General features: G+C 64.0%; 46 protein-coding genes and 5 pseudogenes (2 of these 51 only partly in view). 25 read left to right on the plus strand and 26 right to left on the minus strand.

Going from position 1 to position 57,671, the window contains the following annotated elements; translation table 11 throughout:
- Window positions 1–214: the 5' end (the start) of a VTT domain-containing protein gene (locus tag CBP34_RS10480; protein ID WP_094097996.1), read on the minus strand. 734 nt of this gene lie to the left of the window's left edge; only the first 214 of its 948 coding nucleotides appear in the window; the start codon lies at window positions 212–214; its stop codon lies off the left edge, out of view.
- Window positions 215–378: 164 nt separating this feature from the next.
- On the opposite strand from CBP34_RS10480, the gene CBP34_RS10485 reads away from it, so the two are divergent.
- The 6 genes and pseudogenes from CBP34_RS10485 to CBP34_RS10515 all read left to right on the plus strand — a co-directional run bounded on the left by CBP34_RS10485 (window position 379) and on the right by CBP34_RS10515 (window position 7,513).
- Window positions 379–783, plus strand: a complete 405-nt coding sequence (locus tag CBP34_RS10485) for an FKBP-type peptidyl-prolyl cis-trans isomerase (protein ID WP_094097997.1) — start codon at window positions 379–381, stop codon at window positions 781–783.
- A 378-nt stretch (window positions 784–1,161) separates the two neighbouring features.
- Window positions 1,162–3,330, plus strand: a complete 2,169-nt coding sequence (locus tag CBP34_RS10495; RefSeq protein ID WP_094097998.1) for a PAS domain-containing hybrid sensor histidine kinase/response regulator — start codon at window positions 1,162–1,164, stop codon at window positions 3,328–3,330.
- Window positions 3,317–3,987 (plus strand): annotated as a pseudogene (locus CBP34_RS10500) (RluA family pseudouridine synthase). The gene CBP34_RS10495 and the pseudogene CBP34_RS10500 overlap by 14 nt, the downstream one beginning before the upstream one ends.
- 127 nt (window positions 3,988–4,114) lie before the next feature.
- Entirely contained in the window at window positions 4,115–4,876 is a 762-nt protein-coding gene (locus CBP34_RS10505) for an SDR family NAD(P)-dependent oxidoreductase (RefSeq protein WP_094097999.1), read from the plus strand.
- 235 nt (window positions 4,877–5,111) lie between these two features.
- Window positions 5,112–6,296: a beta-ketothiolase BktB gene (bktB, locus tag CBP34_RS10510; RefSeq protein WP_094098000.1), complete on the plus strand. Its 1,185-nt coding sequence runs from the start codon at window positions 5,112–5,114 to the stop codon at window positions 6,294–6,296.
- Window positions 6,297–6,526: 230 nt separating this feature from the next.
- A complete protein-coding gene (locus CBP34_RS10515; protein WP_094099138.1) occupies window positions 6,527–7,513 on the plus strand; it encodes a Bug family tripartite tricarboxylate transporter substrate binding protein in 987 nt (328 codons plus the stop codon).
- A 198-nt stretch (window positions 7,514–7,711) separates the two neighbouring features.
- Here the strand turns inward: CBP34_RS10515 and CBP34_RS10520 are convergent, their stop codons facing one another.
- From CBP34_RS10520 to CBP34_RS10530, 3 genes are all read right to left on the minus strand, one after another.
- Window positions 7,712–8,149 (minus strand): universal stress protein, encoded by a 438-nt coding sequence (locus CBP34_RS10520; RefSeq protein WP_086912546.1) that lies wholly within the window; start codon window positions 8,147–8,149, stop codon window positions 7,712–7,714.
- A gap of 96 nt (window positions 8,150–8,245) precedes the next feature.
- Window positions 8,246–9,040: a 2OG-Fe dioxygenase family protein gene (locus CBP34_RS10525; protein WP_094098001.1), complete on the minus strand. Its 795-nt coding sequence runs from the start codon at window positions 9,038–9,040 to the stop codon at window positions 8,246–8,248.
- Window positions 9,041–9,110: 70 nt separating this feature from the next.
- On the minus strand, window positions 9,111–9,590 hold the full coding sequence (locus CBP34_RS10530; protein WP_086912548.1) for a type 2 periplasmic-binding domain-containing protein: 480 nt from the start codon (window positions 9,588–9,590) through the stop codon (window positions 9,111–9,113).
- Between the two features lie 259 nt (window positions 9,591–9,849).
- Between CBP34_RS10530 and CBP34_RS10535 the strand changes: the two genes are divergently transcribed.
- Window positions 9,850–10,224, plus strand: coding sequence for a PilZ domain-containing protein (locus CBP34_RS10535; protein ID WP_094098002.1), 375 nt, complete (start codon window positions 9,850–9,852; stop codon window positions 10,222–10,224).
- A gap of 95 nt (window positions 10,225–10,319) precedes the next feature.
- Here the strand turns inward: CBP34_RS10535 and CBP34_RS10540 are convergent, their stop codons facing one another.
- A complete protein-coding gene (locus CBP34_RS10540) occupies window positions 10,320–12,017 on the minus strand; it encodes a long-chain fatty acid--CoA ligase (protein WP_094098003.1) in 1,698 nt (565 codons plus the stop codon).
- Between the two features lie 330 nt (window positions 12,018–12,347).
- Here CBP34_RS10540 and CBP34_RS10545 point away from each other — a divergent pair, with 330 nt between their 5' ends.
- Entirely contained in the window at window positions 12,348–15,146 is a 2,799-nt protein-coding gene (locus CBP34_RS10545) for a type I restriction endonuclease subunit R (RefSeq protein ID WP_094098004.1), read from the plus strand.
- A gap of 317 nt (window positions 15,147–15,463) precedes the next feature.
- Here the strand turns inward: CBP34_RS10545 and CBP34_RS10550 are convergent, their stop codons facing one another.
- Complete coding sequence (locus CBP34_RS10550; protein ID WP_094099064.1) at window positions 15,464–16,549, minus strand: IS630 family transposase; 1,086 nt, start codon at window positions 16,547–16,549, stop codon at window positions 15,464–15,466.
- A gap of 97 nt (window positions 16,550–16,646) precedes the next feature.
- Between CBP34_RS10550 and CBP34_RS10555 the strand changes: the two genes are divergently transcribed.
- The 6 genes from CBP34_RS10555 to CBP34_RS10580 all read left to right on the plus strand — a co-directional run bounded on the left by CBP34_RS10555 (window position 16,647) and on the right by CBP34_RS10580 (window position 23,122).
- Entirely contained in the window at window positions 16,647–17,690 is a 1,044-nt protein-coding gene (locus tag CBP34_RS10555) for a restriction endonuclease subunit S (RefSeq protein WP_162290901.1), read from the plus strand.
- An 11-nt stretch (window positions 17,691–17,701) separates the two neighbouring features.
- A complete protein-coding gene (locus CBP34_RS10560; RefSeq protein WP_094098006.1) occupies window positions 17,702–19,096 on the plus strand; it encodes a KAP family P-loop NTPase fold protein in 1,395 nt (464 codons plus the stop codon).
- 117 nt (window positions 19,097–19,213) lie between these two features.
- Window positions 19,214–19,447 (plus strand): hypothetical protein, encoded by a 234-nt coding sequence (locus CBP34_RS19785; RefSeq protein WP_094098007.1) that lies wholly within the window; start codon window positions 19,214–19,216, stop codon window positions 19,445–19,447.
- A 277-nt stretch (window positions 19,448–19,724) separates the two neighbouring features.
- On the plus strand, window positions 19,725–20,792 hold the full coding sequence (locus CBP34_RS10570) for a type IV toxin-antitoxin system AbiEi family antitoxin (protein ID WP_094098008.1): 1,068 nt from the start codon (window positions 19,725–19,727) through the stop codon (window positions 20,790–20,792).
- A complete protein-coding gene (locus CBP34_RS10575) occupies window positions 20,764–21,606 on the plus strand; it encodes a nucleotidyl transferase AbiEii/AbiGii toxin family protein (protein WP_086912555.1) in 843 nt (280 codons plus the stop codon). Before CBP34_RS10570 ends, CBP34_RS10575 begins: the two co-directional genes overlap by 29 nt.
- A gap of 19 nt (window positions 21,607–21,625) precedes the next feature.
- Entirely contained in the window at window positions 21,626–23,122 is a 1,497-nt protein-coding gene (locus tag CBP34_RS10580; RefSeq protein WP_208616321.1) for a type I restriction-modification system subunit M, read from the plus strand.
- Window positions 23,123–23,176: 54 nt separating this feature from the next.
- Here CBP34_RS10580 and hrpA read toward each other — a convergent pair whose 3' ends face one another.
- Window positions 23,177–27,148 (minus strand): ATP-dependent RNA helicase HrpA, encoded by a 3,972-nt coding sequence (gene hrpA, locus CBP34_RS10585; RefSeq protein ID WP_236748576.1) that lies wholly within the window; start codon window positions 27,146–27,148, stop codon window positions 23,177–23,179.
- 161 nt (window positions 27,149–27,309) lie between these two features.
- Here hrpA and argA point away from each other — a divergent pair, with 161 nt between their 5' ends.
- Window positions 27,310–28,656 (plus strand): amino-acid N-acetyltransferase, encoded by a 1,347-nt coding sequence (argA, locus tag CBP34_RS10590; protein WP_086912557.1) that lies wholly within the window; start codon window positions 27,310–27,312, stop codon window positions 28,654–28,656.
- Here the strand turns inward: argA and bla are convergent.
- A pseudogene (gene bla / locus CBP34_RS10595) lies at window positions 28,643–29,580 on the minus strand (class A beta-lactamase). The gene argA and the pseudogene bla overlap by 14 nt on opposite strands.
- 183 nt (window positions 29,581–29,763) lie before the next feature.
- On the opposite strand from bla, the gene trhO reads away from it, so the two are divergent.
- Together trhO and CBP34_RS10605 are read left to right on the plus strand one after the other, a co-directional pair.
- On the plus strand, window positions 29,764–30,762 hold the full coding sequence (trhO, locus tag CBP34_RS10600) for an oxygen-dependent tRNA uridine(34) hydroxylase TrhO (protein ID WP_094098010.1): 999 nt from the start codon (window positions 29,764–29,766) through the stop codon (window positions 30,760–30,762).
- Complete coding sequence (locus CBP34_RS10605) at window positions 30,759–31,451, plus strand: glutathione S-transferase (protein ID WP_208616322.1); 693 nt, start codon at window positions 30,759–30,761, stop codon at window positions 31,449–31,451. Before trhO ends, CBP34_RS10605 begins: the two co-directional genes overlap by 4 nt.
- Before the next feature lie 35 nt (window positions 31,452–31,486).
- Here CBP34_RS10605 and CBP34_RS10610 read toward each other — a convergent pair whose 3' ends face one another.
- A complete protein-coding gene (locus CBP34_RS10610) occupies window positions 31,487–32,380 on the minus strand; it encodes a LysR family transcriptional regulator (protein WP_094098011.1) in 894 nt (297 codons plus the stop codon).
- Between the two features lie 176 nt (window positions 32,381–32,556).
- Between CBP34_RS10610 and CBP34_RS10615 the strand changes: the two genes are divergently transcribed.
- Window positions 32,557–33,624 carry an alkene reductase gene (locus CBP34_RS10615; RefSeq protein WP_086927416.1) on the plus strand — a complete coding sequence of 356 codons (1,068 nt, stop codon included), beginning with the start codon at window positions 32,557–32,559 and terminating at the stop codon, window positions 33,622–33,624.
- A gap of 20 nt (window positions 33,625–33,644) precedes the next feature.
- Window positions 33,645–34,469: a pirin family protein gene (locus CBP34_RS10620; protein WP_094098012.1), complete on the plus strand. Its 825-nt coding sequence runs from the start codon at window positions 33,645–33,647 to the stop codon at window positions 34,467–34,469.
- Window positions 34,470–34,555: 86 nt separating this feature from the next.
- Here the strand turns inward: CBP34_RS10620 and CBP34_RS10625 are convergent, their stop codons facing one another.
- The 7 genes from CBP34_RS10625 to CBP34_RS10655 all read right to left on the minus strand — a co-directional run bounded on the left by CBP34_RS10625 (window position 34,556) and on the right by CBP34_RS10655 (window position 40,764).
- Window positions 34,556–35,083: a disulfide bond formation protein B gene (locus CBP34_RS10625; protein WP_094098013.1), complete on the minus strand. Its 528-nt coding sequence runs from the start codon at window positions 35,081–35,083 to the stop codon at window positions 34,556–34,558.
- A 108-nt stretch (window positions 35,084–35,191) separates the two neighbouring features.
- Window positions 35,192–36,316 (minus strand): sulfate/molybdate ABC transporter ATP-binding protein, encoded by a 1,125-nt coding sequence (locus CBP34_RS10630; protein ID WP_086912564.1) that lies wholly within the window; start codon window positions 36,314–36,316, stop codon window positions 35,192–35,194.
- Window positions 36,306–37,232: a sulfate ABC transporter permease subunit CysW gene (cysW, locus tag CBP34_RS10635; RefSeq protein ID WP_094098014.1), complete on the minus strand. Its 927-nt coding sequence runs from the start codon at window positions 37,230–37,232 to the stop codon at window positions 36,306–36,308. Before cysW ends, CBP34_RS10630 begins: the two co-directional genes overlap by 11 nt.
- Window positions 37,233–37,371: 139 nt before the next feature.
- Complete coding sequence (gene cysT, locus CBP34_RS10640; protein ID WP_086912566.1) at window positions 37,372–38,250, minus strand: sulfate ABC transporter permease subunit CysT; 879 nt, start codon at window positions 38,248–38,250, stop codon at window positions 37,372–37,374.
- A gap of 3 nt (window positions 38,251–38,253) precedes the next feature.
- Entirely contained in the window at window positions 38,254–39,252 is a 999-nt protein-coding gene (locus CBP34_RS10645; RefSeq protein WP_086928735.1) for a sulfate ABC transporter substrate-binding protein, read from the minus strand.
- Between the two features lie 230 nt (window positions 39,253–39,482).
- A complete protein-coding gene (locus CBP34_RS10650) occupies window positions 39,483–40,091 on the minus strand; it encodes an RBBP9/YdeN family alpha/beta hydrolase (RefSeq protein WP_094098015.1) in 609 nt (202 codons plus the stop codon).
- 31 nt (window positions 40,092–40,122) lie between these two features.
- A complete protein-coding gene (locus tag CBP34_RS10655; protein ID WP_086912568.1) occupies window positions 40,123–40,764 on the minus strand; it encodes a peroxiredoxin in 642 nt (213 codons plus the stop codon).
- A gap of 291 nt (window positions 40,765–41,055) precedes the next feature.
- Here CBP34_RS10655 and CBP34_RS10660 point away from each other — a divergent pair, with 291 nt between their 5' ends.
- The gene (locus CBP34_RS10660) at window positions 41,056–42,723 is read left to right on the plus strand and encodes a methyl-accepting chemotaxis protein (protein WP_269466774.1); all 1,668 of its coding nucleotides are present in this window, start codon (window positions 41,056–41,058) and stop codon (window positions 42,721–42,723) included.
- 93 nt (window positions 42,724–42,816) lie between these two features.
- On the opposite strand, the pseudogene CBP34_RS10665 reads toward CBP34_RS10660, so the two are convergent.
- Window positions 42,817–43,762 (minus strand): annotated as a pseudogene (locus CBP34_RS10665) (LysR family transcriptional regulator).
- 123 nt (window positions 43,763–43,885) lie between these two features.
- On the opposite strand from CBP34_RS10665, the pseudogene CBP34_RS10670 reads away from it, so the two are divergent.
- Window positions 43,886–44,525 (plus strand): annotated as a pseudogene (locus CBP34_RS10670) (FMN-dependent NADH-azoreductase).
- Window positions 44,526–44,671: 146 nt separating this feature from the next.
- Here the strand turns inward: CBP34_RS10670 and CBP34_RS10675 are convergent.
- The 3 genes from CBP34_RS10675 to CBP34_RS10685 form a co-directional block, all read right to left on the minus strand.
- Window positions 44,672–45,223 (minus strand): NADPH-dependent FMN reductase, encoded by a 552-nt coding sequence (locus CBP34_RS10675; RefSeq protein ID WP_086912571.1) that lies wholly within the window; start codon window positions 45,221–45,223, stop codon window positions 44,672–44,674.
- A 187-nt stretch (window positions 45,224–45,410) separates the two neighbouring features.
- Window positions 45,411–46,208, minus strand: a complete 798-nt coding sequence (locus CBP34_RS10680; protein ID WP_086927421.1) for a MetQ/NlpA family ABC transporter substrate-binding protein — start codon at window positions 46,206–46,208, stop codon at window positions 45,411–45,413.
- 254 nt (window positions 46,209–46,462) lie between these two features.
- Window positions 46,463–47,434, minus strand: a complete 972-nt coding sequence (locus tag CBP34_RS10685; protein WP_094098016.1) for a LysR family transcriptional regulator — start codon at window positions 47,432–47,434, stop codon at window positions 46,463–46,465.
- 287 nt (window positions 47,435–47,721) lie between these two features.
- Between CBP34_RS10685 and CBP34_RS10690 the strand changes: the two genes are divergently transcribed.
- Complete coding sequence (locus tag CBP34_RS10690; protein WP_086912574.1) at window positions 47,722–48,612, plus strand: DMT family transporter; 891 nt, start codon at window positions 47,722–47,724, stop codon at window positions 48,610–48,612.
- A gap of 151 nt (window positions 48,613–48,763) precedes the next feature.
- Here the strand turns inward: CBP34_RS10690 and CBP34_RS10695 are convergent, their stop codons facing one another.
- On the minus strand, window positions 48,764–49,849 hold the full coding sequence (locus CBP34_RS10695) for a DUF6817 domain-containing protein (protein ID WP_094098017.1): 1,086 nt from the start codon (window positions 49,847–49,849) through the stop codon (window positions 48,764–48,766).
- Window positions 49,846–50,817: a LysR substrate-binding domain-containing protein gene (locus tag CBP34_RS10700; RefSeq protein WP_094098018.1), complete on the minus strand. Its 972-nt coding sequence runs from the start codon at window positions 50,815–50,817 to the stop codon at window positions 49,846–49,848. The genes CBP34_RS10695 and CBP34_RS10700 overlap by 4 nt, the downstream gene beginning before the upstream one ends.
- 142 nt (window positions 50,818–50,959) lie before the next feature.
- On the opposite strand from CBP34_RS10700, the gene CBP34_RS10705 reads away from it, so the two are divergent.
- The 3 genes from CBP34_RS10705 to CBP34_RS10715 are packed head-to-tail and all read left to right on the plus strand — an operon-like array spanning window position 50,960 to window position 54,485.
- The gene (locus CBP34_RS10705; protein ID WP_086928737.1) at window positions 50,960–52,048 is read left to right on the plus strand and encodes a tartrate dehydrogenase; all 1,089 of its coding nucleotides are present in this window, start codon (window positions 50,960–50,962) and stop codon (window positions 52,046–52,048) included.
- A 50-nt stretch (window positions 52,049–52,098) separates the two neighbouring features.
- The gene (locus CBP34_RS10710) at window positions 52,099–53,403 is read left to right on the plus strand and encodes a glycerate kinase type-2 family protein (RefSeq protein ID WP_086928738.1); all 1,305 of its coding nucleotides are present in this window, start codon (window positions 52,099–52,101) and stop codon (window positions 53,401–53,403) included.
- A gap of 59 nt (window positions 53,404–53,462) precedes the next feature.
- Window positions 53,463–54,485, plus strand: a complete 1,023-nt coding sequence (locus tag CBP34_RS10715) for a Bug family tripartite tricarboxylate transporter substrate binding protein (protein ID WP_236748403.1) — start codon at window positions 53,463–53,465, stop codon at window positions 54,483–54,485.
- An 82-nt stretch (window positions 54,486–54,567) separates the two neighbouring features.
- Here the strand turns inward: CBP34_RS10715 and CBP34_RS19790 are convergent, their stop codons facing one another.
- The 4 genes and pseudogenes from CBP34_RS19790 to CBP34_RS10735 all read right to left on the minus strand — a co-directional run.
- Window positions 54,568–54,795: a TOBE domain-containing protein gene (locus CBP34_RS19790; protein ID WP_208616323.1), complete on the minus strand. Its 228-nt coding sequence runs from the start codon at window positions 54,793–54,795 to the stop codon at window positions 54,568–54,570.
- Window positions 54,796–55,301: 506 nt separating this feature from the next.
- The gene (locus tag CBP34_RS10725; RefSeq protein ID WP_086912577.1) at window positions 55,302–55,967 is read right to left on the minus strand and encodes a methionine ABC transporter permease; all 666 of its coding nucleotides are present in this window, start codon (window positions 55,965–55,967) and stop codon (window positions 55,302–55,304) included.
- 3 nt (window positions 55,968–55,970) lie between these two features.
- Window positions 55,971–57,017, minus strand: a complete 1,047-nt coding sequence (locus CBP34_RS10730; protein ID WP_094099142.1) for a methionine ABC transporter ATP-binding protein — start codon at window positions 57,015–57,017, stop codon at window positions 55,971–55,973.
- Window positions 57,018–57,210: 193 nt separating this feature from the next.
- A pseudogene (locus tag CBP34_RS10735) lies at window positions 57,211–57,671 on the minus strand (MFS transporter); it runs 711 nt beyond the window's last position.

A 57,671-nucleotide genomic window follows, 5' to 3' on the forward strand; every position in this document is an offset into this window, starting at 1 on the left:
GCCCCGCCCAGAACCAGACCAGATCCGCCAGCATCGACGCCACTGCCGCCACCACCAGGGCCAGCAGGGCAAAGGCGCCGTCGTCAATGCCATCCATGCCCGCCAGCAGCAAAAACGGAAAAGCCGGTATGGGCGCGCCCACCTGCTCGATGAAAACGCCCAGGAACACGGCCAGCAAACCATGCTCGGCAAACAGGTCAACGAATTGATTCACGATGGGGTTCTTAAGAAGTGGCCTGCTCCTGCACAGCGTTGTTGGAGCACGGTCCGGAACCTGTCAACAGGGGGTTCAGCGGTACCGGTGGCCGAGGATAACCCGTCAGATCGTCTGCACGCTCTAAGATCGCAGGCTGTCCGATCCCACCCAAGGAGACCCCTTTGCGAAACCTCTTGTGCAGCCTGCTCGCCGGCTTTGTCATCGCCCCCGCCGCCCTGGCGCAAACCAAGCCTGTCACCACCGCCAGCGGCCTGGTCTATGAATCGCTCAAGGAAGGCACGGGCGAATCGCCCAAGGCCACCGACACCGTCAAGGTCCATTACAAAGGCACCTTGCTCGACGGCAAGGAGGTCGACAGCTCCTACAAGCGCGGCGAGCCCACCGAGTTCCCGCTCAACCGCGTGATTCCCTGCTGGACCGAAGGCGTGCAGCGCATGAAGCCTGGCGGCAAGGCCCGGCTGACCTGCCCTCCCGGCATCGCCTACGGCGAGCGCGGCGCAGGCGGTGTGATCCCGCCCAATGCCACGCTCAATTTCGAGGTGGAACTGGTGTCCGTGCGCCGGTAAACCCGTTCGAAGAACGTGTTCACGATCTCGCAGGGGCGGCGTTGGAGCGCAATCGGGATGAGTGGATGTCTCGGATGCGCCGCATGGGCTCGTGCCCATGCCAGCAGACGGGGCGTCCAATCGCCCGATTTCGCTCCAACCCTTCGGGCAGTGGTCTTTGCGGGCGGTTTGCGGCGTTGCGGCGCTTGTTGATAGCCGAGCTATCCACTGCGCACTGCGCCTTGCAACCCATCCCGCAAAGACCGCTGCGCGGCCTCTGGGAGATCGTGAACACGTTCTAAAGCCACTGCAGCGTAGCGTGCGCTCGGACGTACACTCCTTGCAACAGGCAAAGGCCTTGCTGCGCAGGGGCGCGGCATTTGCCGGCGCCCACCGCCCATGAGCCTTCCAGACCTGTCCTTTCTGCACCAAGCCCAGGCATCCCGCGACCAGGGGCAAGAAGCGCCCTGGCCCTCCTCGCCTCCCCCCCGGCCCGAGCGCCGCTCGCCCCTGCGGCCCCAGGGGCCCCTCGCCGAGCTGATTTCCGAGCTGCGCAGCTACCAGGCCGAGCTGGAGGCGCAAAACAAGGTTCTGCAGTACAGCCAGGCCGCTGCCGAAAGCGCATCGGAACGCTTCGAAGCCCTGTTTGCCAGCGTGCCGCTGGCCCTCATGGTGCTGGACGAATATGACGTGGTGGTGCAGGCCAACGCGATGGCGCACCGCTCTTTTCAGCCCACCGAACAAGACCGCCCGCTCACTGCGCTGATGCCCTTTGTGTGCGAGGGCGACACCCAGCGCGTGCAAGATGCCTTCAGCATGGCGCGCACGCAGGGCCACAGCGAAGCCACCGAAGTGGTTTTCACGATCGGCGACACCGGGTGCATCACGGGCGACCTGCACATCGCCTGCATCGAGATGGCCCAGGAGGGCGCGGATCCGATCCTGCAGTTCCTGTGTGCGGTGATCGACCAGGGCCCGTTGCTGGCCGAGCGCCAGGCCCTGCAGCAGGGCAATGAACAACTCCACGCCAGCGAGAAGCGGCTGGAGGCCATCATCAACTCGGCGCTTGATGCCATCGTCTGCGTGGACCAGCACCAGCGCATCACGGTGTTCAACCCCACGGCGGCCGCACTGTTTCAGTGCAGCGCCAGCGACGCGCTGGGTAGCCCGCTGCAGCGCTTTGTGCCCGACGCTGCCCAGGCCCTGGCGTTTGCGCAGCTCACCACCCAGGCCATGCTCGGCGAAATGACCGCCCTCACGGCCAGCGGCAAGGAACTGGCGGTGGAAGTGAGCGTGTCGTTCGAGCGCCATGCCGAGGGCGAAACCACCACCGTCTTCGCCCGCGACCTGACCGGCCGCAAAAAGGCCGAGGCGCACCGCAATGAGCTGGAAGCGAAGCTGCGCGAATCGCAAAAAATGCAGGCGGTGGGCACCATGGCGGGCGGCATCGCGCACGATTTCAACAACATTCTGGGCGCCATTCTGGGCAATGTGGAACTGGCCAAGGCCGACTGCGGCCCCGACTCCCCGGTGCTGGAAAGCCTGCTCGAGATCGACAAGGCCGGACGGCGCGCACGCGATCTGGTGCGCCAGATTCTCACGTTCAGCCGCAACGAACCACCCCAGCGCACCCACGTGAACCTGGCCGAAGTGGCGCACGATACCGAGCGGCTGCTGCGCGTCACGCTGCCGCCGGCGATCGAGTTGCACATGCACCTGTCCCCGGGCTTGCCACCCTTGCTGGCCGATGCCACACAGGTCGAACAGGCGCTGCTGAACCTTTGCACCAACGCCGTCCATGCCATCGGCGCGGAACGGGGCCGCATCCATGTGGAGGCCGCCCGGGTGCGACCGGACCAGCGCCTGTGCGAGCGCCTGGCCCTGGCCCCGGTGGACTACGTGGCGCTGACGGTACGCGACGACGGCCCCGGCATGGATGAAGCCGTGTTGGCGCGCATTTTTGAACCCTTCTTCACCACCAAGCCCGTGGGCCAGGGCACGGGCCTGGGCCTGGCGGTGGTGCATGGCGTGATGCGCACCCATGAGGGCGCGGTCGATGTGCACAGCGCGCCGGGCCATGGCAGCCGGTTCACGCTGTATTTTCCGGCGGCTGCGGACGAGGCAGCCACGCCCGCCCCCGCGCCATCGCCCGCAGCGTCCGCACCCGCCGCACACCCAGGCGCGCAGCGCAGCCACCATGTCATGTATGTGGATGACGATGAGGCCCTGGTGTTTCTGGTGCAGCGCCTGCTGCGCCGCCGCGGCTACCAGGTCAGCGGTTTCACCGACCCCCACGAGGCCACGGCCGCCCTGCGTGCCAACCCGCAGCGCTATGACCTGCTGGTGACCGACTACAACATGCCCGGCTTTTGCGGTGTGGACCTGGTGCGCGAGGCCCGCCGCATCCGCCCCGACCTGCCCGTGGCACTGGCATCCGGCTACGTCACGGCAGAAATCGAACAGGCCGCCATGGCCGAGGGCGCCAGCGCCCTCATCCACAAACCCAACGACGTGGAAGAACTGTGCGCCACGGTGCATCGGCTCGTGAGCGGCAATGAACCCGCCTGAAGCCGCCGATGCGTCGGACACCGGCGTGCAGGCGGCCCATGTCGATGCCGACCTGCTCGTGCTGCACAAGCCGCCAGGGCTGCTGTGCGTGCCCGGGCGGGGCCTGACAAACAGGATTGCCTGAGCGCCCGCGCCCAGCAGCGCTGGCCCGGTGCGCTGATCGTGCACCGGCTGGACCAGGCCACCTCGGGCCTGGTGCTGATGGCCCGCCATCCCGATGCCCAGCGGCGCCTGAGCCACGCATTTGCCGAGCGCCAGGTGCACAAGCGCTACCAGGCCGTGGTGCAGGGGCGCCTGGGCGATGACGAGAGCGCCTGGCACGAAATCAATCTGCCCATCGCAGCCGACTGGGCACGCCGCCCGCTGCGGGTGATCGACCACGCCCTGGGCAAACCCAGCCTGACACGCTGGCGCGCACTGGCCCATGATGCTGGGGCGCAGACCACGCGGATCGAGCTGGAGCCCGTGACCGGGCGCACCCACCAGTTGCGCGTGCACCTGGCAGCCATCGGCCACCCCATCGTGGGCGATGCGCTGTATGCCGACGCCGCCACGCAGGAACAGGCCCCGCGCCTGCTGCTGCATGCCAGCCACCTGGCTTTCACGCACCCGGCGACAGGTGCGCTCCTCACCCTGGAATGGACGGCCGATTTTTAACCAAATCGGCCTGCAGCGATTGACCGCATTGCGCAATCAGCTATTGATTTGATAGTTCGTGGGTTTTTCAGCAACCCCAGCCGCCTGGTGACAGCGGGCCGCAGGCTTACCGCGCTAACATGGCGGAATGCCTTTGAACCACCTCACCCTCCTCACCGGCGCGTCGCGCGGCATGGGGCTGGCCATGGCGCAGCAGTTGCTGCGACCGGGCCACACGCTGGTCTGCATCTCGCGGCACCGCAACGCCGAGCTCGCCCAGGCGGCAAGCCAGGCCGGCGCCACGCTGGAGCAATGGGAGCAAGACCTGTCCCAAGGCGAACAGGCCGCGCACACGCTGCGCGACTGGCTCACGGCCCAGGGGCCCGCCGCCTTTGCCAGCGCCACGCTGATCAACAACGCTGGCGTCATCCCGCGCATCGCGCCGCTGTCTGCCAGCGAGCCGGCCGACATCGCAAACGCCCTGCGCGTGGGGCTGGAGGCGCCCATGCTGCTCACGGCGGCCTTTCTGGGCGCCACCGAGAGCTGGGCCGTGCCGCGCAAGGTGCTCAACATTTCATCGGGCCTGGGCCGCCGTGCCATGGCCTCGCAAGCAGCCTACTGCGCCGCCAAGGCGGGCATGGACCATTTCACGCGCTGCGTTGCTCTGGACGAAGCCCTCAAGACCCATGGTGCCAAGGTGTGCTCGTTGGCGCCGGGCGTCATCGACACCGACATGCAGCTGCAACTACGCGGCACCGACCCCGCCGCGTTCCCGGATGCACCCAATTTTGCCAACCTCAAGACGGGTGGCCAGCTCACATCGCCTGCCGACGCCGCTACCCGCGTGCTGGCCTGGCTGGAGCGCGCAGACTTCGGCTCCAACCCGGTGGCCGACGTGCGCGAGGCATGAACCCCCCCCTGAGCCGCTTCGCGTGTTCCCCCGTGGAGGCACGCCACCCGTGGCCCGACAAAGCCGGTTCCACGGTGGCACTGGCGTTGTGCGTGCCGGTTCCACAGGCCGCCGGTGAACAGAAAAGCCGGGGCAATCGGTCATTTACTCATTTATTCATAGCTATCAGCGCTTTATAGATAGGCGCCAAAGCCCATTTCCTCTCTTTATTTTTTATTCAACCCAGGAGATCCCCATGACCCGTGAAGTCGTCGTCGTCAGCGCAGTGCGCACCGCCATCGGCACCTTTGGTGGCAGCCTGAAAGATGTGCCGCCCACCGAACTGGGCGCGCTCGTCGTGCGCGAATCGCTCGCGCGTGCCAACGTGGAAGGCAAAGATGTGGGCCATGTGGTGTTCGGCCATGTGGTCAACACCGAGCCCAAGGACATGTACCTGTCGCGCGTGGCTGCCATCAACGGCGGCTGCGGCGAAGGCACGCCTGCCTTCAACGTCAACCGCCTGTGCGGCTCGGGCCTGCAGGCCATCGTGAACGCCAGCCAGTCCATTCTGCTGGGCGACACCGACGTGGCCATTGGCGCCGGTGCCGAGAACATGAGCCGCGTGCCCTTTGCCAGCCTGAACATGCGCTGGGGCGCCCGCATGGGTGACACCAAGATGGTGGACATGATGATCGGCGCGCTGCACGACCCCTTTCACAACATCCACATGGGTGTGACGGCCGAGAACATCGCAGCCAAGTGGGGCATCACCCGCGAAGACCAGGACAAGCTGGCCGTGGAAAGCCACAACCGTGCCGAGCGCGCCATCCAGGCCGGTGTGTTCAAGGACCAGATCGTGCCCGTGACCCTGAAAAGCAAAAAAGGTGACGTGCAATACGCCACCGACGAGCATTTCCGCCCCGGCGCCACCATGGAAGACCTGGCCAAGCTCAAGCCCGCCTTTCTCAAGGAAAACGGCACGGTGACCGCCGGCAATGCCTCGGGCATCAACGACGCCGCCGCGGCCGTGGTACTGATGGAAGCCGGTGCCGCCAAGGCGCGCGGCGCCAAGCCCTTGGCCCGCCTGGTGGCCTACGCCCACGCAGGCGTGGACCCCAAGTACATGGGTATCGGCCCCGTGCCCGCCACGCAACTGGCCCTGAAGAAAGCCGGCCTGACGGTGAACGACCTTGATGTGATCGAGGCCAACGAGGCCTTTGCCGCACAGGCCTGCGCCGTCACGCGCGACCTGGGGCTGGACCCGGCCAAGGTCAACCCCAATGGTTCGGGCATTTCACTGGGCCACCCCATCGGTGCCACCGGTGCGCTGATCACCGTGAAAGCCATCCACGAGCTGCAGCGCATCCAGGGCCGCTACGCGCTGGTGACCATGTGCATTGGCGGTGGCCAGGGCATTGCCGCCATTTTTGAGCGCATCTGAGGATGAACTGCATAACCCTCGCGGGGCTGAGGTAGTGTGGATCGGGATGGGCCGCAAGGCGTCTTTTTGCAGCCAATAGCCGGGCTATTGGCAAGAAAAGCAACGCAGCGGAACGCCCGATCTCGCGCTGCCACAGACCGCAGGAAGTCATGCAGATCATCCCTGCCCCTTGCCCACCGCTGGCGGCCCAGGGCCGCCCCGGTTTTTATCCGACGGAGACTTTTTTGATGATGATTCGCACGCTGCTTTCTTTTACCGCCCTCGCCCTCGCCCTGGGAGCCACCACGGCCCATGCCCAGGCGCCCGCACCGGCTGCCGCCTACCCCAACAAGCCCATCCGCCTGATCGTGCCCTTCCCGCCCGGTGGCGGCACCGACATCCTCTCGCGCCTGGTAGCCACCAAGCTCACCGAAAGCACCAAATGGACGGTGGTGGCAGACAACAAGGCCGGCGCTGGCGGCACCATCGGCATCAGCGAGGCGGTGAAGGCCGCGCCCACGGGCTACGACCTCGTGATGGGCCAGAAGGACAACCTGGTGATCGGCCCCTGGCTCTACAAGAACCTGCCCTGGGACCCCGCCAAGGACCTGACCGCCGTGGCCCATGTGGCCTACACGCCGGTGATCATTGCCACCAGCGTCAACAGCAAGTACAAAACCCTGGCCGATGTGGTGGCAGCCGCCAAGGCCTCGCCCGGCACCATCACCTATGGCTCGCCCGGCAACGGCACCTCCATCCACCTGGCCGGCGACCTGTTTGAAAAGGCCGCGGGCATCAAGCTCAGCCACATCCCCTACAAGGGCTCCAACCCGGCGCTCATGGATGCGCTGGCGGGCAATGTGGACCTGCTGGTTTCGTCCCTGCCGTCGGCCATGGGCCAGATCAAGTCGGGCAAGCTGCGCCCGCTGGCTGTCACCTCGGCCAAGCGCAGTTCGTCGCTGCCCGAGGTGCCCACCGTGGCCGAATCGGGCTTCAAGGGCTTTGATGTGAGCACCTGGTATGGCGTATTCGCCCCCACCGGCACGCCCGCCAGCGTGGTCAGCACCCTCAACGCTGAAATCAACAAGCTGCTGGCCACGGCCGACATGAAGGCCGCCATCCAGGCCCAGGGCGCCGAACCCGAAGCCATGTCGGCAGCGCAGTTTGGCACCCTGCTCAAAAACGACTACACCAAGTGGAAGGGCATCGTGGAAGCCTCAGGCGCGAAGATTGAGTAGCCCCCCTGAGTCGCCTGCGACGCCTTCCCCCGAGGGGGACGCACCCGGTGGCCTGGCAAAGCCAGTTCCACGGGTGCACTGGCGGGGGGCGTGGCTGTTCCACGAGCTGTGGAATGCGGAATGCGCGGATGCGCGGCGTCATCGAGAACTGAAATGAAAAACGGCTCCTTTCGGAGCCGTTTTTCATAGGGGTGGCGCTCAGTCCCTCACGACCAGAACCGGGATGTGCACCACACCCAGCACGCGCTGGGTGACGCTGCCCAGCACCAGTTTTTCCAGGCCCCGGCGGCCATGCGAACCCATCACGATAAGGTCGGCGCCCGTGCTTTCGACCGCCCGCAAGATGCCGTCGTGCACCGCGTGGCCTTCGCCCACCACCGCAGCAGCCTGCACGCCGACCTCGGCCATGGCCTTCTTGGTGGCGTCGAGCGCACTGCTGGCCTCGGCCGTGGCTGCGCTCAGGTATTGCGCCTGGCCATAGGCGAAATCGGCCCCCACGCCGGTGAAGGGATAGGGATCGATCACATACAGCGCCGTCACGGCGCTGCCAAAGGTCTTGGCCAGGGCTGCGGCCTTCGACACCGCAAGCATGGAGGTCTTGGAGCCGTCCACAGGAACCAGAATGTGTTTGAACATGGTGCTTCTCCTCAAGTTGATGGGGCCAGGCCACGGCCTGGAAACATGGCGCCAGTGTGGCGGCCCGCCAAACTGTGTGTCTTGATTCGCATCAAATCAAGGCGTTGTGGCAAGCTGGCCCGCGATTTGCTGGGCCACCCCATCCGCGCCCTGAAAGCTTCCGCGCCGGCAGGTTACCACCAGCGTATCGCGGTAGCCGCCGGGCACCAGGGGCTGGATGGGCGTGGTCTCGTGGATCATGCGGGCGTCGTCCAGCAGCATCAGCGACCAGGGTTCACTCAGGGTAAAGCGCTGGCCTGCCGGTCCAGCGGCTTCGAACACACGCGTTTCGCCGCCCTTCACCCCCTCGCGGGCCACCAGAAACACCGCCACCAGGTCCACACCATCGCGGTGCGCGCCCTCCGGCGTGGGGCGACCAATGCCGTCCGTGGTGTCGATGCGAAACTGGTGCGCCTCGACAAACCAGCGCACAGGCGCCTCGGCGCCGGCAAACACCGCATCGGACAGGGCCGCCAGTGCTGCCAGCAACTGCGTCCACGCGGGCTGCGCCACCGTTTCGGGCGTCATGGGGGCAAACCAGCGTTCCATGCCGCCATGCAGCGCGTTGTACTCCAGCGGTTGCCAGTGCGCCCGGTGCGGCACCTGCACCACGTCGCCCTGCACCACCTCAAAACAGGCGTGCCGGCGGCGGCGGTAGCGGCCCCCGTCCTTCAAAAAATCATCAGGGGGTAACGCAGCCCAGTCAGCGGCAAGTGCCTGCAGGTCTGCCAGACGGCAACCAGACCACAAGGCCACGTCAGCTGGCGACAGCACGGCATAGCCAGTCTGGCGCAACCGGTCGGCCACGCCATCGGGACGGGTGAAAGGAGGGGAAAAAGTGACTTCAGCCATGCATCAGAGCTTAACCGCCGATGCAGTGACGCCGGGCCTGCGGGCCCCGGCGTTCACGGGTGGGGGCAGATCAGTCGCGATGCCCGTGGCCCTTGCCACGGCCTTCACCGCGCCCGTCGTGACGGTCGCCCCTGTCGTGCTTGCCGCCGCCACGATGGCCATCGTCCCAGCGACGGTCATCCCGACCGTCGTACCCAGGCCGGCCACCGTAATACTGGCCACGAACCGGCTCTTTCACAAAGTAAACCGGCTGGCCGCAGGCGTTGTAGCGGGCGCAATGCTTGCCCCAGTTCTTGGCGTGACCGGGCGGCACATGCATATAGATCGGGGAGCGCTGCACCATCACGGCCGGCCGGTGGATGATCACGGGCTCGGCATAGATCAGCGGTGGCGGCGGTGCATTGCCAATGTCGATGCGTCCATACACGCCGGGAGCCAGCTGCCCGCCCACGGTGGAGTTGAAATAGGTTTGGGCCTGGGCGCCTGCGGCGGCAACCAGCAGCAACGCCGTGGCTGCCCCGGACATCAGGTGACGGAAAGTGAGGTTCATGTTGGGTCCTGGTGGAACGAAAAACAGCCCAGTTGTAACAAGATCGGCGGGGCTGATCGCCCAATGCTGCACAAAAGATGTAAGCAAATGGTCAACAACGATGCAATGATACCCATGAAAAACGGCCATTGCGCTTTATTCGCAAGCGCCTACAGCTATGTTTTTAATAGCATTTGACAGATTGCACTTTCTGCAACGATGGGCTTGCGGCATGGGCTGCAGTAGCATGGGGACATCCCCGCCAGGCCAGGAGACCGCGATGCCCTACGAACGCCGCCACTTTGTCCGTGTCAGTTTTGATGCACCGGCCCTGCTCGCCACCGCCACCGATACGTTCAGCGTGCATGTGCTGGACCTTTCGCTCAAAGGCGCACTCATCACGGTCCCCGCCCAGGTGCAGCTTCAACCCGGAATGCGCTGCCAGCTCACCTTGTCGCTCACTGAAACCGGCAACCACATTGCCATGTCCACCGAGGTCGCCCATGTGGAGGGCTTGCACACGGGGCTGCTGTGCCGGGGCATTGACCTGGACAGCGTGACCCATCTGCGCCGCCTCATCGAGATGCAGCTCGGCGACCCGGCCCTGCTCGAACGCGATCTGGCCGAATTGACGCACGCGGCCCCGGCGCACTGAACCGCAAGCACGCCGTGCCAGCGTGCGGCCGAAGTGACGGGAAGTGAAGGCTGCACCGGCTGCACCCCCACGATCAGCCCTTGCCATCGGCGGCTTCAGGGGCTTGTTGCTGGCGCTTCTTTTTCCTGCAGCAGGCGCCACATCACCTTGCCGCTGCCGCTTTTGGGCAACGCGCTGACAAACTGCACGATGCGCGGCGCCTTGTACACCGCCATGTTTTCGCGGCACCAGTCGATGATCTGTTGTACGGACGTGTCCTGGTGCGTGGGGCGCAGCACCACCACGGCCTTCACGGTCTCGCCCCGGTAGCTGTCGTTGGCGGCGATGATGCAGGCCTCCTGAACCGCGGGGTGGCGGAACATCAGCGCTTCCACCTCGGCCGGCCACACCTTGAATCCACTGGCGTTGATCATGCGCTTGAGCCGGTCGGTCAAGAAGAAGTAGCCGTCTTCGTCCATGCGCCCCAGGTCGCCCGAGCGGAAGAAGCGCTTGCCCTCGAACTCGATGAAGGCCGCAGCCGTGGCATCGGGCCGCTTCCAGTAGCCCTCGAACACCTCGGGGCCGTGGATGATGATTTCGCCCTGCTCGCCCACGGGCATCTCCTGCAGGGTTTCGGGGTCGATCACGCGGGCATCGGTGCCGATGAACGGGATGCCCAGGCACTGCTGCTTGGGGTTGTCGGGCGGATTGGTGTGCGACGGCGCCGCCGTCTCGGTAAGCCCATACCCTTCTGCATAGCGCAGGCCATATTGCTCCAGCAGCCGCTGGGCCACGGCCTGGGGCATGGCCGCTCCGCCACCGCCGATATAAACCAGGCTCGATAGGTCGTACTGCGCAAAATTCGGGCTGGCCAGCAGGTCGATGACCATGGTGGGAATGTTGGTCCAGTTGGTCACCTGGTAGCGCGAGATCAGGCGCCCGGCCAGCTCGCGGTCCCACCGGGGCATCACCAGCAGCGTGGCCCCCATGTAGATGGCCGCGTGCATCACGCTCACCATGCCCGTGATGTGGAACATGGGTACCACGGCCAGCGTCACGTTGTCGGCTGTTCCGTTGCCCCACAGGCTGCTGGCCACCGCGTTGTGCATGATGCTTTTGTGCAGGTGCATGCAGCCCTTGGGCAGGCCGGTGGTGCCGCTGGTGTAGGGCAACACGGCCAGGTCGCCCAGGCCCACCAGCAGCGCGGGGGGGGCGGCGGCGCAGGCCAGCGCATCGGCCCAGGCGTGCGCCTGACCGCCTTCGAGCGCAGGCAGGGCATGGACGGTGCACAGCCACTCGCGCCAGGTTTCGGGCTGTGCATCAGGGCCCGCAACGTCGGCGTCAAAAGCATCGGTGAACTGCGTCACCACCAGGTGCGCCAGGCGCTCTGCGGGTGCCAGCGCGTTGCTCGCCTTGGCCAGCTCGGGCGCGAGGTCGCCAGTGGTGATGGCCACCTTCGTATCGGGGTCGGTGATGTAGTGCTTGAGCTCCTCGGCCCGGTTCATCGGGTTGACCGGCACCACCACCGCGTTGGCCCGCAGGATGGCGAAATGCGCCATCACCAGTTGGGGGCAATTCTGCATGCACAGCACCACGCGGTCGCCGCGCTGCACGCCCAGCTGCGCCAGCCGGGCGGCCAGGCGTTCAGCCCCTTCCACCAACTCCCGGTAACTCACCGACCGGCCAAAGAACACCAGCGCCGCCTTGTCCGGGTATCGGCGCGCACTGATAGCCAGGTTGTCCCACAGCGAGGTGGCGGGCAGCGTGATGGAGTGCGGAAGGCGGCGAGGCCAGAACTTGAAGTGAGGGCGCATGGGTAATTCCTTTAACCCGCAGCCTAGAGGCGATGGGCCTGGGTGGCATTGGGGAAGCCACCGATGCCGCGTCGCGCTGGTGACGCAAGAGCGACTGGCGGGCCACGGGCTATCGCCGGGGATTGCGGGGTGGAAGTGGGGAAACGACTTTCCCTCACGATGGCCTGCGCAGCTCACGGCGGCCCGTGACAGCCCGGCCTGCAACGGCCCCGATGCCTGGCATTTCTTGCCAATAACCGCGCCATTGGCAAGAAAACACAACCACAGCGCCTGCACACGACCAGTCAACCGCATCTTGCCACCCTAGAATGGCCCGCAGGGGGAGCAAGCATGACGCCAGAGGCCAAAGCCAGGGTAACGATAGATGCACTGTTGGTGGCGGCGGGCTGGCACGTCTGCAATGTGGCGAATGCCAACATCCATGCCAGCACCGGCGTGGCCATCCGCGAGTTCCCGCTCAACAACGGCTTCGGTTTTGCCGACTACATGCTGTATATCAATGGCAAAGCCTGCGGCATCATCGAGGCCAAGAAGCAAGGCGCCACCCTGACCGGCGTAGAGCTGCAAAGTGGCCGCTACGCCCAAGGCCTGCCCACCAGCCTGCCCGCCTGGCATCGCCCCCTGCCCTTTGTGTGGGAAAGCACCGGCGTAGAAACCCACTTCACCAACGGTCTGGACCCTGAGCCGCGCGCCCGCAGCGTGTTCGCCTTCTTCCGCCCCGAGCTGCTGGCACAGTGGCTGGCACTGCTGCCCCCGGCAGTAGGCAGCCAAGGTGTCAGCGAAGCGCCCAGCACCTTTCTGGCCCGCATGCGCGCCATGCCCAAGCTGGTTACCGAATGGGGCAGCGGCGGCGCGCACTATGCACTGTGGCCCGCCCAAATTGGCGCCATCACCAACCTGGAAAAAAGCCTCGCCGCCAACAAGCCCAAGGCCCTGATCCAGATGGCCACCGGCAGCGGCAAAACCTTCACCAGCATCGGCTTCATCTACCGCCTCATCAAGTTTGGCGGCGCGCGGCGCGTGCTGTTCTTGGTAGACCGGGGCAACCTGGCACGCCAGACCAAAAAAGAGTTTGACGCCTACGCCAGCCCCTACAACAACTACAAGTTTGGCGAGGAATACATCGTTCAGCACCTGCAAAGCAACCAGCTCGACACCAGCGCCCGCGTGGTCATCTGCACCATCCAGCGCATGTTCAGCATGCTCAAAGGGCGCGAGCTGACCGAAGAGGCCGACGAAGAAAGCACCGAACGCATCGAAGGCCTGTTCAAAGACCCCGAGCCCATTGGCTACAACCCGGCCATACCCATCGAGAGCTTTGACATTGTGGTTACCGACGAGGCCCACCGCAGCATCTACAACCTGTGGCGCCAGGTGCTGGAATACTTTGACGCGTACCTGATTGGCCTGACCGCCACGCCCAACAAACAGACCTTTGGCTTCTTCAACCAAAACCTGGTCGTGGAATACGGCCACGCCCAGGCCGTGGCCGATGGCGTGAACGTCAACTACGACGTCTACCGCATCAAAACCGAAGTGAGCGAGCAAGGCGCCAAGGTGGACAAAGGCTTCTGGCTGGAAACGCAAGACAAGGCCACCCGCCGCAAAACCGCCTGGCAGCTGGACGACGACTTTGAATACCAGCCCGAAGAGCTGGACCGCGCCGTGCAAACGCCCGACCAGATCCGCACCGTGGTGCGCACCCTGCGCGACCGCTGGCAGCCCGACATGTTCCCCCAGCGGCAAGAGCTGCCCAAAACCCTCATCTTTGCCAAAGACGACAACCACGCCGAAAAGATTGTCGAAATCCTGCGCGAAGAGTTTGGCCGCGGAAACGAGTTTGCGCAAAAAATCACCTACCGCAGCGCCCAGGGCGGCGGCACCAGCCCCGAGCAGCTGATTAAAGACTTCCGCACCGGCTACTACCCCCGCGTGGCCGTCACGGTGGACATGATCGCCACCGGCACCGACATCAAACCGGTGGAAATCGTCGTCTTCATGCGCAGCGTGAAAAGCCGCAGCTTCTTCGAGCAGATGAAAGGCCGTGGCGTGCGCGTGTGCAAAGACGACGACCTGCGCAGCGTCAACCCCGGCGAACACATCAAGAAGGACCATTTCGTCATCGTCGATTGCGTGGGTGTGTGCGAGCGCGACAAAACCGACAGCCGCCCCATGGACACCAAGAAAAGCGTGCCCCTGGACAAACTGCTGCAAGCCGTGAGCCTGGGCAATGTGGAAGACGATGTCCTATCAAGCATCGCCGCCCGCCTGGCCCGGCTGGACAAAGACGCCAGCGATGCCGACCGCGCCAAGGTGGTAGAGCTGAGTGGCGGCAAAACCCTGCGCGAGCTGGCGCGCGGCATTGTGGACGCCCTGGCCATCGACGCCACCCAAGACATGTCGCCCGCCGAGGCCAACCAGCGCCTTCGGGATGCAACCAAGCCATTCGCCGCTCCCGCCCTGCGCGAGCAGCTATTAAAAATGAAGCAAAAGGCCGACCTGGTGATCGACACGGTCACCCAAGACAGCCTGCTGCACGCCGGCTTTAGCGAAGGCAGCGACCGCGAAGGTCACGCTGGGGCGCTGGTGCAAAGCTTTGAAGATTTCATCAAGCAGCACAAAGACGAAATCACCGCCCTGCAAATCTTGTATAGCCGCCCCACGCGCGCCCCGCTCAAGTTTGAAGACGTGCAAGCCTTGGCCGACGCCCTGCACGCCCCGCCGCTGAACATTGACGAAGGCGCCCTGTGGCAGGCCTACGCCACACTGCGCAAAGGCGCAGTGAAAGGCGCCACGCAGCGCCGCCTGTTGACGGACTTGGTCAGCCTGGTGCGCTTTGCCATGCAGCAGACCAACGAACTGGTGCCCTACCCCGAGCGCGTGCAGGCCAACTTCAAAGCCTGGCTGGCCCAGCACCAGCAGACAAGCAACAACAACCCGTTCACCACTGAGCAACAACACTGGCTAGAAATGATCCGCGACCACATCGCCGCCAACCTCGGCATTGAAATAGACGACTTTGAATACGCCCCCTTCAATGCCCAAGGCGGCCTGGGCAAAGTGCACCAGCTCTTTGGCGCGGAACTGCCCAAGGTGATTGAAGAACTGAATCGGGAGTTGGCGGCGTGAGTGAACTTTCCATGATTCCACTTCGCGACTTGATTCTGGAATCTCAGAACGGGCTCTCGAAACGTAGCGGCGCAGATGGGATGGAAACACCGGTATTGCGACTTGCAAACATAACAGCAGGCAGCATCGACGAGTCAGACCCCAGAGAATTTCGCCTCACTGCCAAGGAACTTGCCAAGTACGCACTCCAACACGGCGACCTCGTTTGCATCCGAGTAAACGGCAGCAAGGCTCTAGTTGGCCGGGTGATCCAATTCCGAGCGAATCGCGTTTGGGCGTACTGCGATCACTTCATTCGCTTGCGACCGAATCAAGCCCTAGTGTCCTGAGTTAGAAATTCGCAGACAAAATCTTTCGATGCTTGCAAGGATGTCGTCGGCGGACTTGGCCCAGACGAATGGTTTTGGATCCGCGTTGTTGAGTTCGAGGTATTCGCGGATTGCTTGTTCGAGCTGTCTTGTTGATCTGTGCGTGCCGCGACGGATGCACTTCTCGGTCAGGGTGGCGAACCAGCGCTCGACCTGGTTCAGCCAGGATGCAGAGGTGGGCGTGAAGTGCACGTGAAACCTGGGATGTCTGCCGAACCATGCCCTGATTGAGGGGGTCTTGTGCGTGCCGTAGTTGTCCATCACCAGATGCACGTCCAAGCCAGCAGGCACGTTGGCTTCGATGGTTCGCAGAAATTGCAGGAACTCCGTGCTGCGATGGCGCCGATGCAACTCCCCGATCACTTCGCCCGTGGCAATGTCCAGCGCCGCAAACAGCGTCGTCGTGCCATGGCGCATGTAGTCGTGGGTTCGCCGCTCGGGGATGCCCGGTGCCAGCGGCAGGATCGGCTGTGTACGGTCCAGCGCCTGGATCTGGCTCTTCTCATCCACGCACAACACCATCGCCTTGAGCGGCGGATCCATGTACAGGCCGACAATGTCGCGCACCTTCTCGACGAACAGCGGATCACTGGAGAGTTTGAAGGTTTCATGGCGGTGCGGCTGCAAGCCGAAAGCCCGCCAGATTCGACTCACAGCCGTCTGTGACACATCCATGGCGCGCGCCATACTGCGCGTGCTCCAGTGCGTGGCACCAGCGGGCACGGACTCCAGCGTCTTGGCGATGACGGCATCGACTCGGGCATCGTCGATCGTACGCGGTGCACCCGGGCGCGGTGCGTCAAGCAGACCGTCCAGCCGCAGCTGGACAAACCGACCGCGCCACTTCGATACCGTCTGCTGCGTGACCCGCTGGCGCGCTGCCACCACTTTGTTATCCGAACCTTCGGCACAGGCCAGCACGATGCGCGCTCGCAACGCCAGAGCCTGCGCCGTCTTGCGACGCTTGGTCAGCGCGATCAGCTGTTCGCGCTCCGTCACGCTCAACACCAATGGAGTCTTTGGTCTTCCGCTCATGGCCACCTCATCGTGCAATGACACCACACGACTGATTGCATTGGCAGAAAATAATTCAATGAATTTTTAACTCAGGACACTAGTGGATCATCGGTATTTGGCGCACTACTTCAACTCGCAGACTGTAAGGCGCCACATCGAATTGAACATGGTGTCCAGCGCCGGGCAGAACACCGTCAGTCAAGGCACGATGCTGGACATTCCTGTGCCATGTCCCGGCCTTGAGACGCAGCGCGAAATCGTCGCCGAACTCGAAAAACAGTTCTCCCGCCTCGACGAAGCCGTCGCCAACCTCCAGCGCGTCAAAGCCAACCTCAAACGCTACAAAGCCTCCGTCCTCAAAGCCGCCGTCGAAGGCCGCCTCGTAGAAACCGAAGCCTCCCTGGCCCGCCGTGAAGGCCGCACCTACGAGACCGGCGAACAGCTTTTGCAGCGGATTCTTGGGGAGCGGCGGGCGAAGTGGGCGGGGCGTGGAAAGTACAAAGAGCCGGACGCTGCAAATCAGTCCGTACTTGGTGGCTTGCCTGACGGGTGGACGTGGATTGCTGTTGACGCCATTGCTTTCGTGACGAAGCTCGCAGGTTTTGAATACACGAAATACGTCACATACGCGAATGATGGTGACCTCGCTGTATTGAAAGCTGAAAACGCAGGGCCGGATGGGTTTAGGCGGACCGACTTCTCTCGCGTCCACAGCGATTCAGTTAGTACCCTTACTCGGTCGCGAGTTGGGGCTGGAGATCTATTGATGGTCTTCGTTGGCGCCGGAACCGGAAACGTCGCCTGCACACCGAATGACCGGGAATACTTTCTTGGTCCCAACATCGCCATGATTCGGGTAGACCCAGCGAATGTGAATTCGCCCTATGTTGAGATGTTTCTTCGATCACCTACTGGCAAGAATTTAGCCCTAGGACTCACTAAGGCGGTTGCGCAACCTTCATTGTCAATGGGGAACATTCGAATGATTCCCGTGGCACTGCCGCCAATCGCCGAGCAAGTCCGAATCGTCGCCGAAGTAGACCGCCACCTGTCCATCATTCGCGAAGTCGCAGCCGAGGTCGATGCCAACCTCCAGCGCGCGCAGGCGCTGCGGCAGGCGACCCTTGCGAAAGCCTTTACAGCATCAACTCAACATTAGGATTTGCACCAATGAAGTTTCGATTGCCTGAGCTAGAGATTCCCTCTGATGACCCGTTTCGTAACGACGCACTTGAGCGTAAGCCAGCCGTGGAGTTTCTTGCTGGACTACTTGACAAGTTCAACGGCCCGTTTGTGCTGGCGCTTGATTCGCCATGGGGAACAGGTAAAACGACGCTAGTGAGAATGTTGAAAGCCAAACTGGAGCAGGCGAATTTCCAGTGCGTGTACTTCAATGCCTGGCAGACCGACTTTGTTGATGATCCGTTGGTGGCATTGGTGTCAGAGTTGGATTGCATTGATTTTGTGGATGGCGAGGCTAAGACCACTTTCAAAAAGCATCTCACTAGTGTCAAGAAGATAACCACTGCTGTAGCGAAGCGTGGATTGATTGCAGGAGCAAAGGCAGCAACTCTTGGCGCATTGGATTTGGAGCGCGAGTTTGAGGCTGTTGCGGCCGACGTCGCTGGTGGTGTTACTGGTGATGCGATCGATGCTTTTCAAAAGGAAAAGGCTGCGTTGAAGAAGCTCCGCGACGACCTTGAGGCGGCAGTAGCTCAATTGAAAGAGGGTGGAAAGCGGGATTCACTCATCTTCTTCATTGATGAGTTGGACCGTTGCCGCCCCACATTTGCAATTGAACTTTTAGAACGTATCAAACACCTGTTTGATCTGTCGAATATCGTTTTTGTACTTTCTGTTGATAAGGCGCAGCTTTCTGCGAGTGTTGCGTCGGTTTATGGCGAAAAGTCAGACACGCAGGAATACTTGAGGCGCTTCTTTGATCTTGAGTTTGGCATTCCGAAAATTGACTCCAAGCGTCACACCACAACACTGCTCACCCGGTTTGGGATGGACGATATTTTTGTAGGGCGCAGAGGGGAATTGCAGTACGACAAGAGTCACTTTGTTGACTACTTTTCTGCACTGGCAGATGTGTTTCAGTTGTCGTTGCGAGCCCGTGAGCGATGCGTCACCATGTTGGCGGTCGTCATGCACCAAACGCCGGAAAATCACTATCTTGACGCGATTTTGGTGTCGTATTTGATTGCCCTCCGTACAAAGCAACCTGAATCCTTCCGTGCTTTGTGCAAAGGTACGTTGTCTGTGGGGGCAGCTATGGAGGCGTTGAAGGCTTTACCGGGTGGAAGCGAGCTAGTGGCAGATCGTCCAGGTATGCTGATTGAATCCTATTTGCTCGCGGGCGATCCGAATACTGACCGAGTGAATGCGCATTACAAAAAGCTCGAAGACCTTTGGAAGTCAAATGAGGGTGATCCTGCCGAGCGCTCACGTGCGCAGGAAATGTTGAATTTTCGCAATCGAATAGTTGCGGGTTATCGCAATAGATTCGATTACAGAACATCAGCGTCAAAGATTGATGTCGCGGTATCTTTTAGAGATTGATATGAAAAGGCTAGTAGTGTGAATCAGCCTTTCTCCCTCCGCATTTTCGTCGCAGACGGCGACCCCGACGGCCTGCGCATCGTCGACAAGTAGGGGGCGACACCGAGCCAGGTCCGCGTGCTGCGCATCCGCTTGCCGGGCGATCTGCGGCGTTGCAAATCCTCGCCATGGCAATGGCCATGTCTGCGGTTTGCGCCTTGCATCTCATCCCGGCCAGCGGCGCGCCGCATCACGGCCCTGGCCCAGCGTCGCCCCGACTGGATCGGCAAGGCGCTGGTGTTCCCGCGTGCGCTGCTGCCGCAGGTCAAGGCCCGGCCCGAGCTGGCGCAGACCGGGGTGTACCTGCTGTGAGGAGCCTGCGCGGCAGAAGGAGCGTCGGCTGCAAAGCGGCTGCGGCAGTCCGTTTTTCACCGCCTTCTTGCCCCATAGCAGGGCTATGGGCCTGCGAAGGCGGCAAAAACTGTCCTCGCCGGAACCGCTTTTCGCTTCGACACCTTCTGCCGCACAGGCTCCGCAAGCCGCGCCAACAGCGGAACTGCGATCCCCACCCGCCATGGATGTTGCGCGCATGACCGCGTACTTTGTCCATTATTGAGATTTGTCCAACAATCGTGGACAATCATCAAAAATGGACAAAACACCTCCCCCACCTGAAACCCTTCTCCTGAACGCGGCGTTGCAGGCCGCTCGCGACCTGGGGCTGGACGCGCAATGGGAGCCCATTCAACCGCAGGGGGGCGTGGCGCATGCAGACGCCGTGCTGCAGATTGGCCGCGGTGGCAAGGGCCAAAGGTACGTGGTCGAAGTGCGCCGCCAGTTGCGCCCGGCCAACCTGGGCGCTGCCCTGCATCAGCTCGACCGGCAAGCGGCGGCGCACAGCTTGCCAGGGCTCTTGGTGGCCGACTACATCCGCCAGGATATGGCAGACGCCCTGCGCAAGCAGGGGCGTGAGTTTGTCGACACGGTGGGCAATGCCTTCATTCAGCAGCCCCATGTTCTGGTATGGGCCACAGGCCGCAAACCCTTGACCAAGGCAGCGGCGCCGCAGGTGGGGCGGGCCTTTCAATCCACCGGTTTGCAAGTGCTGTTTGCACTGCTTTGCCACCCCGAGTGGGTCAATTTGCCCTACCGCGAGTTGGCAGCACGCGCTGGTGTAGCGCATGGCACGGTGGGCTGGGTCATGCCAGACCTGCAGAGCCAGGGTTTTGTGGCAGACCTCAATGGCAAGCGCGGCACCCGCCGGTTGTTTGATGGCGAGCGACTGCTCGCGCAGTGGGCAGACGCCTATGCCCGCCAGCTGCGGCCGCGCACCTTGCTGGGCCGTTACTACGTGCCGGCTATTGCCGATTGGCAAGAGTGGCCGCTTGCCCAGCATGGTGCCCAATGGGGCGGCGAGCCCGCTGGCGCGCTGCTTACCAGTTACCTCACGCCCGGCGAGCTGACGATGTATGCCGACAAACTGCCCGGCCCACTGGCAGCACGCTACCGCTTTGCCAAAGAACCAGACGTGGCGCACAAGGCCGTGGTGGAGGTGCGCCGCCGGTTTTGGCATTTTCCTCAAGACGAGATGGCTGGGCCTTGTGTACCGCCCGTGCTGGTGTATGCCGACCTGATGGCCACCGGCGACGCGCGGTGCCTTGAAACTGCCAAACGCCTGTACGAAGACCATGTTGCACGACTTATCCGCCAGGTTTGATCTGGTGCCGTTGGCACAGGTAGTACGCCCGCTGCGGGCGGTGGCACTGCCGCTGGGCACAGACTTTTTTCTGATGGGGGCTGCTGCGCGCGACGTGATGCTGCTGCATGTGCATGGCATCGACACCCAGCGAAAAACACAGGACATGGACTTTGGCGTGATGGTGCGCGACTGGGGCACTTTCGCTGCCTTGCGCCAGGCGCTGATTGAGTGCGGGGAGTTTGAGGCCGTATCTAACGATGCCACCCACAAACTGCGCCATAAGCAAACGAAGTACCCACTGGACATCGTGCCGTTCGGCGGCGTGGAACGGGCCGACCGCACCCTGGCCTGGCCCCCTGATGAGCACACCGTGTTTGACTGCTTTGGCATGCGTGAAGCGCTGCAAGCCAGTCACAAGGTGCAGTTACCAGAAAACGTATGGGCTCAGGTGGCGAGCATGCCTGCGCTGGCCATGCTCAAGATCACTGCTTGGCAAGACCGCAAACTGACACACCCTGGGCGTGATGCGCCGGATTTGCTGCTTTACCTGCGGCACTATCTTGAATGCGACAACTACGAATACGCAGGCACCCAACACGCCGATCTATTCGAGGTAGACGACTTTGACCATGAAGAGGTCAGCGCACGGCTGCTGGCCCGCGACATGCTGCCACTGATGGACGCGCCTGCTGCCCGGCGCATCGTGGCGATATTGCAGCCAGAAACAGATGAGCAAGGGCCACTGTTGCTGGCCAAGCAGTCTGGCGTGGCGCTGGCGCGGGCACGCCGAATGATCCATGCGCTTTGCACTGAACTCTTTCAGAAAACCTGATTCACCAGAACCATCCAAAGTGAGCATCACCACCAACTCCCTCGTCCAGAAGCTCTGGAACTACTGCAACGTGCTGCGCGACGACGGCATGAGCTATGGCGACTATGTGGAGCAGCTCACCTACCTGCTGTTCCTGAAGATGGCCGACGAGCGATCGCAGCCGCCGTACAACCAGCCCAGCATCGTGCCAGCAGCCTACGCCTGGCCCACGCTGCTGGCCAAGGACGGCGACGAGCTGTTTGACCACTACCGCCATGCGCTGGAAAAGCTGGGGCAAGAAAAAGGCACGCTGGGCCTGATTTTTGGCAAGGCGCAAAACAAGTTTCAAGACCCGGCCAAGCTGCGCCGCGTGGTCGTGGATTTGATCGGGGCCGAAACCTGGACGATTCTGGGCGCCGATGTAAAGGGCGATGCATATGAGGGCCTGCTGGAGAAAAACGCGCAAGACACCAAGAGCGGCGCGGGCCAGTATTTCACGCCACGCGCACTCATTCAGGCCATGGTGGACTGCATTGCCCCGCAGCCCGGCGAGCGCATTACCGACCCGGCTTGCGGCACGGGTGGCTTCTTGTTCACCGCGCACAACTACATCACCAGCCATAACAAAAGCCTGACGCGCGACCAGCTCAAGCACCTGAAGGAAAAAGCCTTCACCGGCTATGAGCTGGTGCAGGGCACGGCCCGCGTGTGCGCCATGAACATGATGTTGCACGGCATTGGCTCCGAAAAGCAGGTGCCCGTGGTGGTGGGCGACGCACTGGCGGCCGACCCCGGCGAGCGCTATGAGGTGGTGCTGGCCAACCCGCCCTTTGGCAAGAAGAGCAGCACCGTCATCGTGGGTGAAGACGGCCGCACCAGCACCGAGAAGGACACCATCGAGCGCGACGACTTCTGGGCCACCACCAGCAACAAGCAGCTTAACTTTGTGCAGCACATCAAGACGCTGCTCACCACCCACGGCCGCGCCGCGGTGGTGCTGCCCGACAACGTGCTGTTTGAAGGCGGCGCAGGCGAGACCATTCGCAAAAAACTGTTGCACGAGTGCGATGTGCACACGCTGCTGCGCTTGCCCACGGGCCTGTTCTACGCCCAGGGCGTAAAGGCCAACGTGCTGTTCTTTGAAAAGAAGCCCGCCAGCGAAACGCCATGGACCAAGCAGCTGTGGATTTACGACCTGCGCACCAACAAACACTTCACGCTCAAGACCAACCCGCTGACCCGCGCTGACCTGGACGAGTTTGTGGCGCTGTACCAGGCCGATAGCCGCCAGCAGCGGCAGGCCACCTGGTCACCCGAGAACCCCGCGGGCCGCTGGCGCGCTTACGGCTACGACGAACTGGTGGCGCGCGACAAAACCAGCCTGGACATCTTCTGGCTCAAAGATGATTCATTGGCCGACAGCGACAACCTGCCCGCGCCCGGCGTGATTGCCCTGGAGATCGTGGAAGACCTGCAGGCCGCGCTGGAACAGTTCAAGCTGATTGCGGGCGACCTGGGGGAAGTGGTTGAAGAGTGATGGAGATGAAGCGGTAGGCATGCGCCCACCCTCCTCTACTGCGCTCTGATCCACTCAGCTCTGAATCTGCGCCCACAACTTGTCCAGCCGCTTCACACTCACCGGCTGGGGCGTGCGCAGCTCTTGCGCGAAGAAGCTCACGCGCAACTCTTCCAGCAGCCAGCGCAGCTCTTGCATGCGCGCATCCACGGCACCCTTGCGCTCGGCCACCAGGCGCCAGTAGCGCTGCTCTTGCGGGCGCAGCTCGGCCAGTTTGGCGGCGTCGCGGGCGGGGTCGGCGCGGTATTTGTCGAGCCGCAGGGTGATGGCCTTGAGGTAGCGGGCGTAGTGGGCCAGTTGCGTCCACGGAGCTGCGGCAATGAAGTTCTTGGGCACCAGGCGTTGCAGTTGCTGCTGTGCGTCCGCCGTGGCCTCGGGCGCGTTCTTGGTGTCCTTGATCTTGCGGGCGGCTGCCGCGTATTCGGTGAGGATGGTGGCCGCCAGGCGGGCAACTTCATTGGCGATCAGCGTGAGGCGGCCCCTGCCCTCTTCCACGCGGCGCTTGAAGGCGAACTCGTCGGTGGGCAGCGGGTCGAGCAAAAAGGCGCGGTCGAGCGCCACGTCGATGATCTGGGTGCGCAGTTCTTCCTGCGTTCCGAGCGGCATGTAGGCCACGGCCATCTTCTGCAGGTCGGGAATGTTCTTTTCGAGGTACTTGAGCGCGTCCTTGATCTGCAGCGTAAACAGGCGGCGCAGGCCCGCGCGGTGCTTGGCGGCTGCCACTTCAGGCTCGTCGAAAACTTCGATGGTCACGGCGTCGCCGCCGTCGATGAGCGCCGGAAAGCCAATCAGCGTCTGGCCGGCCTTCTTGATCTCCATGAGCTCGGGCAGCTCGCCAAACGCCCAGGTGGTGTAGCGCTGGCCAGCCGGGGTTGAGGGGGCCGATGGCGTGGTGCTGGCTGGTTTGGCGGGCTGGGCAGGCTGAGCGCCACCTTTTACTCCTGATTGAATAGCTGCTTGCGCTTTACCATCAAGCGCTTGAGGCATATTTGATTCAGATTTCGAACCCTCTGCCGCACCGCCGAGCTTGAGCCCCGCCAGCGCCTGGAACGCGCCGCGCGCCTTGGCGCCCCACTCGGCCTTGAGCGCGCCCAGGTTGCGGCCGTGGCCGAGCTGACGGCCGTGCTCATCGACCACGCGGAAGTTCATGAACAGGTGCGGGCTGAGCATGTCGAGCTTGAAGTCGGCGCGCTTCACATCGAGCGAGGTTTCGTCGCGCACCTGCTTGAGCAGCACGTCGGTCAGGCTGCCGGTGCCAAAACGCTCGGGTGCGCCCAGCAGTTCGGCCAGGCGCGTGGCGCTGTCGGGCAGCGGCACAAAGCGGCTGCGCGGGCGCTGGGGCAGGCTTTTGAGCAGGGCCTGGATCTTGTCCTTGAGCATGCCGGGCACCAGCCACTCGCAGCGCTCGTCGCTCACCTGGTTGAGCACGAACAGCGGAATGGTCACCGTGATGCCGTCGCGCGGGTCGCCGGGCTCGTGCAGGTAGCTGGCGGCGCAGTCCACACCACCCAGCCGCACCGTCTTGGGAAAGGCGTTGGTGGTGATGCCTGCGGCCTCGTGGCGCATGAGCTCTTCGCGCGTGAGCTTGAGCAGGTCGGGCTGCTTTTTGCTTTCCTCACGGTACCAGGCCTCGAAGCTGTGGCCGCTGCACACCTCGGGCGGCAGTTGCTGGTCATAAAAGGCGTAAATGAGTTCGTCATCCACCAGCACGTCCTGGCGGCGCGACTTGTGTTCCAGCTCTTCGACCTTGGCGATGAGCTTCTGGTTGGCGGCCAGAAACGGCAGCTTGGTCTCCCAGTTGCCGCCCACCAGCGCTTCGCGGATGAAGACCTCGCGCGCGGCGTGGGGGTCTACCTTGCCGAAGTTCACGCGGCGGTTGTTGTAGACGACGATGCCGTAGAGTGTGGCGCGCTCCAGCGCCACCACTTCGGCAGACTTTTTCTCCCAATGCGGGTCGAGCAGCTGCTTCTTTAAAAGGTGCCCGCCCATCTGCTCCAGCCACTGCGGCTCGATGGCGGCGATGCCCCGGCCAAACAGGCGCGTGGTTTCGACCAGTTCCGACGCAATGATCCAGCGGCCCGGCTTTTTGGACAGGTGCGCGCCGGGGTGCTTGTAGAACTTGATGCCGCGTGCGCCCAGATACCAGTCTTCCTCGTCGCTCTTGGCGCCCACGTTGCCCAGCAGGCCGGCCAGCATGGACAGGTGCAGCTGCTCGTAGCTGGCGGGCTGGGTGTTGATCTGCCACTTGTGCTCGGTCACCACCGTGAGCAGCTGGGTGTGGATGTCGCGCCACTCGCGCAGGCGGCGGATGCTGATGAAGTTCTGGCGCAGCAGCTGCTCATATTGGCGGTTGCTGAGCTTGTGGGTGGGCGCAGGCACCGCGGCCGCGGGCGCGGGCTGCACGGCCGCAACCGTGCGCTGGGCCACGGGCAGAAAGGCTTGCGAAGGGGCCTTGTGGGCGGCCATGGCCTTCTGCGCGCGGGCCGATGGCAGGCTGGGCGCGCCGCCCCGGGCCTCGTTGATCCACTTCCACAGCTTCAGGTAGCCGCTGAACTCGCTCTTGTCGTCGTCGAACTTGGCCTGCGCCTGGTCGGCCTGCTGCTGCGCCTCCATGGGGCGGTCGCGCACGTCCTGCACGCTGAGCGCGCTGGCAATCACCAGCACCTCATCGAGCGCCTTGCGGTCACGCGCCTCGATGATCATGCGGCCCACGCGCGGATCGAGCGGCAGGCGTGACAGCTCTGTGCCCATGGGCGTGAGTTCATTGGCATCGTCCACCGCGCCCAGTTCGGCCAGTAGCTGGTAGCCGTCGGCAATCGCGCGGCCCGAGGGCGCCTCGATGAACGGAAACTGCGTCACGTCACCCAGGTGCAGCGACTTCATGCGCAGGATGACGCCTGCGAGCGAGCTGCGCAGGATTTCGGGGTCGGTAAAACGCGGGCGGCTGTTGAAGCTGGCCTCGTCGTACAGGCGGATGCAGATGCCGTTGGCCACACGGCCGCAGCGGCCGGCGCGCTGGTTTGCGGCAGCCTGGCTGACGGGCTCGACCAGCAGTTGCTCCACTTTGCTTCTGAAACTGTAGCGCTTGACGCGCGCTGTGCCTGCGTCAATGACGTATCGGACGCCTGGAACCGTCAGCGAGGTCTCGGCCACGTTGGTGGCCAGCACAATGCGGCGGCCCGTGTGGCCGTCAAAGATGCGGTCCTGCTCGGCCTGGCTCAGGCGTGCAAACAGCGGCAGCACCTCGGCATTGCGCATCACCGGCTGGTGCGACAGGTGCTTGCGCAGGTGGTCGGCCGCCTCGCGGATCTCGCGCTCGCCGGGCAGGAATACGAGGATGTCGCCCGCCGCATTGCCCTGCCACAACTCATCCACGCCGTCGGCAATGGCCTCGTTGAGGCCATAGTCGCGGCTTTCTTCAAACGGGCGGTAGCGCTGCTCTACGGGGAATGTGCGGCCCGACACCATGATGATGGGCGCGGGGCCTTTTGCAGATTCAAAATGCTTGGCAAAGCGGTCCGCATCGATGGTGGCCGAGGTCACCACCACCTTCAGGTCGGGCCGGCGCGGCAGGATCTGGCGGATGTAGCCGAGCAGAAAGTCGATGTTCAGGCTGCGCTCGTGCGCCTCGTCGATGATGATGGTGTCGTAGGCACGGAGCAGCGGGTCGGTCTGCGTCTCGGCCAGCAAGATGCCGTCGGTCATCAGCTTGACGGAGGCATCACGCGAAAGGCGGTCCTGGAAGCGCACTTTGAAACCCACCACGTCGCCCAGCGGGGTCTTCAGCTCTTCGGCGATGCGCTTGGCCACGCTGCTGGCAGCAATGCGGCGCGGCTGGGTGTGGCCAATGAGCTGGCCTTTTTGCCCCGGCTTGGCGTTGCACTTGCCCCGGCCCAGCGCCAGCGCGATCTTGGGCAGCTGCGTGGTCTTGCCCGAGCCGGTTTCACCGCACACGATGATGACCTGGTGCTGGCGCATGGCCTCCATGATCTCGTCGCGCCGCGCGGAGACGGGCAGGGATTCCGGAAACTCGATGTGCAGGGGAGTGGAGGCGGTGGACGCAGTCAAGGCAGGAACTTCATAGACAATCGCGAATTATCCCAGCCTTGGCTGTTTTCCACCCTCTCCGACCGCCCCGTCCACCGCACATGTCCGCCGTTTTCAATTTCACCTTCGTCCCCTGGTTCCGCTCGGTGGCGCCCTATATCCACAAGTTCCGCAACCAGACCTTTGTGATCGGGCTCACGGGCGAAGGCATCGCGGCGGGCAAGCTGCACAACATTGCGCAAGACCTGGCGCTGATCCAGGCCATGGGCGTGCGCATCGTGCTGGTGCACGGCTTTCGGCCCCAGGTGAACGAGCAACTGGCGGCCAAGGGACATGCCGCCAAGTATTCGCACGGCATCCGCATCACCGACTCGGTGGCGCTCGATTGCGCACAAGAGGCCGCCGGACAGTTGCGCTACGAGATTGAGGCCGCGTTCAGCCAGGGCCTGCCCAACACCCCCATGGCGGGCGCCACGGTGCGCGTGATTTCGGGCAACTTTCTGACCGCGCGGCCCGTGGGCATTGTGGATGGCGTGGACTTTCAGCATTCGGGCGTGGTGCGCAAGGTGGACGTGGCGGGCATCCAGCGCACGCTGGACATGGGCGCGCTGGTGTTGCTGTCGCCGTTTGGCTTCTCGCCAACCGGCGAGGCCTTCAACCTGGCCATGGAAGAAGTGGCCACCAGCGTGGCCATCGAGCTGCGCGCCGACAAGCTGATTTTCCTGACCGAGGTGTCCGGCATCCGCATGCAGCCTGGCGAGCCCGCGAGCGAAGACAACCCCATCGACACCGAGCTGCCACTGGCCGCGGCGCAGGCCCTGCTGGCCACGCTGCCCACCGCCCAGCAGCCCACCGACACGGGCTTTTATTTGCAGCACTGCGTGAAGGCCTGCAAGGCGGGCGTGGAGCGCAGCCACATCATTCCTTTCGCACTCGACGGCTCGCTGCTGCTGGAGGTGTATGTGCACGACGGCATCGGCACCATGGTGATCGACGAAAAGCTCGAAGAGCTGCGCGAGGCCACCATCGACGACGTGGGCGGCATCCTGCAACTGATCGAGCCGTTCGAGAAGGACGGCACCCTGGTCAAGCGCGACCGCACCGAGATCGAGCGCGACATTGAAAGCTACACCGTCATCGAGCACGACGGCGTGATCTTTGGCTGCGCCGCGCTCTACCCCTACCCCGAGGCCCGCACGGCCGAGATGGCCGCCGTCACGGTATCGCCGCAAAGCCAGGGCACGGGCGATGGCGAAAAACTGCTCAAGCGCATCGAGCAGCGCGCCCGCGCCATGGGGCTGGACAGCATCTTCGTGCTGACCACGCGCACCATGCACTGGTTCATCAAGCGCGGTTTCGTGGTGGTCGACCCGGACTGGCTGCCCGAGGCCCGCAAGCGCAAATACAACTGGGACCGGCGCAGCCAGGTGCTGGTCAAGAAGCTCTGAACGTCTCGCGCGCCGTTGCCACGGCCCGCGCCACCTGGACGATGGCGGCGTCGCGCTGCGCTGGCTTGGTTGCGGACCGCGTGAGGTAGCAGGTCACGAGCACCGGGGCACCACCGGCGGGTGGCCACAAAACCGCCACATCGTTGGCCGTGCCACTGTCGCTGGCCGTGCCGGTCTTGTCACCCACCGTCCAGCCCGGCACGCCCGCGCGCAGGCGCTGGTCGCCGGTGCGGGTCTCCACCAGCCAGCGCTGAAGCCAGGCGCGCGATGAGGCGGTGAGTGCATCACCCAGCACCAGTTTTTGCATCGTCTGCAGCATGGCCAGCGGCGTGGTGGTGTCGCGCGGGTCGCCCACGGCGGCTTCGTTGAGCGTGGGCTCGGTGCGGTCCAGCCGCGTGATGCCGTCACCCAGTGATTGCACAAAAGCCGTGAACCCGGCCGGGCCGCCGTGGCGCGCCAGCAGCACGTTGGCGGCGGTGTTGTCGCTCAGGCTCACAGTGGCGGAGCACAGCTCGCCCACCGTGAGGCCACCACCGTCGCCCGCGCGCGGGCCGCTCACGGGCGAATACGCCACCACATCCGCTGCCGCGTAGTGCACGCGCGCATCCAGCCGCTCCCTGCCCTGGTCCACCAGGGCAAGCATCCAGCCAGCCAGCCAGCCAGCACCAGCTTGAAGGTGCTGGCCATGGCAAAACGCTCGTCTTGCCGCCAACCCAGCGCCAGGCCCGAGCCCGTGTCCAGCATGGCCACGCCCAGGCGGCCCTGGGCGGCGCGCTCGATGCCAGCCAGCGTGTCGCTCCATTGGCGGGCGGTTCTGTCGCGAGTGGCGCTACCCGGTCCGTTCGCCATGCCTGCCGCAGTGCAACCCCACAGGGGCAGTGCAGAAACAGCCATCCAACCCAAAGAAAAATGTCGTCTTTGCATGAGGAAATGGAGAAAAGTTGAAAGATAGCCTGAAAGACAAGGCGCTTCAGCCCCCACAGGATGCAAGCCGACGCCACGGCAGGCAGGGAATAGGACAGCGCGGGCAATGCACTCAACTGCGCGATCCGCTGCGGCAAAACGCGGCCGCTATCATCCCCCCACCTCTTTAATGGCGCGCCTTTCGTGGACCCGGTCACCCCCCGCTATCTCACCGTTGCCCTGTACCAGTTTGTCGATCTGCCCGACTGCGCCGCATTGCGTGCGCCGCTGCAGGCGTTGTGCGACGAACATGGCGTGCGCGGCATGCTGCTGTTGGCGCCTGAGGGCATCAACGGCACCATCGCGGGGGCGCCTGTCGCCGTACACGCGGTGCTCGCCTGGCTGCGCAGCGACCCCCGCTTTGCCGCTTTGCAGCACAAACAGGCGCCCACCGAACGCCAGCCGTTCTACCGCATGCGTGTGCGGCTCAAGCGCGAGATCGTCACGCTGGGCGTGCCCGACCTGAACCCCGCGCGCAATGCCGGTACCTATGTGAAGCCCGAGGACTGGAACGCCCTCATCGACGACCCCGGCGTGGTGGTGGTGGACACGCGCAACGACTACGAGGTGGGCATCGGCACCTTCGAGCGCGCCATCAACCCGCACACCCGGAGCTTTGCCGAGTTTCCGGCCTGGGTGGCACAGCAATCGCAGCCGGGTGGCGTGCTGGCCGGAAAACCCCGCGTGGCCATGTTCTGCACAGGCGGCATCCGCTGTGAAAAGTCCACCGCCTTCCTCAAGTCGCAGGGGTTCGACGAGGTCTTCCACCTGGAAGGCGGCATCCTCAAATACCTCGAAACCGTGCCCGAGAACAACAGCCGATGGCATGGCGACTGTTTCGTGTTCGACGAGCGCGTGTCGGTGGGCCATGGCCTTGCGCCCGGCCACCACCAGCTGTGCCGCTCATGCCGCATGCCGCTGGGCGAGGCAGAGCTTGCGTCACCCCACTACGTGCGGGGGGTGAGCTGCCCCTATTGCCACGGCACGCGCACACCCGAACAGGAACGTGCACTGGCCGAGCGGCAAAGCCAGATGGATCTGGCAGACCAACGTGGACAAGTGCATTTGGGCGCGCGGCAACCGGGCAACCCGGCGCGGGCCATCACCCGGGATGAGGTGGGTCGCGAGGACGATTCCGCGTGAGCGCCCTGCCCGTCCTCTATTCCTTTCGCCGCTGCCCCTATGCCATGCGGGCGCGGCTGGCGCTGGCCGCAAGCGGCCAGACCTGCGAGCTGCGCGAGGTGGTGCTCAGAAACAAACCCCAGAGCTTGCTGCAGGCATCGCCCAAGGGCACGGTGCCCGTGCTGGTGCTGCCGCCCACCGGCGATGGCGCGCCCGGGCTGGTGCTGGAACAAAGTCTGGACATCATGCTGTGGGCCTTGCAACGCAACGACCCTGGCGCCTGGCTGGCACCGAGCCATGGCAACCATCAGGACATGCTGGCACTGATTGCCGAATGCGATGGCCGCTTCAAGCAGGCGCTGGACCGCTGCAAATACCCCAATCGCTACCCGGATACCAACACGGAGGATGAACGCACACCGGCCGCGGCCTGGCTGCACCAGCTGGATGCGCGACTGGCGGCACGTTCCTACCTGTTCGGTAACCATGCGACACTGGCCGACATGGCCATTGCGCCGTTCGTGCGGCAGTTCGCCGGCATCGATGCGGACTGGTGGAGCGCCCAGCCCTGGCCCCATCTGCAAGCCTGGCTTGCGCAGTGGCAGGCCAGCGCCCTGCTGGCGAGCGTGATGCACAAGCTGCCCGCCTGGGTGGATGGCACAGCGGGCCTGGTGTTTCCGTTTGCGCAAAAGCCGTCGCCAGGGAATTGACGGGGCCGTGCGCATCCCGGTGATGGCGCAATAGCTCAGGCGTGCATGGTCGCCCCTGGCTTACCCAGGCGCTCCTGCAGAAATTCGATGAAACGCTGCGTCTTCGCAGGCAGCAGGCGGGTTTCCGTGAGCGCATAGACGGGCGTTGACGGTGCGTACCAGTCCGGCAGAACCCTGCGCAGTCGCCCGGCTGGCAGGTCGTCGGCAACCATCTCCGAAGGCAGTACCACCACGCCCAGGTCTAGCGTGGCCAGGCGCCGTAGCATGCCAACACTGTTGACATGAAAGCGCCCACCGACGTCAACATCCACGGTCTCTTCACCCCGGTGCAGCGCCCACTTGCCGGCCTTGGGAAAGCCCAGACATTCATGTTGCGTCAACTCGGAGGGGTGCGTGGGCTCGCCCGAAAGCTCCAGATAGCGCGGCGAGGCGTAGGCCTGCACCGGGAGCCTGGCGAGCAGCCGGGCGATCAGACTGGAATCGTGAAGTTCGCCCATGCGAATGGCCACATCGAAGGGTTCGGCAACCAGGTCCACCCGCCGCGGGGTGAGGTCAAAGTCAAAGGTGATGCCGGGGTAGCTACCCGCAAACTCTGCCACCAGGGGAGCCAGGTAGATGGTCGCAAAGTCCACCGGTAACGAGGCGCGCAACAGACCGCTGGGCTGCGACTGCATCTGGCCCAACTGTTCATGGGCGAGCCTGGCCTCCTCGACGATGCGCCGGCATCGTTGGTAGTAGAGCTGCCCGGCCTCGGTGAGGTCAACCCTGCGCGTCGTGCGATGCAACAGGCGCAGGCCGATGGCCTTTTCCAGCGCACTGATGCGCCGGGACAGCGTGGAGCTGGGCACCCCGCTGGCATCGGCGGCTCGGCGAAAGCTCAGCGTTTGGGCGACCTCGACAAACAAGGCCATATCGTTCAGCAGTTCCATTTGATTGCACCATTTATGGATCAATGAATGCCATTTTGATGTATTTATCTATTTTGTAGATTAATGCAAGATGCATCCATCGCATTCGCATGGATCCTGTCAGTGCCACCTCAAGGCTCGGATGGTCAGCGCGGATCCGTCGTTTGCCAACCCAGTCACATTCCAAGGAGTACACCATGAGCCCACTGTTCACCCCTGTTCGCATCGGCCGCGCTCTGGCGCCCAACCGCCTCGTCATGGCCCCCATGACCCGCTCGCGCGCCGACGACCACGGCGTGCCCGGCGACATCACCGCCACCTACTACGCACAGCGCGCCGGTGCCGGTCTCATCATCACCGAAGGTGTTTTCCCGTCTGCCATGGGCAAGGGCTATGTGCGCACACCGGGCATTGAAACCGACGCCCAGGTTGCCGCCTGGAAGCAAGTGACCGAGGCCGTCCATGCCCGCGGCGGCCGCATTTTCATGCAGCTGATGCACTGCGGGCGCATCTCGCACCCGTCGCTGCTGGATGGCGCCACGCCTGTGGCACCCTCGGCCATCCAGCCTGCGGGTCAGGCTTGGACGCCCGTGGGCCAGGTCGACTACGTCACGCCCCGCGCACTGAGCCTGGACGAGATCGCCGGGATCATTGACGAATACCGCCAGGCCACGCGCCGCGCCATCACGGCGGGTTTTGACGGCGTCGAGCTGCATGGCGCCTCGGGCTACCTGCCCGAGCAGTTTTTGTCCTCGGGCAGCAACCAGCGGCAAGACCACTACGGTGGTTCGGTCGAGAACCGCGCCCGCTTTGTGCTCGAACTGCTCAAGGCGATGGCGGCCGAGGCAGGTGCCGATCGCGTAGGCATCAAGATCTCGCCCGAAATGAACTTCAACAGCATCACCGACGCAGCGCCGCAAGAGACCTACACCTACCTGGTCGAGCAGCTGCGTGGCATGGGTCTGGCCTATCTGCACGTCGCCCTTTTTGGTACCCCGGTGGACTACCACGCCCTGCTGCGCCCGCGCTTTGAAGGCGCCTACCTGATCGGCGGCGGCCTGACCCAGGAAAGCGCCGAGGCCGCACTGGCCGCTGGCAAGGCCGATGCCACCGTGTTTGGCAGCGCTTTTCTGGCCAACCCCGACCTGCCCGAGCGCTTTCGCCTGGGTGCTGCGCTCAATGCACCCGACAAGAACAGCTTCTATTCGCCAGGCCCCGAGGGTTACATCGACTACCCGGCGCTGGCAGCAGCACCCGGCGCCTGAACCCCGCAAGGCTCCATGCCATGACAACCATCGCCCGCATGCAGCGCGCCAACCGGGGCACCCAGTTCCGCGCGGTTCGCCTGCATGGCGCCGATCCCGCGTTGCTCGATCCCTTGATGGGAATCGACCACGCGTGGATGAGCGCGCCCACGTTCCCGCCGCATCCGCACGCGGGCTTTTCGGCCGCGACCTATCTGTTCCTCGACTCGGGAAGCGGCATGGCCAACCGCGACTCCCAAGGCAACCGCAATCTGATCGAGCCCGGTGGCCTGCACTGGACTGCGGCCGGGCGCGGGGTGGTTCATGAAGAGGTTCCCGCCATCCCCGGCAGCACCACGCACCTGCTGCAAATCTTCATCAACTTGCCGCAAGACCGGCAGAACGCTGAGCCATTCGCGTTGACACTGGCGCCGCAAGAGGTGCCCGTCGTGCAGCGCACCGGCGTCCGGATTCGCGTGCCTTTGGGCAGCTTTGACGGGGTGCAATCGCCGCTGGCGCCGCCCACCGAGGTGACCTTGCTGGACATTTCTCTGGACGCCAATGCTGCGCTGGCGCTATCGGTACCTGCAGGTCAGCGCGCATTTGTCATGCCGATCAACGGCCGCGCGCAACTCGATGGCGTGGGCTTCGGCCTTGACGACCTGGGCGCCGCGATCTTGCCCATTGCGGCCGAAGCGACGACGCACCGGCTCACAGGCCAGGCTGGCGGGGCCCAGGTCGCCGTGTTCATCGGCACGCCGCTGCGCCAGCCGGTCCTTTCCAACGGACCCATGGCTTTTGCGCGCCAGGAGGATCTGATAGCGGCAACCGCCGCATACCAACGTGGCGAGTTGGGACAGCTGTAAATCAAGGTAGACAGACGTCGGGGCTGTCAGAGCCCATCCACAAAAAAAGCGCCCCATGGCGCTCTTTTTGTTGAATTACTGCAGTATCAGGCCATCGACAGGCCACCACCGCGCTGCCCGCCCCGCAGGCCACGAACCAGCAGCACGAGCATCAGCAGGCCAAACACCGTAAACCAGATGAACGACCAGTTGGCAATCGAGCCTCCCAGGAATGTCCAGTCGATCGCCGTGCAGTCGCCCGAGCCGCGAAAAATCATGGGGATGGATCGGCTGATGGGATAGTTCTCGATCATTCCGTAAAAATCGCGTCCGCAGGTGGCGATTTCGGGTGGATACCACTGCAGCCAGCTCTGGCGGGCCGCCACAAAGGCGCCAAAACCGGCCGAAACCACGGCCAGCACACCGAATGTCATCCACCAGCCTTTATTGCCCCTTGCGCTTGCCAGCCCTGCGAAGACTGCTACAGCAATGAGAGCATAGCGCTGCACGATGCACATGGGGCAAGGCTCCAGGCCCACCACATGCTGCAAATACATGCCAAAGGCCAGCATGGCCACACAGGCCATGCTGATGAGCGCCAGCACGCGGCGCGGGGCCGCAGTCAACCAATTCATTTCTTCTCCCTCATCCAAAAGCAATTGCCAGGGCAGTGCCCGCAAAAACCGACGCGCCCCATGCCAATGCACCCCTCAGGGGGACGACGCATAGCGGCTCAGGGGGAGTCAAATTCCAGCGGCGTGGTCCAGAAAAACCCGGGCGCGGCGCGGTGTCACCACCAGCGTTTCACCCTCTTTAAAACCCATCTCCTTGAACTGCTGCGCAGGGATCTGCGCTTCGATCAAGTGGTCCGGGGACGCATTGTCCGCTGGTTTGTGGTCGTCGGATGGAATAAGTTCCAGCCGCGCAATCGGGCCCACCACGATGGCGCGGCTCAGCTGGGCGACGATACCGCGCGGGCGGCCATGCATGTCCAGGCCAGCCCCGGGCGCATAGCGCTCCACATCCAGATCGTGCGGACGCACATAGGCAAAGGCCTTGGCGTTTTGCGCCTGGCTGTGCTCGGGCGAATCGAGCTCGATGCCTTCCATATGCACCAGCCCTTCGTGGGCACGGCCGTGGAACAGGTTCACGTCGCCCAGGAAGCCGTAAACAAACGGGCTGGCCGGGTTGTCCCATACCTGCTGGGGCGAGCCGCTCTGCTCGATGCGGCCCTGGTTGATGACCACCACGCGGTCGGCCACCTCCAGCGCTTCTTCCTGGTCGTGCGTCACGAAGATGCTGGTCACATTCAACTCGTCATGCAGGCGGCGCAGCCAGCGGCGCAGCTCTTTGCGGACCTTGGCATCCAAGGCGCCAAAGGGCTCGTCGAGCAGCAGCACCTTGGGCTCCACGGCCAACGCGCGGGCCAGGGCAATGCGCTGGCGCTGGCCGCCCGAAAGCTGCGAGGGGAACCGGTCGGCCAGCCAGTCGAGCTGCACCAGCTTGAGCAGGTCGGTCACCTTCTGCTTGATCTGGGCTTCGCTCGGGCGCTGGCCGCGCGGCTTCACGCGCAGGCCGAAGGCCACGTTCTCGAACACCGTCATGTGGCGAAACAGCGCGTAGTGCTGGAACACAAATCCCACGTTGCGCTCGCGCACATGCACGTCGGTGGTGTCTTCGCCGCTGAAGTGGATGCTGCCCACGTCGGCCGTCTCCAGCCCGGCGATGATGCGCAGCAGCGTGGTCTTGCCGCAGCCCGAAGGGCCCAGCAACGCGATGAGTTCACCCGATGCGATATCCAGGCTCACATCGCGCAGGGCCTGAAAGTCGCCAAACTGCTTGCTGACGTTACGGATTTCAATGCTCATGTTCTTTTCCTTCAGCGGGCGGTGGGCACGGGCACGGGCGCGGGCCGCTCGGGGGCAATTCGGCGGCGGCCTTGAGGGCCTGCTCGTTGCGGTGTTCTGCAATCGTCTTGATGACCAGCGTGACCAGGGCCAGCAAGGCCAGCAGCGAAGCCGCCGCAAACGCGGCCACCGACTGGTACTCGTTGTAGAGGATTTCGACGTGCAGCGGGATGGTGTTGGTCTGGCCCCGGATGTGGCCTGACACCACAGACACCGCGCCAAACTCGCCCATAGCCCGCGCATTGCACAAAATCACGCCATAAAGCAGGCCCCACTTGATGTTGGGCAGCGTTACATACCAGAAGGTCTGCCAGCCGGTGGCGCCCAGCACAATGGCCGCCTGCTCTTCATCGTTGCCCTGGGCCTGCATCAGCGGGATCAGCTCGCGCGCAATGAACGGAAAGGTGACGAACACCGTGGCCAGCACAATGCCCGGCACGGCAAAGATGATCTTGATGTCATGCGCCTGCAGCCAGGGGCCAAACCAGCCTTGCGCGCCAAACATCAGCACATAGATCAGGCCGGCCACCACGGGCGACACCGAGAACGGCAGGTCCACCAGCGTGGTCAAGAAGGCTTTGCCCTTGAACTCGTACTTTGCAATGCACCAGGCCGCTGCCACGCCAAACACCAGGTTCAGCGGCACGGCGATCAGCGCGGTGATCAGCGTGAGCTTGATGGCCGACCAGGCATCGGGTTCGCGCAGGCCTTCCAGATAGGCACCAAAGCCCTTGCGCAGCGCCTCGGCAAACACGGCGGCCAGCGGCAGCACCAGGAACAGCAGCATGAAGGCCAGCGCAACACCGATGAGCGTGTAGCGCACCCAGGGCGCTTCGGTGGTGCCCGCCCGAGCGCGGCGAACAGTGCGGGTATTCATATGGGCCTTCCGTGGCGCGTGGCGCTTGAGACTGGCGCGGTCCAGACCAGTGCACCCGTGGAACTGGCTCTGCCAGGCCACCGGGTGCGTCCCCCTCCCGAAGTAGAGGGGGAAGGCGCAAAGCGACTCAGGGGGTGTTTCATGACTTCCGGCGCTGCCAGGCTTGCAGCGCATTGATGACGAGCAGCAGGATGAACGAGATGACCAGCATCACCACCGCCACAGCGGTGGCGCCGGCGTAGTCGTACTGCTCCAGCTTGCCGATGATGATGAGGGGCGTGATTTCAGACACCATGGGCATGTTGCCAGCGATGAAGATCACCGAGCCGTATTCGCCCACGGCGCGCGCAAAGGCCATGGCAAAGCCGGTGAGCAGCGCGGGCGTGATGGAGGGCAGGATGACCTTGGTGAAGGTCTGCAGGCGCGTGGCACCCAGGCAGGTGGCTGCTTCTTCGAGTTCTTTCTCAGCGTCTTCCAGCACTGGTTGCACGGTGCGCACCACAAACGGCAGGCCGATGAAGATCAGCGCAATCACGATGCCGGCGGGCTTGAAAGCCAGCTGGATGCCCATGGGCTCCAGAATCTGCCCGACCCAGCCATTGCTGGCCAGCAGCGCGGTCAGCGAGATACCGGCCACGGCGGTAGGCAGCGCAAACGGCAGGTCGACCAGCGCATCCACCAGCTTCTTGCCCGGGAACTTGTAGCGCACCAGCACCCAGGCGATCAGCAGGCCGAACACCAGATTGACCAGCGCCGCCAGAAACGAGGCGCCGAAGGTCAGCCGGTAGGAGGCCATCACGCGCGGTGCGCTGATGGCCGCCCAGAACTGCTCCCAGGTCAGCGTGAAGGTCTTGAAGATCAGCGCCGATAGCGGGATCAGCACGATGATGCTCAGATAGAACAGCGTATAGCCCAGCGTGAGGCCAAAACCGGGAAGCACCCGTTTGGGCGCACGCCGGCCAGCCTGCGCAGGCGCCGATACGGCGCCCCGCGCGGCCACAGAGGTCGCGGCGGTCATGGTTTATTTGGCGCTGTACAGCTTGTCGAACTGGCCGCCGTCGTTGAAGTGCACCTTCTGCGCTTCGGTCAGCGAGCCGAAATACTTGGCCACCGTGAACTGCTTGAGCGGCTTGAAGGTGTTGGCGTACTTCTTGAGCACGGTTTCGGAACGGGGGCGTATCGCATGCTTGGCGGCGATCTCCTGGGCTTCTTCGGAATACAGATAGTCCAAGTAGGCCTTGGCCAGCTGGGCCGTGCCCTTCTTGGCCACGGTGCGTTCCACAACCGCCACAGGATTCTCGGCCACCACGCTCACCGAGGGGTAGATTGCATCGACCTTGCCTGCGCCGAACTCGCGGTCGATGGAGACCACTTCGGATTCGAAGGTGATCAGTACGTCGCCCTGGTTGCGCTGCAGGAAGGTGGCCGTGGCATCACGCCCGCCCTTGGCCAGAATGGGCACGTTCTTGTAGAGCTTGCCCACGAACTCGGCCGCCTGCGCCTCGGTGCCGCCCTTTTCGCGCACGGCGCCCCAGGCTGCCAGATAGGCATAACGGCCATTGCCGCCGGTCTTGGGGTTGACCACGATCACCTGCACGCCGGGCTTGATGAGGTCGTCCCAGTCCTTGATGCCCTTGGGGTTGCCATTGCGCACCAGGAACAGCATGGTTGAGGTGGTGGGCGATGCGTCGTGCGGGAACTTCTTGGCCCAGTCCTTGGCAACCACACCGTTGTCGGCCAGAAACTGTACGTCGGTGGTGGTGTTCATGGTGACCACGTCAGCGGCCAAGCCGTCGTTCACGGCACGCGCCTGGGCGCTGGAGCCCGCGTGCGACTGGTCGATCTTCACATCCTGGCCGGTGGTCTTCTTGTAATGGGCGACAAAGGCGGCGTTGTAGTCCTTGTAGAACTCGCGGGCCACATCGTACGAAACGTTCAGCAGGGTCTGTTGCGCGATGGAAGCGCCGCTGGCTGCCAGGGCCAGAGTGGCCAGAAGGGTCTTGAGTTTCAATGAAGTCATGGTGATGTCGCCCAAAAGATGCTGGAGATACCCCATTGTGCGGAGGCATCTTTAAAACTCAAAAGAATATATTCTTGTTAATTAATCGCATATTGGAATATAGATTTTTCATCGACCATCACGGGGCGATTGCAGGCCTGCTTTGACGATTGCCCAGCACGGGGAACTCAAGAAAGAAAGGCCGCTAGCGCTTGCTGATCAAGCGCCAATAGCTATCAAAATTGTAGCAATCAAGCCACTGCGGACGTTGCGTGTGGTGGGGCTGTGGCCGCTTGTGGCACGATAGCATGGTCGCCTTCCAGCGATTGCAGCAACGCCCAGCCCAGCGGCCATTCGCCATGGCCCGAGTCGATGTTGATGTGCCCGGCGTTCTGCATGCGCACAAACTCGCTGCCCCAGGCCCGCGCATAGGCGCCCGCAAGGCGGATGGGACAATAGGGGTCGTTGCTGCTGGCCACCACGATGCTGCGGTATGGCAGCGGCGCATAGGGCACGGGCGCAAAGTCGTTCAATATGGCGCGCCGCTCGGGGTCCGCCGGGGCCACCAGCAGCGCGCCGCACACGCGGGCGGCGGCTTGCGGGCCCAGGTGGGTGGTGGCAATGCAGCCCAGGCTGTGCGCCACGATGACCACGGGGTTCGGCGCGGCCAGAACAGTCTTTTCAAGTTGACCCACCCAGGCCAGCCGCGTGGGCGTGATCCAGTCGTCCTGCACCACGCGGCGGGCGTGCGGCAGACGCTCGGCCCACAGGCTTTGCCAGTGGCCGGGGCCGGAATCGCGCCAGCCCGGAACGATGATGATGGAAGTGGTGGTCACAGGACGGGTCGGTCGCGCCGGCATTGCTGCATGTAGGCGGAGATAGTGGGCGGATTTACTTGTTGGGCTGCGGGGTGATGCGCAGATAGGGGCGCACCGCCTTGTAGCCCTTGGGGAATCGCTGGGCGATCTCGGCCGGGTCCTGCAGGCTCGGGACGATGATCACGTCGTCGCCATCCTTCCAGTTGGCGGGCGTGGCCACCTTGTGGGCGTCGGTAAGCTGCAGCGAGTCGATGACACGCAAAATCTCGTCGAAGTTGCGCCCCGTGCTGGCCGGGTACGTGAAGGTGGTGCGGATGACCTTCCTGGGATCGATGATGAACACGCTGCGCACCGTGGCCGTGGCCGATGCGTTGGGGTGGATCATGTCGTACAGGTTGGCCACCTTCTTGTCCGCGTCGGCCAGGATGGGAAAGTTGACGGTGGTGTTCTGCGTGTCGTTGATGTCACCCACCCAGCGGTTGTGCGAATCGAGCGGGTCCACGCTCACGGCGATGGCCTTGACGTTGCGTTTGGCGAACTCGGAGGCCAAGGCCGCCGTCTTGCCGAGCTCGGTGGTGCACACCGGCGTGAAGTCCGCGGGGTGCGAGAAAAGCACCACCCACGAATCGCCGGCCCACTCATGAAAGTGGACGGCGCCTGCCGTGGATTCCTGGGTGAAGTCGGGGGCGGTATCGCCGAGGCGCAGGGTGGTCATGCAAAAGACTCCTTGAATGTGCTGAAGCGCATTCTGCGACCCGCTCTTTAAAACCCAAACTACTTAATTCTTGTTATTTAATCGCCAAATCATCTAATAAAAGCAACCTTAGACACGCCCGCGACACGAAACAACTATCGAGTAGATAGTTTGCTGCAATCAGTTTTATTGTGACTCATGAGTACAATAGTAACCAAATGCAAACAAACCAGCTGCTGGCGCGGTCGCTTGAAGAGCCGGTGGTTGTGTTGGCATCTCCCATCCAAAACATCTCACAAGGCAAATTTCACAATGCACACATGGAAAATCAGCCACCGCCTGATGGCAGGCTTCGGCCTGGTCATCGTGGCTTTACTGGGAATGTCGATCTACAGCATGTTGATTGCGCGGGGGATCGACAGCGCATTGACGGCCAATGCCACGCAAAACGCAGCCATCCAGCGCGCGGCCATCAACTTCCGGGGCTCGGCGCATGACCGCTCCATCGCGGTGCGCGACGTGGTGCTGGCGCCCAACGAAGACGCGCGCAAGAAGGAAGTTGAATCCATCACGCGGCTGGCAGATTTTTATGCGCAGTCCGCCACGCAACTCGAAACCGTGCTGAAAACCGCCAAGGAGGTGCCGCCCGAAGTGGGCCCCATGGTGCAGGCGCTCAAGGACATAGAGGCGCGCACGGTGGCCACCAGCAATAAGGTGGTGGCACTGATGCAGTCTGGTGACCGCTCTGCCGCAGAAGCTCTGCTCTGGGCCGAAGCCAAACCGCAGTATGAGCAATGGCTGGCCGCTGCCAACAAGCTCATCGACTACGAAGAAGCCCGCATCATCAAGAACAGCGAAACGGCCAACCAGGACGCCAGCCAGTTCACGGGCGTGATGCTCGCCATCACCTTGCTGGCTGTGCTGATCAGCGTGACGGTAACGGTACTGGTGTCGCGCAGCATTGGCCGCGAGCTGGGCGCCGAGCCCAGCGAGGTGCGCGCGGTGGTGCAAGCCATGCAACAGGGCGACCTCACAGCCCATGTGCAGATCAAGTCGGGCGACACCGGCAGCGTGATGGTGGCGGTGCGCGATATGCAGCAGCGTTTTCATGAACTGGTGTCCGCCGTGCGCGACAACATTGCGCAACTGCGCACCACCAGCGACGACATCAGCAGCGGCAACCAGAACCTGGGCCACCGCACCGAGCAGACCGCCAGCAGCCTGGAGCAAACCGCCGCCAGCATGGAAGAGTTGACCGCCACCGTGCGCCAAAGCGCCGACTCGGCCCGCCAGGCCAACGCGCTGGCCACCACGGCGGCCAGCACTGCCACCAAGGGCGGCGAAGTCATGCAGCAGGTGGTGAGCACCATGCAGGACATTCACCACAGCAGCCAGAAGATTGCCGACATCATCGGCGTGATTGACGGCATCGCCTTCCAGACCAACATCCTGGCGCTCAATGCTGCCGTGGAAGCCGCCCGCGCGGGCGAGCAAGGGCGGGGCTTTGCGGTAGTGGCCACCGAGGTGCGCAACCTTGCCCAGCGCAGCGCCGAGGCCGCGAAAGAGATCAAGTCATTGATCCAGTCGAGCGTGGAAAAGGTGGACTCGGGCACCCAACTGGTGGCCAATGCCGGGGTGACGATGAATGAGATCGTTCAGGGCGTTCAAAGGGTAAACGGCATCATTGGCGAAATCAGCACCGCCGCCTCCGAACAAAGCGACGGTATCTCGCAGGTCAACGTGGCCGTGACGCAGCTTGACCAGATGACTCAGCAAAACGGTGCGCTGGTGGGTGAAAGCGCCACGTCTGCCGAGAACCTGCGTGAACAGGCCCAGCGCCTGGCTGCGCTGGTAGCGGTGTTTCATGTCAGCGGCGGCGCACGCATGGCCAGCACAATCCCCCGCACCACACCCCGCACCGCACCAGGCAACCGATTCACCACCCTGCCCCAACCCAGCGTGCGCCACCTCACCCATTGAGGAGTCTGCGAGCCAGGCGCCCGCCACTGCGCAAATCCCGACGCCTGCAGCGACATCGGGACGGGGCGGCACACAGTGCTGCCCCACCCACGTTCAGATATCCGCGCCGTCCAGCCCCTGCAATGCCTGCCGCGCATTCACGCTGCTGCGGCCGGGCATGGCTTCGCCCAGGTAGTCCAGAAAACTCCGCACGGCGGGCGACAACCCTCGGCGCGACGGAAACACCGCATGCACGATGGCCGGCGCAGGTGCCCAGTCGGGCAACACGCGCACCAGCTTGCCCTCGCGCATTTCGTCCTGGCACATGTAGTCGGGCATCCAGCACACGCCGGTGCCGGCCACTGCCGCATATTTGAGGGTGAGCAGGTCATCGGCCACATAGCGCGGCTGGTGCTGCACCGTCTGGTGGGCACCGCCGGGGCCAATCAGGTTCCAGGTGGAACGCCCATCGGGCGCCGACATGGCAATGCTGTCCATGCGGCCCAGGTCTTCCAGCGTGCGGGGGCGCCCTGGCGCGCCAGCAGCCCGGGCTGGCGACCAGGATCTGCGTGGTGTGATCGAGGCGCTTGACCACCATGCTGCCGCTGTCATCGAGTGTGGAGCGCACACGCAGCGCCACGTCAATGCCCTCCTCCACCAGATTCACCGCGCGGTTGCTCACCAGCATCTCGATGCGCACCTGGGGGTGGCCGGCCAGAAAAAGCGGCATGATCTCGGCCACCACCGTCTGGGCCAGGGTGACGGGGCAACTCACGCGGATGGTGCCGCGTGGCTCGGTCTGCACCTGGGCCACCGTGTCGGCGGCGGCCTGGGCCGATTCGCGCATGGCCTGGCAATGGCGCAGATAGGCTTCACCCACTTCGGTCAGCGAGAGCTTGCGCGTGGTGCGCTGCAGCAAACGCACGCCCAGCTGGGCCTCCAGCTCGGAAACGCGCCGTGACAGGCGGGATTTGGGAATGCCCAAGGCGCGCCCCGCAGCGGCAAAGCCGCCGCGCTCCACCACCTCGGCAAAGTACAGCATGTCGTTCAGGTCTTGCATGGCGACGCATCGTTCTATGAATAGAACAATCTATCGCAAATTCACCAACTTATCAATCCAGCGCAACAGTTGCACAATCTCTCCATGGCCACACACCGTGACCGCCCATACAAGGAGAACCTCATGCAACTGCTTCACATTGATTCCGCCATCACCGGTGCCAATTCCGTTTCGCGTCAGCTGACCGCACAGATCGTGGCCGCCTACCAAGCCAACCATCCCGGCACCCAGGTGAGCTACCTCGACCTGGTGGCCGATGCCCTACCCACTTCACCATGGACGCCATGGCACCCGCACCGGCCAGACCGATGGCCTGAGCGAAGTGCAAAAGCGCGAAAACGCCGTGTCCGAGCGACTGGTCAGCCAATTCCTGGCGGCCGACGTGGTGGTGATTGGCGCCCCGTTCTACAACTTCAGCATTCCCACCCAGCTGAAGGCCTGGATTGACCGCATCGCCCAGCCCGGCCGCACGTTCCAGTACACCGCCAACGGCCCAGAAGGCCTGGCCAAGGGCAAGACCGTGATCATTGCCTCCACCCGTGGCGGCGTGTATTCGACCAGCGAAGGCGGCCGCGCCATGGAACACCAGGAGAGCTACCTGCAGACCGTGCTGGGCTTCTTCGGCGTGACCGATGTGCGCTTTGTGCGCGCTGAAGGCGTGGCCATGGGCGACGCCGCCAAGGCCGCCGCAATGGAGAGCGCCACCCAGGCCATCCGCAGCCAGGCCGCCGCCAACCAGGCCCAGGCAACGCAGGCTGCCTGATTGAGGCACAGGGCGCCCGCAGGCGCCTGAGCGTTTTCTCGCCCTTCATGAAGCCCGGCCTTGCGCCGGGCTTTTTGCATTCTTTAACCAAATGCCGCTGTAGCGCCCGATGGACAAACGCCAGTAGCTATTTATTCAGTAGCAAATCATGTGTTGTGCTTCTTGACCCAGGCAACGTACTGGTTCACCCAGCCTTGCAGGAATTCGCGGCTGCCCGCACCAATGCCACCGTCGGCATCAAACAGGCCGTCCTTGGCGTGGATGAAGGCCTCGGGCTGGCCCAGCGTGGGCACATCCAGATAGGCCAGCACGTTGCGCAGGTGCTGCTGGGCCATGGCCGTGCCGATGGCGCCCACCGACGCGCCAATCACGCCGGCAGGCTTGCCCGCCCACGCGCTCTGGCCATAGGGGCGCGAGGCATGGTCGATGGCGTTCTTGAGCACACCCGGCATCGAACGGTTGTATTCAGGCGTGACAAACAGCAGACCCTGCGCCGCCTTGATTTCCCCCTTGAGCCGCAGCACCGAGGCGGCCTGCTGACCATCGTCGTCCTGGTTGTAGAGCGGCAGGTCATCCAGGCGCACTTGCGTGAAGCTAAAGTCTGCCGGCGCCAGCCGGGCCAGCGCCGTGGCCAGCTTGCGATTGAATGAATCCTTGCGAAGACTGCCGACGATGACGGCAATGTTGTACTGGCTCATGAAAACCTCCTGAAGGAGAAAGACCACCGGCAAAGCGCCGGAGCGCCATGGTAGCGCTGCCAGGTAACGCGCGCCAGCGGCGGCCAAAGCCTTGCACGAGGCCTGCAAACATCACCGGATTGAATATAAAAAAGCTGCTGGCGCTTATGGATAAAGCGCCAGCAGCTATTTTTCAAGTAGCAAACAATCAGAAACCCGGCAGCACCGAACCCTTGAACTCCACTTCGATGAATTTGCGGATTTCTTCCGACTGGTAGGCCTTCAGCAGCTTGGCCACCCAGGGCTTGCTCTTGTCGGCTTCGCGCACGGCGATCAGGTTGACGTAGGGGCTCTTGGCGCTTTCCAGGGCGATGGCGTCCTTGACGGGGTTCAGCCCGGCCGAGATGGCGAAATTGGTGTTGACGGCCGATGCATCCAGGTCATCGAGCGAGCGCGGCAGCTGGGCAGCGTCCAGCTCCACAAACTTCAGCTTCTTGGGGTTGCTCACCACATCGAGCGGCGTGGCCTTGAGGCCCGCGCCCTCCTTGAGCTTGATCAGGCCCTTGTCCTGCAGCAGCAGCAGCGCACGGCCGCCATTGGTGGGGTCGTTGGGCAGGCCAAAGCGCGCGCCTTCCTTGAGCTCGTTCAGGCCCTTGACCTTCTTGGAATACAACCCCATCGGGAAGTTGACGGTGTATCCCACCGACACGATCTTGTAGCCACGGTCCTTCACCTGGGCATCCAGGTACGGCTGGTGCTGGTAGGCATTGGCATCGAGGTCGCCCGCCGCCAGTGCGGCATTGGGCTGCACGTAGTCGCTGAACTCGATGACCTGGATCTTCAGACCGTCTTTCTCGGCCACTTTTTTGACCTGCTCAAAAATCTGGGCGTGCGGGCCAGCCGTCACACCGATCTTGAGCGGCTTATCTTGCGCCAGCGCGCCAGCGGTGAAACCGGCAGCCAGGGCCAGAGCGAGGGCAGATTGCAGCAGGGAGCGCTTGTTCACGGAAACACCTTTCGTTGAGAGATGGTTCGCATCTTAGGGTTCACCCTATAAAACGCAAACAACCGTTTTTTTATTTCATAAGATCAATAAAGAATAATCGAACGCAACGAGCGTAAACATACTTTCGGCCCGAGAAAACCGCGCAAATGCCGTACTCCGGCGGCCGGCGCCCTTGATCCACCAGAGCGCCGCAGCCCTGGTCTTCTGCGACCAGGAACAGTGGTTGAAAGCTCATCATGAAACTGGCAGTTGCGTTACGAGGATTGGGCGGAAATAGCCAGCGACGCACCGGTACGCGCTGTTTGGTCGCCGCGCGCGGCCAAGGCCGGCCTGGCGAATTCGGCCGCAAGATAGTCGATCAGCTCGCGCACCGCCGGCAACAGTCCCCGGCGTGACGGAAACACCGCGTGCACCACGCCGGGCCGCGGCTGCCAATCTGGCAGCAGATCGACCAGCAGGCCCCGCTCCAGGTACTTGCGCACCATCATGGTCGGCAGTTGCAGCACGCCCACGCCATGCAATGCAGCCATGCGCAGCGCCAGCCTGTCGTCGCTGATCAAACGCGGATGGTGGCTCACCGTGGCCATCGCGCCGCCAGGACCGCGCAGGCTCCACATGTGTTCGCGGTGGGGCGGACCTTCATCCAAGCTGGGCAGGCTGGAAAGATCGGCCGGCAGCAGCGGTGCGCTCAAGCCATGGGCCTGGAGCAGATCGGGGCTGGCGACCAGGCACTGCGTGCTTTCGCCCAGAACGCGCATCACCAGGTCCGTGTCTTCCAGCGGCGGAAAGCGCACGCGTATGGCAATGTCAAATCCCTCGCCAATCACGTCGACACGGCGGTTGGTACTTTCCAGATGCACCTGCACCTTGGGGCGCACCACCATGAAACGCGCCAGCAGCTCACCAAGCTGGTAGTCGAGCAACGCAGTGGGACAGGCCAGGCGCACTGTGCCCTGTGGCTCGGCGCTATGGCGCTCTATCACCTCTTGCGCTGCATTGGCCTCGACCAGCATGGCAACGCAATGGCGGTAATAGTCCTGGCCGATCTCGGTGACGGCAAAGCGCCGCGTCGACCGCTGGATCAGGCGCACGCCAAGGCGCTCTTCCAGTTGGGCGATGCGCCGGCTAAGGGTGGATTTGGGCATGCCCAGGGCGCGGCCGGCGGGCGCAAAGCCCTGGTGCTCCACCACCTGCACGAAGAAATACAGATCGTTGAGGTCTTGCATGGCCTCATTGTTCCTTAAATGAAACGCTGATGGCAAATTTAGAGGACTACCGGCTCGATCGTTCCACATGTAAATTCTGGCCATGGCGAATTTTTCCGATAGCCACTTGGGTGTGGCTAACGCTTGAGGAACGTTCGTGGAATGACCTGCATTCCGCGGCAGTGCCGGATAGGTCATGGTTTTCCGCAGCGTCGGCTGTTCAGCCATGGCGTACCGGACATGCCGTGGTGCACATCAGTGCCCCGCCAGCCCGGATTGTCACTTCCCTACTCACCAATGGAATTTTTATGGGCCCGAAAACTTCTGCTGCTGTAGCCACCATTCTCTGGGGCTTCACTTATGTCGTCTCGACGACCCTGCTGCCGCACAACCCCTTACTGGTCGCCGCCGTGCGCGCGCTGGGCGGCGCCTTTGCGCTGTTGCTGTTTGCGCGCCATTTGCCGCCACCGGGCTGGTGGAACAAACTCATCGTGCTGGGCACGCTCAATGCCGGCCTGTTTTTTGCGCTGCTATTCATCTCGGCCATGCGTCTGCCGGGCGGCGTGGCCGCCATCTTTCAAGCGCTGGGGCCACTGTTTGCGATCCTGCTGGGCTGGGCCATCCTGAAAATGAAGCCCAGCCTGCTGAAGATTGCCAGCGTCCTGATAGGCGTGGTCGGCGTGGCGCTGGTGGTGCTTAAGGGCAATGCCGGGCTGGACGCGATCGGTATCGCCGCGGCGCTCGGTGGAACCCTGTCGCTGGCGCTGGGCGGCGTGCTGATGAACAAATGGGGCAAGCCGCCCATCTCCATGCTGGCCTTCACCGGCTGGCAATTGCTGGTGGCGGGGATAGAACTCTTGCTGGTAGCCTTGCTCGCCGATGATTTGCCCACCGTCATTACAGTGACCCATATCGCGGGCTTTGTGATTTTGGCGGTGTTGTTGACGGCCGTGCCTTTTGTGCTGTGGTTTGGTGCCATCGCTCGTGCCGGCATGGTAGTGGTTGCGCCCTTCTTCCTGTTGGTGCCGATCACCGCTTTTGTGCTGGATGCGCTGATCAAGGGTTTTGTGCCCACCGGTTTGCAAATCGTGGGCGCGGTCATCGTGGTGGCCGGGCTGCTTCTCAGCCAGTGGACGCCCAAGGCGCGGCGCAAGCACAGCCGCAAAGTGCCGCAGGTTCCTCACGCGAAGCATTCGTGACCTGAATGCATGTTGCTGAGCGGCCCGCCGCCGCTCCACCAAGCTCCAGGAAACGTCATGCGCAGCGGGCGAGGCCACCCGATTGCATCGTCTGCCCCTGCCCGCTCAGCTTCCAGCGGGGTGCCGTCGTCTTTGACCTGGGTGTTCGCTTTCAGCCACGCAGAGCCACGTTGTTCAGCTTGTCCAGCCACTCGGGCCAGCCGCCCTCGCTGGCGGACTGCAGCAGGATGCGCGTCCACGCGACCCAGGCGTCCCACTGCACGCGCTTGTCCCAGGCATTGCCCCACGCGCTGAAGCATTGCAGCGCACTCTGGGCCGCATGTTTGGCGTCGTCACGCCGGCCCGCCGACAGGTATAGCTGCGCCAGCACCATCTGCGGCTCACCCACCCAGGGGTTGTGGCGCACGGCCTGCTCCAGCACGGCGGTGGCCACGTCCAGGTCTACCAGCGGCTGGTCTTGCTGGATCACCGACCAATACAACGACGTGGCCGCTGCCTCGGCCGCCACCGACAGGTGTTTGGTGCAATCGGCAAACACGGGGGGCACCGGCAGCAACCCCTTCAGGCCCGGGTGCTGCAGCGCCTGCCCCAGTCCTGCAATCTGGTGCAGCATGCGCCCGGTGGGTCGCATGGGACCGGGCCACAGCGATGCCGCCCAGTGCACTGCCTGCGGGCGGTGCTGCACGTTGGGAAAGCGCGAGTAGATATCGTCCTGCCAGCTGAACCATTGCTCGATGGTGTCGGCCATGCTGACGATGACAAAGGCTGCCACCTCATAGGGCGAGAGCAGATGGCGCTGCCCGTCCTTGTCGAGCGCCAGGCTGCCATCGGCCTCCAGCGCGCCACCCAGCACGCGCTGCACAAACTGCGTGCGCGACTGGGTGCAAAACAGATACACCAGGTGCTCGGCCGGCTTGCCCACCAGATCGCGCAGGCGGGCCCGCTCGCTGGCCGGGTCGAACTTGACCAGGTCCACAAAGGCGTTGCCATAAACGCTGTGCAGCAGCCCCAGCAGCCGCACATCCCGCGGCTGCTGCCACAGCGTGAGCGACCGTGCCACGCCCACCAGATGGTGGCGAAAGGTGCCCGCCTTGTGCCAGTCCTGCCCCACGTTGCGCGCCAGCACGGTGGGCAGCACCGGGGCCAGGTCGGCGTCGTGGGCAATCCACTCGTCGTCCAGCAGCGCCTGGGCGCGGGTGAACAATTGCTGGTCCAAAGGGTGAAATGGCAGGGTCATGGCGTTTTTGTCTCCGAGTTTCGATCCGTGCAGCGCACAGTATCGTGGCTTGCTGCGCCAGACGCGGCCAGCGCCTCGGCCAGAAAGCCCACAAAGACCTGCACCCGCGTTGAAAACTGGTGCCGCTGGGGATAGACCGCATAAATATCCGCCGCCGGTGTGTGGTATTGCGCCAGCACCGGCTCCAGCAGCCCCTGCGCCAGGTGGCGGTTCACATCCCACTGCGCGCGCATCACGATGCCATGGCCTTGCAGGGCCCACAACACGGCGATCTCGCCGTCGTTGGTGGTGAGGTTGCCGGTGATCTTGATGGATTCGGTGTGCGCCTTGCTGCCACGCCCCGTGGTCAGGCGCCACAGGCCATAGGCCTCGTCGCCCTGGCGGATGCCAATGCATTGGTGCTCCATCAAATCGCGCGGCACACGGGGCCTGCCGTGGCGCTCCAGGTAGGCCGGTGCGGCGCACAGCACGCGCCGGTTGAGCGCCATGCGCCGGGCGACCACACGGCCATCGGGAGGCTCGCCAAAACGCACGCACACGTCGTAGGCATCGTCGGTGATGGGCGGCGGGTGCACCGACAGCTGCAGCTGCACATCCACCTCGGGGTACCGGCGCACAAAGTCCGAGATCACCGGGGCAATGTGCATGCGGCCAAACCCGAGCGTGGCATTCACGCGTAGCAGGCCCTTGGGGCTGGCCTTGGACTGCACGATGAGCTCGTCGAGCGCATCGATTTCGCGCAGGATGCGCCGCGCGTGCTCAAGCAGCGTCTCGCCCTCGGGCGTGAGGCTCATGCGCCGTGTGGTGCGGTTGATGAGCACCACGCCCAATCGGCGTTCCATCTGCGCCAGATGCTTGCTCACGGCCGCCGTGGTAACCCCCATTTCGCGCCCTGCGGCACTCAGGCTGGGGCTGGTGGCCAGTGTGGAGAAGAAGCCCAGTTCAGCGGGCTGGATGGAGGAGCTCATCGAATCACTATTAACCTAAAGTCAACGATGAATTCACTCTAGCGCCGTTCTGAAGAACCGTCCAGCCCTACAGTCCTGCTCACTGTTTTGCTTTCCACCGCCCTTCATGGGCAATAACCGACGTTCGAACGACAACATCCGCATGAAGACCTATCAAATCGCCACCATCCCCGGAGACGGCATCGGCAAGGAAGTGATTCCCGCCGGCCAGCGAGTGCTGGAAGCCTTGTCTGCCCACCACCCGCATCTGCGCTTCGCGTTCGAGAACTTCGGCTGGGGTGGCGACTGGTACCGCGCCCATGGCGTGATGATGCCGGCCGATGGCCTGGACGCCCTGCGCGGCAAGGACGCCATCCTGTTCGGCTCGGCCGGCGACCCCGACATCCCCGACCACATCACGCTGTGGGGCCTGCGCCTGAAGATCTGCCAGGGGTTCGACCAGTACGCCAACGTGCGGCCCACGCGCATCCTGCCCGGCATCGATGCGCCCCTGAAGCGCTGCGCGCCCAAAGACCTGGACTGGGTCATCGTGCGCGAAAACTCCGAAGGCGAATACTCCGGCGTGGGTGGCCGCGTGCATCAGGGCCACCCCATCGAGGCGGCCACCGATGTCTCCATCATGACCCGCGTGGGCGTGGAGCGCATCCTGCGCTACGCGTTCCGCCTGGCCCAGTCACGCCCCCGCAAGCTGCTCACCGTCATCACCAAGAGCAACGCCCAGCGCCACGCGATGGTGATGTGGGACGAGATCGCCGCACAGGTGTCTGCTGAGTTTCCCGACGTGAAGTGGGACAAAGAGCTGGTGGACGCCGCCACAGCCCGCATGGTCAACCGCCCCGCCACGCTCGACACCATCGTCGCCACCAACCTGCACGCCGACATCCTCTCGGATCTGGCGGCCGCGCTGGCCGGCAGCCTGGGCATTGCGCCCACCGGCAACATCGACCCCGAGAGACGCTACCCCAGCATGTTCGAGCCCATCCACGGCTCGGCGTTTGACATCATGGGCAAGGGCCTGGCCAACCCCATCGGCACCTTCTGGTCGGTGGTGATGCTGCTGGAGCACCTGGGCGAGGCCGACGCTGCCCGCGCCGTGATGCAGGCCATCGAACAGGTCACCGCCAACCCCGCCCTGCATACCCGCGACCTGGGCGGCACCGCAACGACGGCGCAGGTGACCGATGCCGTGTGCGCGCTGGTGGGCAGCTCGCCGCTGCAAAAGGCCGCCTGAACCGCAGCGCCTTGACGTACCGCGACCCTCCACACCACGCAATGCACCCGATGCAACCGCACATCGACACCCAGGCCCGCCAGTGGCTGCGCAGCATGTTCGATGCCGCCATCGCATCGGCTCAGCCTGCGGTGTGCCTGCCGCCGCACCTGCCTGCCCCGCCCCGGGGCCGCACGGTGGTGATCGGCGCGGGCAAGGCATCGGCGCAGATGGCGCAGGTGCTGGAGGCCCACTGGCCCGCGCCGCTCACGGGCGTGGTGGTCACACGCTACGGGCATGCTGCCGCCTGCCAGCACATCCGCGTGCTGGAGGCTGCCCACCCCGTGCCCGATGCAGCGGGCCTGGCCGCCGCGCAGCAGATGCTGGCCACCGTGGCGGGCCTCACCGCCGATGACCTGGTGATCGGCCTGTGGTCGGGTGGCGGCTCGGCGCTGCTGCCCTTGCCGCTGCCGGGCATCACGCTGGCCGACAAACAGGCGCTCAACCAGGCCCTGCTGCGCAGCGGCGCCAGCATTGGCGAGATGAACTGCGTGCGGCGCCACCTCTCGGCCATCAAGGGCGGGCGGCTGGCCCTGGCCTGCAGCCCCGCCCGCGTGGTCAACCTGGTGATGTCCGACGTGCCGGGCGATGACCCTCTGGACGTGGCCTCTGGCCCCACCGTGGCCGACCCGACCACCCGCGCACAGGCGCTGGCCATCTTGCAGCGCTACCGTATTGCGCTGCCGCCCGCTGTGCTGGCCGCGCTGGACACTGCCGCCAGCGAAAGCATCAAGCCGGGCGACACCCGGCTGGGCCCCATCACCACCCACGTCATTGCTACGCCCGACCTGGCCTTGCAAGCAGCAGCCCAGGTGGCGCGCCAGGCGGGCATCGAGCCCACGCTGCTCGGCGACGCACTGGAGGGCGAAGCCCGCGACATGGGCACCGTGCTGGCAGGAATAGCCCGCTACGCCGCCAAGGCCCCGTCACCACGGCACCGCGTGCTGCTGAGTGGCGGCGAAAGTACCGTCACGCTGCGTGCACCGGCCCCAAGGCAACCCCTACAAGCCCCAGGGCGTGGCGGGCGCAATGTGGAATGCATGCTGTCCATGGCCCTGGCGCTCAAGGGCTTGCCCGGCGTGTACGCGCTGGCCGGAGACACCGACGGCATCGACGGCCTGGAGCCCGTGGCAGGCGCCATTGCCACCCCCGACACACTGGAGCGCGCGGCAGCACTGGGCCAGCACGCCACCGCCGCGCTGGACGCGCACGACGCCCACTCTTTTTTTGGCGCACTGGGCGACGCGGTGGTCACCGGGCCCACGGGCACCAACGTCAACGACTTCCGCGCGATCCTGATCACCGCCACCGGCTGACGCCCAGCATCCTCTGCCCCGCCGGCCCCAACAAGAAACACAACCCAACGGAGACAACCATGACACGCATTGCAAAGCCGCACCACCCGCCCACAACGCCATCCACGCGCCGCCACCACCTGCTGGCGCTGGCAGCCGTGGCTGCCGCCGCCTGCGCGCTACCCAGCGCACCGGCGCACGCACAAGCCTGGCCGTCCAAGCCCGTCACCCTCGTGGTGCCCTTTGCGGCCGGTGGCACTACCGATGTGCTGGCCCGCGCCCTGGGCGAAAAGCTGGGCGCCACCATAGGCCAGCCCGTGATCGTGGAGAACCGGGGCGGTGCGGGCGCAACCATCGGTGCCGACTATGTAGCCAAGGCGCCCGCCGACGGCTACACGCTGCTGATGGGCGCCGTGCACCACACCATTGCCACCAGCGTCTACAAGAAGCTGGGCTACGACTTTCAGAAAAGCTTTGCGCCCATCACCACCGTGGCTCTGGTGCCCAACGTGTTAACGGTGAGCGCAACCACCCCGGCCAAGGATGTGAAGGAACTGGTGGCGCTGGTCAAGGCCGCACCGGACAAGTTCTCGTATGGCTCCAACGGCGCGGGCACGGCGCAGCACCTGATTGGCACGCAGTTCTCCTCCGCCATTGGCCAGCCACTGCTGCATGTGCCCTACAAGGGCAGCGGCCCGCTCACCACCGATCTGCTGGGTGGCCAGGTGTCCATGTCGTTCGACACCGTCACGCCCGTACTGCCCCACATCAAGGCTGGCAAGCTGCGGGCCCTGGCGGTGACCACGGCCAAGCGTTCTTCATCACTGCCGGACGTACCCACGCTGCAGGAAAGCGGCTTTGCAGCCTTTGACATTGGCACCTGGTTCGGCGTACTGGCCCCCGCGCGCACGCCCCCAGAGATTGTGGAACGCCTGAATGCCGAGATGGTCAAGGTGATCCAGTCGCCCGAATTTCGCAAGCGCATGCAGGACATCGGTGCCGAACCGATCGGCAACACGCCTGCACAGATGGCGCAGCAGATCGCCAGCGATACGGCACGCTTTGCCAAGCTGGTGGTGGAAAACAAGATTTCCACGGAATGATCCGCGGCTGGGAAGCCGCACCGTGCGTGATAGCCCGTTGGCAGCACATGCTGCCAGCCAAGCATGCCGGTATCAGCCGGCATCACTCCATCAAAGCGACCGATTTCATCTGCACCCACAGCACGCGCCTCGGCACCACACCGAGCGAGGCGGCCAACCGCTTGGTCAAGCGGGCCAGCAGCAGCATGGCATCGCCCAAGCGCACGCGCACCAGCGCAAGGCCAGGGTGCCCGTCGTCTGCCACGGCATCGACGCAGCCGCGCATCACGTTCTGGATACTGCTCGTTCCCGGCTCTTCGGCCAGGCTCACGTCCCACGCCAGAACCCGAACCCGAACGCAGCGGGCCGATGGGCAGGGCCTGTGCGCGCACCCACAGGCTGCCGCCCGAGAAATCGACGCGCGCCAGGTGCCATGAGTGATCCACCTCGCCCATCTGGGCATCGAGAACGGCGCCAGCGTCTTCACCCAGCCCGCAGGCAGTGCGTCCTCGGCACGCTTGCCTTAAGGCGGGTGTTTAGGATTGGCGATGGCGATGGCGACGCGGCCGATTCTTGCGTCGGTCACGCTAGCCAGTGTCATCTGGCGAACGTCCGTGGTGCCGCCCCACAGCACGATGCGGCCGACGGCTCAGGGCTTGACCTCGCACGCGGCAAGCCCGGCCTTGGCCAGCGCGCGCGGAAAAACAGGGCAGGCACACAGGCCCGATGTTCACCCCAATCAAAAACGGGCCGGTCGACTCGACCAGGTCCGATTCAAGCAAAAACAGCCTCTAGCCCTTACCCAGAAAGCGCCAACAGCTATAAACCGTATAGCAATCAGCGATGACTCAAGCGCCGCACGGCCCAGTCGCCCAGGCTCTGGATGGCCTGCACAAAGAAGATCAGCACCACCACCACGGCCAGCATGATGTCGGGCAAAAAGCGCTGGTAGCCATAGCGGATGCCCAGATCGCCCAGGCCGCCGCCGCCAATGGCGCCAGCCATGGCCGAGTAGCCGGTGAGGCTGACAAAGCTGATGGTCAGGCCCGCCACGATGCCGGGCAGCGCCTCGGGCAGCAGCACTTTCCAGACGATCTGGCCGGTGGTTGCGCCCATCGACTGGGCGGCCTCGACCAGGCCGTTGTCCACCTCGCGCAGCGCGGTTTCCACCAGGCGCGCAATGAAGGGCGCGGCCGCCAGTGTGAGCGGCACCACGGCAGCGGCCGTGCCGATGGACGAACCCGTGATCAACCGCGTGAAGGGGATGATGGCCACCAGCAGGATGATGAACGGCGTGGAGCGCACGGCGTTCACGATCCAGCCCACGGTTTTGTTGAGCGGGCTGTTTTCCAGCACGCCGCCCTGGTCGGTCAGGCGCAGGAAAACACCCAGCGGAATGCCGATCAGGCCACCCACCACGCCCGAGATGCCCACCATCACGATGGTTTCCCACAGCGAGGTGGCAAACAGCTCCAGCATCATTTCTGAAAAATTCTCGAACATGGATCAGCCTTCCGTTGTCACTTCTTCCACCACCACACCTTCGCCGCGCAGCTGCGCAATGGCGGTTTGCAGCCGGGCGCCCTCGCCGCTGGCATACACGGCCAGCGAGCCAAAGGTCTGGTCCTGGATCTCGTCGATCTGGCCGTGCAGGATGGACAGGTCCAGCCCATGCTCCCGGATCAGGCGCGACAGGATGGGCTGGTAAGCCCGCTCGCCCGAGTACGACAGGCGCAGCAACTGGCCCACCCCGCCCCCCTGCAACTGGCGCGACAGGTGGCGCACATGGTCGAGCACGCTGGCGGGCAGCTCCTGCGGCACGATCTCATCGATCAGGCTCTTGGTGATGGCCTGCTGCGGGCGCGTGAACACGTCGATCACCGGGCCCTGCTCGACGATGCGGCCGGCGTCGATCACGGCCACCCGGTCGGCCACCTGCTTGATGACCTGCATCTGGTGCGTGATCAGCACCACCGTGAGGCCTAGCTCTTTATTGACCTGGCGCAGCAGCGCCAGGATGGAGCGCGTGGTTTCCGGGTCGAGCGCGGATGTGGCCTCGTCGCTCAGCAGCACCTTGGGCCGGCTGGCCAGCGCGCGCGCAATGCCCACGCGCTGCTTTTGTCCGCCCGAAATCTGCGCGGGGTAGCGGTCGGCCAGCGCCGACAGGCCCACCAGTTCGAGCAGCGGGTTCACACGCGCACGGATGGCAGCCTTGTCCATGCCCGCCAGTTCCAGCGGCAGCGCGGCGTTGTCGAACACCGTGCGCGACGACAGCAGGTTGAAGTGCTGGAACACCATGCCGATGTCGCGGCGCGCGGCACGCAGATCGGCGTCATTGAGCTGTGTCAGGTCGCGGCCCGTCACGATGACCTCGCCCCTCGTGGGCCGGTTGAGCAGGTTGATCACCCGCACCAGCGAACTCTTTCCCGCGCCACTGCGGCCGATGATGCCGAACACTTCGCCCGGCGTGATGTGCAGGTCGATGCCGCGCAGGGCCTCGACCGGGCCTTGTGGGCCCGGATAAATCTGGGTGATGCCCCGTAAGTCGATCATGAAATGAAATTGCGCCGCGAAGACCCAGGGGCCGCCGCAGCGCAAGAAGTTGGATACAGGCTGAACTGTAAACAGAAAATATAAACAATCAAACTATAGAAAAATAAAGTAATAAGTCAGTCTGGTTATTTAGAAAAAGTGAAGCATCGGCGGTCGTGCGCGCCAGGCGGCCCCGATGCGCCAGCGGCACCCCCTATGCCGTGGCCTGGTGGGCCTGCAGTCCGCGCGAAACCAGCACCCCCAGGGCCAGCACACCCAGTGCGGCGCCGGTGAACACCGTCGTCAGCCAGCCCCGGTCCACGCTGGCCGCCACCGCCAGCACCCCGATGGACTGCCCAAGAAACAGCAGGCAGGCAAACAGCGTGACGGCGGTGCCCCGGGCCTGCGGCGCCATCTGCGTTGCTTGCGTCTGCAAGGTGTTGTGCAACATGTAAAAGCCCAGCCCCGCCAGAAAGCAGCCCAGCACGGCCCAGGCCACCAGGGGCGCCCACGCCAGCAGCAACAGGCCGCTGGCAATGAGCGACGCTCCCGTCAGCGCCAGCCCCCGCTCACCCAGCCAGGCCAGCCAGCGCCGCGCAAACACGCTGTACAGCAGGCCGCCCACCCCATACAGCACCATCACGCCCCGGCAGCCGAGGCCGACAGGCCAAAACC

The sequence above is a fragment of the Acidovorax carolinensis genome, assembly GCF_002157145.1.
GTDB lineage: Bacteria > Pseudomonadota > Gammaproteobacteria > Burkholderiales > Burkholderiaceae_C > Acidovorax > Acidovorax carolinensis.

Bases quoted from the DNA above. Each gene is read 5' to 3' on its own strand.
- CBP34_RS10620 (WP_094098012.1), top strand. From the start codon at position 33,645: ATGACAACCATCGCCCGCATGCAGCGCGCCAACCGGGGCACCCAGTTC.
- CBP34_RS10545 (WP_094098004.1), top strand. From the start codon at position 12,348: ATGACGCCAGAGGCCAAAGCCAGGGTAACGATAGATGCACTGTTGGTG.
- CBP34_RS10655 (WP_086912568.1), bottom strand. From the start codon at position 40,764: ATGACCACCCTGCGCCTCGGCGATACCGCCCCCGACTTCACCCAGGAA.
- hrpA (WP_236748576.1), bottom strand. From the start codon at position 27,148: ATGGAGGCCATGCGCCAGCACCAGGTCATCATCGTGTGCGGTGAAACC.
- cysW (WP_094098014.1), bottom strand. From the start codon at position 37,232: ATGAATACCCGCACTGTTCGCCGCGCTCGGGCGGGCACCACCGAAGCG.
- CBP34_RS10525 (WP_094098001.1), bottom strand. From the start codon at position 9,040: ATGGCTGAAGTCACTTTTTCCCCTCCTTTCACCCGTCCCGATGGCGTG.
- CBP34_RS10710 (WP_086928738.1), top strand. From the start codon at position 52,099: ATGCAACCGCACATCGACACCCAGGCCCGCCAGTGGCTGCGCAGCATG.
- CBP34_RS10685 (WP_094098016.1), bottom strand. From the start codon at position 47,434: ATGCAAGACCTCAACGATCTGTATTTCTTCGTGCAGGTGGTGGAGCAC.
- CBP34_RS10550 (WP_094099064.1), bottom strand. From the start codon at position 16,549: ATGAGCGGAAGACCAAAGACTCCATTGGTGTTGAGCGTGACGGAGCGC.
- CBP34_RS10530 (WP_086912548.1), bottom strand. From the start codon at position 9,590: ATGAACCTCACTTTCCGTCACCTGATGTCCGGGGCAGCCACGGCGTTG.
- CBP34_RS10695 (WP_094098017.1), bottom strand. From the start codon at position 49,849: ATGACCCTGCCATTTCACCCTTTGGACCAGCAATTGTTCACCCGCGCC.
- CBP34_RS10625 (WP_094098013.1), bottom strand. From the start codon at position 35,083: ATGAATTGGTTGACTGCGGCCCCGCGCCGCGTGCTGGCGCTCATCAGC.
- CBP34_RS10690 (WP_086912574.1), top strand. From the start codon at position 47,722: ATGGGCCCGAAAACTTCTGCTGCTGTAGCCACCATTCTCTGGGGCTTC.
- CBP34_RS10520 (WP_086912546.1), bottom strand. From the start codon at position 8,149: ATGTTCAAACACATTCTGGTTCCTGTGGACGGCTCCAAGACCTCCATG.
- CBP34_RS10700 (WP_094098018.1), bottom strand. From the start codon at position 50,817: ATGAGCTCCTCCATCCAGCCCGCTGAACTGGGCTTCTTCTCCACACTG.
- CBP34_RS10560 (WP_094098006.1), top strand. From the start codon at position 17,702: ATGAAGTTTCGATTGCCTGAGCTAGAGATTCCCTCTGATGACCCGTTT.
- CBP34_RS10650 (WP_094098015.1), bottom strand. From the start codon at position 40,091: ATGCCGGCGCGACCGACCCGTCCTGTGACCACCACTTCCATCATCATC.
- CBP34_RS10705 (WP_086928737.1), top strand. From the start codon at position 50,960: ATGAAGACCTATCAAATCGCCACCATCCCCGGAGACGGCATCGGCAAG.
- bktB (WP_094098000.1), top strand. From the start codon at position 5,112: ATGACCCGTGAAGTCGTCGTCGTCAGCGCAGTGCGCACCGCCATCGGC.
- CBP34_RS10610 (WP_094098011.1), bottom strand. From the start codon at position 32,380: ATGGAACTGCTGAACGATATGGCCTTGTTTGTCGAGGTCGCCCAAACG.
- CBP34_RS10715 (WP_236748403.1), top strand. From the start codon at position 53,463: ATGACACGCATTGCAAAGCCGCACCACCCGCCCACAACGCCATCCACG.
- CBP34_RS10660 (WP_269466774.1), top strand. From the start codon at position 41,056: ATGCACACATGGAAAATCAGCCACCGCCTGATGGCAGGCTTCGGCCTG.
- CBP34_RS10570 (WP_094098008.1), top strand. From the start codon at position 19,725: ATGGACAAAACACCTCCCCCACCTGAAACCCTTCTCCTGAACGCGGCG.
- CBP34_RS10505 (WP_094097999.1), top strand. From the start codon at position 4,115: ATGCCTTTGAACCACCTCACCCTCCTCACCGGCGCGTCGCGCGGCATG.
- CBP34_RS10730 (WP_094099142.1), bottom strand. From the start codon at position 57,017: ATGATCGACTTACGGGGCATCACCCAGATTTATCCGGGCCCACAAGGC.
- CBP34_RS10675 (WP_086912571.1), bottom strand. From the start codon at position 45,223: ATGAGCCAGTACAACATTGCCGTCATCGTCGGCAGTCTTCGCAAGGAT.
- CBP34_RS10615 (WP_086927416.1), top strand. From the start codon at position 32,557: ATGAGCCCACTGTTCACCCCTGTTCGCATCGGCCGCGCTCTGGCGCCC.
- CBP34_RS10725 (WP_086912577.1), bottom strand. From the start codon at position 55,967: ATGTTCGAGAATTTTTCAGAAATGATGCTGGAGCTGTTTGCCACCTCG.
- CBP34_RS10495 (WP_094097998.1), top strand. From the start codon at position 1,162: ATGAGCCTTCCAGACCTGTCCTTTCTGCACCAAGCCCAGGCATCCCGC.
- CBP34_RS10575 (WP_086912555.1), top strand. From the start codon at position 20,764: ATGTTGCACGACTTATCCGCCAGGTTTGATCTGGTGCCGTTGGCACAG.
- CBP34_RS10630 (WP_086912564.1), bottom strand. From the start codon at position 36,316: ATGAGCATTGAAATCCGTAACGTCAGCAAGCAGTTTGGCGACTTTCAG.
- CBP34_RS10515 (WP_094099138.1), top strand. From the start codon at position 6,527: ATGATTCGCACGCTGCTTTCTTTTACCGCCCTCGCCCTCGCCCTGGGA.
- CBP34_RS10645 (WP_086928735.1), bottom strand. From the start codon at position 39,252: ATGACTTCATTGAAACTCAAGACCCTTCTGGCCACTCTGGCCCTGGCA.
- argA (WP_086912557.1), top strand. From the start codon at position 27,310: ATGTCCGCCGTTTTCAATTTCACCTTCGTCCCCTGGTTCCGCTCGGTG.
- CBP34_RS10535 (WP_094098002.1), top strand. From the start codon at position 9,850: ATGCCCTACGAACGCCGCCACTTTGTCCGTGTCAGTTTTGATGCACCG.
- cysT (WP_086912566.1), bottom strand. From the start codon at position 38,250: ATGACCGCCGCGACCTCTGTGGCCGCGCGGGGCGCCGTATCGGCGCCT.
- CBP34_RS10540 (WP_094098003.1), bottom strand. From the start codon at position 12,017: ATGCGCCCTCACTTCAAGTTCTGGCCTCGCCGCCTTCCGCACTCCATC.